This is a genomic window from Candidatus Marinimicrobia bacterium CG08_land_8_20_14_0_20_45_22 (assembly GCA_002774355.1).
GTDB lineage: Bacteria > Fidelibacterota > UBA2242 > UBA2242 > UBA2242 > 0-14-0-20-45-22.
On sequence record PEYN01000191.1, the window covers coordinates 1 to 57,671 of the forward strand.

The following is a 57,671-nucleotide window of genomic DNA, read 5'->3' on the forward strand; positions in this document are numbered from 1 at the left end:
TGATAGATATAGGCGATATTTTTATGCAGGAACATATCGTTCGGTAAGTATTGTTCGCCTTCGATAAACACGAAAAGCGCACTGTCGTAGTAAGCCGGATTGTCTTTGGCTAATTGCTGATAAGCGCGGCCAAAATAGGAAAAAATATCCTGGGCATATTCTTCCTTGCATCCGTATTCGATCATTTTCTTATAATTTTCAATAGCGCCATTCCAGTTCTGATTTTGATAATAACTATATGCAAAACTCAGATGGAGGTCGCATTTACTGTGGTCGGCTACCGGCGCTGGTGCGGAGGTTTTTACCTTCTGGCTCTCTCCCGGATCCGTCGTGGGAGGCACGCAACTGATAAGCGCAATGCTACAGACAACTACAACTAATATTAACATCCTATGAAAAGTGCGATTCAATCTCATCCGAAACCCCTTACGTTAGCGTTTTGAAAATCTCCGGAACCATATTTCACCAGTCGTGATGCTCAGGTGAAAATCCAATACTTTTTCAGTTCCGATTTCTTGATTTAAAAAACCATTACGATTACTGTAAACTACTGCAAAATCTAAGCGATTTTGATTTTTGTTGAAAGGAAATCCTACTCCGAAACTCACACCCTTCTCTTTGACAGGATCCGAGTCATAAAAAGGTTCTGTGCGATAAAAAATTCCGCCGCGAAGCGCCATGAGTTTCCAGATGTTTTTCATCTCATATGGCTCACTTCGTTTTTCAACGCCTAGTCCAACATAAATTGGATCTTTTGCATCGGTCGGCTTGAATAAATAAAATTTCTGAAAAATCGAACTCGCAACTTTTCCCATCTGAGCATCAAAATTGACGCTTATATTTTCCAGAACCTTTTTACTTACCGCCAATCGTAATGACGATGGATATTCAAGCGTTTGGGTTGGAAGCGTATCATCTTCACCATAGTAATAATTGAGTATTTGTGTGTATTCAAATCCAAGCGGATGCTCATAAACGCCAGCAATATTTAAACCAATCTTTGGAAAATTCCAGAGAAACCCTAGACCAAGTTGCGAACCGCCTAGCGTAGTCTCTTTCTTGAAGAAAGAATCCCATCCACCATCAACTCCGAAATCGGTGTCCGTTTTAACAAGATAACTGCCGAATAGTAAATCCAACTTCAAGCCAAGAGATAAATTCTGGTTGACCCGGTAGCCACCTCCAAAATAAAAAGAAGAGATGCCGCCCACTAATTTAACAACCGACTGATAATCGACCATCGTTCCGGCATATTCCGTCGAATCGGTAAATGACATATTACCGATACTGCGCGTCTGGGGAGACATTCCCAGCGCTAAGCCCAGTCGTTTTCCAATCGGCGCTTTAAAAGCAAAACCTTCAAAATGTGTTAAATTGCTGGCGGAAGAAGTCTGCGTAACGGACAAGTTGGAAGAGTAAATCTGTCCCTGAAGCGACGTCGTGAAAAAATTCGTCCACAAAGCCGGATTAATCGTATTCAACGCAATGGAATCGGTCATTGCGGCGCCGGTTCCCGCCATGCCTAGATTTCTCGCAGGCGAAGAAGGCGATTCGATCCCGAATCCAAAAGCCGTATAATAGGAATTTTGCGCAAACAACGACGCAGAAAAAATGAGCAGAATAACGATAGCTTTTTTCATCTATGTTAATATTCTTTCATGGTTAAGATTTCCAAATACGGACGAAAATCTGGATTGGAAGCTTTAGCACTATACAAAGACAATGTCGATACTCCCGAATTGGAAGTGGAAGACCAAAGGACAACGCCAAAATTATCGTGGTATTGACTCGTATATTTCTGAACCGTACTGCCGATTAAAAACACGATGGAAGTGTCGCTGGGTCCGATTGAGACGTACGTTGCATACGAACTGGTGCTGGGTGTAAAATCCGGGTCATTCCAATCCTGTGTCGAATCAAGTAAACTCAAGTACAAGTAAAAATTTTCACCGTAGTTTTGTGTCAAAGTCGCGTCAATTTTGATGTGCAATTTAGCGCTGGCAATGACCTCATTCGGATCGGAAATAGTATCTTCGACTGAGAATTTCAGAAATGCGCGTGACGCTATTCCTGCGCTGACCGTCAGCCTTCCCAGATCCAAATTCGTCTGAGCAAATTTAACTACCGAGATGTCATCAGCCGGATAAACGTAGCCTGTCAGTGTATCACCATCCTCAACATATCTCACGATAATGAGCGGATACGAACTGGCTTCACTGGAATAAATCGTCTGAACACTTCGCACGGCGTCATCCGCTTGCCGAATAACCAATCCGTAATTCTCATACGGATTCCCCTCCCAGTACGTCAACAAAGCCGTGTCAAGAGGAACGTAAAACGTATCATAATTCGAATAAGCAAACCGACCGCATTCCTTCCGGGTATAATCGTTCAGATTAAAATTCGTAAAATCCGTACTGTCTTCAGTCCATTCCGTAATACCTGACGAGTCTTTTAGCGTTTCCACGACCAATTCGGTACCGGCGACGCTGTTCGAATCGTATGGAAGTTCCGTCGCACTGATAAGTCTCAATCGGACGTCGATTAAATTTTCAAAAGTATCCGGAATCGTGCTGAATGTCTCAAAGCGAAGAAGCGCGAAAGCAGTCGCATCTTCATTTTTTCCAATCAACAATCTGCCGCTTGAGCCTATCTGCGGAGTCACGACCTGAGTTGTATCCGACATAAATTCGGACTCAATCTTGTATTGTTTAAACGACACCGGAGCCTCTTCAAGGGGTAAAGTGGGCATTTTTTCATCACAAGTACTCAGCAATAAAGGCAAGAACAGAAAGGAAAAAACGAAAATCGACTTAGCCGTATGATAGAAAGATTTAGATTTATCCATGTTGATTGGTTGTTTCCCGTTATAAACGTTTGATAACTTTTATGATTTCATCCGCTATATTCTGCCACTCTTCTGACGATTCTCCTTTTAGGTTGAAGGTCGAAATTTTTTTCTTATTTTGGGCAAACAAATCTTTAAATACTGGATCTTCCTGATATTTCTTAATGAGGTTTCCTTCGCCATTTGAGATCATGACATGGTCGCAGTACGGAAAAGCCGCCGCGACGCAATCCAGTTTCCCGTCCTGAATGGACGGCGAGTTAGTTACATTTAATCCGATTTCTGCATATTCGGATAAAGAAAATACAGATGCAGGATTTTTCGAATGGAGAATTTGTAGAATTTTAACTCCGTCGAAATATTCTTTATTCAGCAGATCGGAATGGATCAGAAGTGGGATCATGCTCATTTGCCAATCATTCAGGATGATGACTTCTGGCTTCCATCTGAGATAATTCAAGGTGATGAGTGCAGACGCCGCAAAATAACCATTCCGGATTGAATTGAAAGTTTCGATTTTGTCGTCTTCCTGCTTGTACAGAGCGGCGGGTTGAACGCAGGAATAAAATGACTCATGTTCTAGAAAATAAACCTGAACCTTGGTGTTTGGAATGAAAGCCGATTTGACCGACGCTTTTATCTCGATATTTCGGTACTTTAAATCCATTTCGCGTAGACGGATTACCTCACGAAGGATGTAACGACGTTCGCTGATAAAATGATACTTGGGCATCATCAGTCTGAAATCAAATTTTCGTTCGTTGAAAACAATCGGGATCTCTTTTGAAAAATTTGCAAGTGAATAGTTCTCGGCAAACGGGATAATCTCTGAAGTCAAAAAATAAATTCTTTTAATCATAGTCTCATTTCATGTATTGTTTAGCACTGGGTACGAATTCACTCTGCGGAAAGCGTTCTATGAGCAGTTTAAACTGCTCGTTTGCTTTCGCCTGATTTCCAAGCGCTATGTAGCATAGTCCAATTTTGAATTGTGCGTCATCATCCTTATTGCTATTTGGAAAAGAAAGAACTTTCTCAAATTCAACGATAGCCCTCTGAGATTGTTTCAGAGAATAATAGCATTCGCCGATCCAATATTGCGCATTGTCGGCTAGTTCGTTGGTTCTGTCTTCATTCACGAGCTGGCGGAAAATGTCGATGGCTTCGGTATGCTGACTCTTTTGATGCAAGGTCAGCGCTTTCAGATAGCGTTCCTTGTACGAATCGCCTGACGCCAGATTCGCGGCTTCGTCAGCCCCAAAATCGCTGACCGTCCGGAATTCACCAACGCTCGCACTCAAACTGACGATTCGATTCTCAAGTGAAATCAGTTGAGCCAGAAGTTGCATGTTCACGCTATCGGCATAAATCGCACGATCTTCTAAAATTCCGTTGATCCTGCGGATATTCTCCAAACTCGCGTTGAACGATTTTACGATCTCCTGCAACTGGGCAACGGAATTTTTAAGCATCTGAACTTCGTCACGCGATGCGGTTTGAAGACTGCCTATTTTCGTTATATTTTTAGACAGTTTGTTAACAGCCTTCACAGTTAAATTCATCCGTTCCTTGAGTTTCGCGATTTCCTGTTCAGTCGTTTGTGAATTTTTAGCCTCAGATTGAGGAGTTTTTTTAGATTGCGGAAAAGCGTTCAGAACATGATTCGGGACGGAGCAAATAGCCGCAATGAAAAAGCATGTAATAATCCGATTGCCACAAACCATCTTTTTCATAATCTCATCCAAACATACAGCATAAGGTATCGTAAGCTAAGATTTTCCATATAAAAATCAAACCAAAATTTATAGTCTGTGGCGTCCAATCGGTTTTTCAGTGCTAACGTTTAAAACCATCCCGATTGCCGCAAAACAGGTTATGGCGAACGAACCGCCATAACTTAGAAACGGTAAAGGAATTCCTGTCACCGGCATAAAACCGATCGTCATTGCAATGTTGACGGCAATATGAAAGAAAAGCATGCTTCCGACGCCGATGATAATTAGCGATCCAAAACGGTCTTTCAACCGGAAGGCGGAATTGATAAAAACAAAGATCATCAGTAAAAACAAGATCAGTACGATGACCGTTCCGATAAAACCGTATTCTTCTCCGACGACGGAAAATATGAAATCGTTGTGCTGTTCTGGAAGAAATTTTAAATGAGTTTGGGTTCCCTTTCCCAGCCCCTTACCAAAGATTCCACCGCTTCCAATGGTAATTTGCGATTGCAGAACCTGATAGCCCGCTCCTTGCGGATCCGCTTCTATATTAAACAACGTTAAAATACGATTCTGCTGATAGGGTTTCAGATGATTCCAGAGTATCGGCGTCATAAAACCCAGTGATAAATTTAAGACAAAAAGAATAATGGAAATCCAGAGCTTCTCACGGGTAATGTAAAACACAGCAATCAACAAAATAACCCAAATAAAAAATGTATAAAAATTAAAGGCGGTCACGACACTCAGAATCGGCGATAGCAAGATGAAAATATGAAATGTCCGCGCGCCCGCCCAGATCAACATAGGAAAAATGACTGCAAAATAAACCAGCGACGTTCCGAGATCCGGTTGAGACATAACGATTACCATCGGTAATAATCCGAGCATAAGCGGTGGCACCAGCGATTTGAACTGGGTTATCGGCAAATCGGTGCGACACAAATATTTGGCAATTGAAAGGATGACGATGAGTTTCATAAATTCCGATGGTTGAAAACGTAATCCACCGAAACCGATCCAGCGATAAGCGCCAGAACTCGCTCTTCCAAGGAAAAAAGGCAGAATCACTAAAACGATGCCAATACTATAAATAAAATAGGCAGTGTCAAAGAACAGTTTACCCTGCAGAAAGAAAATCAATGTCATCAACAGAATGCCGCTTAGCATCCAGATCAGCTGTCGTCCAATCACTTTTTGAAAAAAAGGCAGATCGATGCGCATGGAAGCACTAAATAGAGAGAGGAGTCCTATCAGACTCAACAAGCCGACGATAATAATCAATATCCGGTTATTATCCGATAGCGTTTTTGTAAAATCTTTAGCGAGATTAAACTTACGGGTTTCCATGACGATCCGCCAGCATCTGTTGCGTTGAAGGATTATAATAAAAGTGATAAATCTTGCCGGCAATTTGAGCGGCTATTCCGCCGCCCGATCCACCGTTCTCGATCATCACGACAATGGCGAGCGGCGCGCCTTGTTCCGGCTTACTCCACCCGATGAACCATGCGTGATCGTCTCCATGCGGATTTTGCGCAGTGCCTGTTTTCCCGCAAATCTTCATATCTTTAACTTTAGCCGCTCGTCCGGTTCCGGATTCGACCACATCGAACATGGCGTTTTCGATAAATTCCCATGTTTCAGATGAATAACTCGTTATCGTATCACTTGGAACGGCAAAAATGGAAAATTGGGAATTACTACGACTGAGGAATTTCATTCCAAGATGCGGTTGTACGATTTTCCCGCGCGTCGCCAGCGCACCGGCAAATCGGACCATCTGGATAGGCGTAACCAGCAAATCGCCCTGACCGATAACGAGGTTCAACTTCGTCCCATCCGTCCAGCCAATTCCGTAATATTTCTTATCGAGAAACTTCGCGTCGGGCAAAGTGCCGGCAGACTCGCCATATAAATCAATATCTGTTTTGGAACCGAACCCAAAATTGGAGGCGGTTCTCGACCAAACATCTATATCAATTTTCCGAATCAGATTATAAAAATAAACATTGCAGGAATGCACGATCGCGTCGTGCATATTCATCAAACCGTGACCTTCTTTTTTCCAGCATTTATAAACGCGACGCCCCATCCGGTATTTGCCGTTACAATAGACCGACCATCCGGGATCGACTGTTTTATTCTCAAGCGCTGAAAGAATTGCAATAATTTTGAAAGTCGAGCCGGGCGGATAAGTTCCTTGAATAACACGGTCATATAAAGGGCGATCCGGATTCGTAATCAAATCCCGCCACACGTCCGCTTTGACTGTTCCCGAAAAAAGTCCCGGCGCATAGTCCGGTTTGCTGACGTATGTTAAGATTTCGCCCGTCAGCGCATTCATTACGACAACGGAACCGCGTCTTTCTCCAATCAGCGATTCGGCATAAATTTGCAAATCCAGATCGATCGTCAAATACAAATCGTTACCAGGGATAGGCAAAACTTTCTCCCTGTTCATCAGCGTTCCAACTTCTCTGCCCAAAACATCAACTTGAATATAGTTGTAACCACGGGTTCCCCGCAAAATTGGTTCATATTCCCGCTCGATACCTTTCCATCCAATCAAATCACCTTGTTTATATCCGAATTGTTTGATGTTTTTCAAGTCTTGTTTGTTGATTTCCCGTAAATATCCAATAACCTGAGACAAATTGGCTTTCGATGTAAATGAACGGACTGGTTTCGTGGAATACAACACTCCCGGCAAATCAACGCGATGTTCTTCCAAATAGGTTAAAGTTTTAAAATCAACATCATCTGCAACTTTAGCCGGGACAAAAAGACCGCGTGAATGCCGCTTGATGCGCCTGTCCAATTCATCCTGAGAAATGTTCAGAAGACTCGTCAGCGTCTCATAAGTCTCCTTGGATTGATTCGCTTCGTACGGAATGACATTGACATTGTACTGGGATTTGTTTTCAACGATGATCTGTCCTTTTCGGTCTAAAATCGCACCGCGCGGCGCTTCGAGTGGAATGATACGGATTCGATTGGATTCCGCGATTCCCTTGAACCGGCTATATTCGGCAATCTGAATGTAATAGAGCCGCCAGAAAATGATAAAAAAAACAGCCGTCACTATTCCAAGCATAAAATTCTTCCTGGGGACAGATATATTATTCTGAGAATAAAACATACTCAGTCATTTCCGGAAGAGATAAAATAATCGATCAAAACATAAAAAATGAGCGTATAAAGCGTCGAAGGCAAAACAAATCGAAGAATGATAAAATAAAAGGAGAATTCCGTTCCCTTATAGTTGATAAGATAGAAAATGACATAGGAAAACAGAATAATAGCCACGTGAACCGCATGATAATAAAACGGATATAGTCTATTACGCTGGTTTTTCATACAACCAGAAAAAAATCCAACACATGTTTTAATCAACGCCGAAAGCCCCAAAAATGAGCCCATTCCCAGCGCATCGACGAGCAAGCCGATGATAAAACCGTATGTCTGGCCAACCATCCGCCCCTCGGTTCTGCCGATAAACATTACGACGAGTAGTATGAAATCCGGGCGAATCTCACGGATTGTCATCCAGGGTACAAAAAGAACTTGAATGAGAATAGCAATTAGGCTAAATAGGATTATATTTGTCAGTTTTCGTAACATGAATTGGATAGAATAACGAAGACTTCCTCGATCTCGTTGATGTTGACGCTTGGTTTGACTGTCACCGTTTGAAACAGTGCGTTGTCCGATGATTTCGTTTCCACCACTTCGCCAATGCAAATATTAGGCGGGTAAATCTGACTATAGCCCGATGTCACGACTTTTTCCCCCTGTACGATGCTCACGGTCTTTGGAACTTCATTAACTTCGGCGTAACCATTCGGGTTCCATTGCATGATTCCAAAAACGCGCGAATCCTGAAACTTGACACTAATTCTGAAATTGACGTCTAAAAAAATCTGCACAAGGGTTGTCTTTTCCCCAACTGAAACCGTTTTCCCGACGATTCCCTTTAGAGAAATTACTGCCATATCAGGCTTGACGCCCTGCATTTTTCCGATATTTATCAAAATGGAATTACAAATAGGTGAAATGCCAAGATTCAGCACTTTGGCGGGAACAACGACCAACTGTGTCGTATCCATAAATCCGAGATTGTTACGCAAGCGTTGATTTTCCAGCCATGCTTCTTTCATTTGAACATTCAAAAGCGTCAGTTGGAGATTTTCCTCTTTTAACTTTGCATTTTCCTCAACGACATTTGATAGATCGTTGATCCAAATGTTTGGAAGATTGATAAACGAGAGAACGTTTGACACATCGCCCTGAAGCGACCTGACTTGCGGATTTTCATTTAATAGCAGAACAACAAATGAAATCCCAATTAAAAAAAGAAACAGGATATATTCATAAAAAGAAACGATGAGATTGAGAAATTTTTCCCACATTCAGGTTAAAACAAAACTTCTCTGAATTTCTCAATATTCTCAATAACGATTCCAGCTCCCTTGACAACAGATAACAACGGTTCCTCGGCGACATTTACGGGCAGGTCAGTTTCGACGCGGATTCGTTGGTCTAAGCCCTTGAGCAATGCTCCGCCGCCCGTTAGAATAATTCCTCTGTCGAGAATATCGGAGGAGAGTTCCGGCGGCGTTTGTTCCAGCGCTTGCTTAATGGCTTGGACGATCAGATCGATCGTATCTTTCAAACATTCCCGAATTTCGACAGATGAAACTTCGATCGTTTTCGGAATTCCTGCGATAAGACTTCGACCTTTGACACTAATCGTTGTATCATTTATCGGCATTGCTGAACCGATCGTACATTTGATCGTTTCCGCGGTGCGCTCACCAATCAGCAGATTGTGTTCGCTCTTGAAATATTGAATAATTGCCTCGTCCATCTCGTCACCGGCAACTCGAATCGCTTGTTTGGTGACAATACCATTCAGTGCGATTACTGCGATTTCCGTTGTGCCTCCTCCAATATCGACAACAATGTTTCCGACCGGTTTGGAAATGTCGATTCCGATTCCAATGGCGGCGGCGACCGGCTCTTCAATTAAATAGATTTCACGAGCATTAGCGCGGTCGGCGGAGTCACGAACGGCGCGCTTTTCGACTTCGGTAATTCCGGACGGTATGGCAATGATCATACGCGGACGGGCAATGCGGCTTAGATTGATTTTCCGGATAAAACCACGAATCATGCTGTCAGTCATTTCAAAGTCCGCAATCACGCCGTCTCGAAGAGGACGAACCGTGACAATGTCACGATGGGTTTTCCCAAGCATTTCTTTGGCATCATTTCCAACGGCAACGACTTCGCCGTCATGCGACGACCGTGCAACGATAGATGGCTCGTTAAGTACGACGCCGCGCCCTTTCATGTAAATCAGCGTATTAGCGGTGCCAAGATCAATGGCGACATCGCCTGTTAAAAAATTAAAAAACTTAAATGGCATGATATCTCCAAGCGTTAATGTTTAAAAACTCGTTTCCCCGTAAAAATCATAAACATCCCGTGTTCGTTGCAAGCATCAATGACTTCCTGATCGTGAATACTTCCTCCGGGCTGAATGATTCCAGCAATTCCATATCGTGACGCCAGGTCGGCTGAATCCCGAAACGGAAAAAAAGCATCCGAAGCCAGCGTAGAACCGGTAGCGGAAAGCCCCGCTTCTTCAGCTTTGCCGATAGAAATTTTTAATGATTCAATCCGCGACATTTGTCCAGCACCGATGCCGACCGTTCCCGACTCGTCGCAAAGAACGATTGCATTCGATTTCACATGCCGGACGAGTTTCCAGCCAAGGCGGATCGACGCCATGGTCTGTGTCGGCGGTTTGGTCTCGGTGACGACTCGCCATGCGGCTTCATTTTCATCGGCGATCTGAATCGCCTGCGTGACAAGTCCACGACCAAAATTCCGAAACTCCCATTCACATTGCAAATCGGCTTGAATCGGGACCAATAATCGTAAATTCTTCTTTTTACTTAAAACTCCAAGCGCCTTTTTAGAATATGACGGTGCGACAATACATTCTAAAAATGTTTTTACCAATTCTTCAGCGAGATTCTCATCGATCGACTGGTTGACGCCGACGATTCCCCCAAAATAGCTGACCGGATCAGTCTGAACGGCGCGTTTGTAAGCGTCCGAAAGCGTATGACCTAATCCAAAACCGCATGGATTCGTATGTTTGACGATGGCACAAGCGGGCGTTGAAACATCAAAATCCGAAATGATACGATAGACCGCCATACAATCGATGTAGTTGTTATACGAGATTTCCTTTCCCTGAAGTTGATGAAAGGCTTCCCAGTTCGGATTGCCGGTTGGCGCATAGATCGCCGCCGCCTGATCCGGATTCTCGCCATAGCGTAGCGAACGCAACTTTGCAAAATCCAGCATCAAACGCGAAGGCGCAGACGAAGGCTTTTCCCCCTGAAAAAAATCAGCGATTTCCGCATCATACCGAGCGGTTCCAGCAAATACTTCTGCGGCGAGTGATCGGCGATACTCCGTCGTAATTTCATTCTTTTCCAACCGCTCGCGAAATTCATCATATTGATTCGGACGGGAAAGGACGACGACATTATGATAATTCTTCGAAGCGGCGCGAATCATACTCGGACCTCCGACATCGATCATCTCGACGATTTGATCAGGAGTTTTCTCCACGGAGTGATAAGTTTCCGAAAAAGGATAGAGATTGACAACGACCATTTGAAATGGTTGAACGGATGCCGATTCAAGATCGGCGACATGCGACGGGTCGCGTACATCAGCCAGAATACCAGCAAATACCGCTGGATGAAGGGTTTTTACTCTACCGCCAAGTATTTCCGGAAAATGCGTCAATTCTTCAATTTTCGTGACACGAATTCCAGCTTCTTTTAGCTTGGTAAAGGTGCCGCCAGTCGAAAATATTTCTATCCCACGGGATTCTAGTAACTGGGAAAGTGGGAGGATTCCAGTCTTGTCCCAAACACTAATAATCGCCCGATGGATTTTAAATTCGTTCATTCTCGATTTCGATCCTTCCGTTTAAATGTTTGATTCGCCCTTCACAAAAAGCCTTAATTACCATTGGATAAACCCGATGTTCGACCGCCAGCACGCGTTGAGCCAAAGATTCCAATGTATCGTCAGAACGAACATCAACTTTCTCTTGCCAAATAATCGAGCCTGTGTCATAGTGTTCGTCTACAAAATGAATCGTCACACCGGTGGTCTTAACACCAGAAGCCAGAACGGATTCATGGACTTTCATTCCAAAATAACCTGGTCCGCCAAAATTCGGCAAAAGAGCCGGATGAATATTGATCATCGCGTTTTTATAACGATTGACGACCGGCGCCGGCACGAGTTTTAGAAAACCAGATAAAACGACCAAATCCGTTTCATACCTTGTTAACACAGAAAGTAAAAAATCGGCGTATTCGCTTCCGTCGGAAAATTGTTTCCGATTGATCCAATGTGCTGGAATGCCAGCGGAAGAAGCAATGGAAAAAACCTGCGGCTGAGGATTGTCACTGATCACGCAGACCACTTTCGCAGGAATGTACCCGCTTCGTATGTGTTCCAAGATTGATGAAAAATTCGATCCACGCCCCGAAGCAAAAATTGCTAACCGTTTCAAAATGACTGTTTTCTTCCTCAGTTAAAATAACACGTAAATTTATATATTTAAATAAGGATAAGCAATTAGTCGGAAAGAAATATCGAAGAATTATTTTTTTAGCACAGATGGACAGATTTCACGGACTTTCCGCAATAACTCTTCCAGTTTCTCTTCATCTTCGAAAATGTTAAAATTATCTGTCTCGACAATCAAAATCCGGTTGCGCTTCGATTCTTCACGAATCCACCGTTCATAAGAGAGATTTAACATGTAAATATATTCCGGAGAAATTTCACGTTCAAAATCACGACTGCGTCTTTTAATTCGCGTGATAAGCGTATCGACAGTCGCGCGAAGATACAGAATCAAGTCGGGCTTCTTCAAATAGGAAGTCATGATGTCGAAAAGCGAGCGGTAATTATCCCAATCGCGTTGACTCATATTTCCCATTTCGTAAAGATTGCGGGCGAAAATTTCGACATCTTCATAAATCGTCCGATCTTGAATGGCAGAACCCGGCGCATCGGTCATCTCTTTATGCGTCCGAAAACGATGAGAAAGAAAATAAACTTGAAGATTGAAACTCCACCGCTTCATGTTCTCGTAAAAATCTTCGAGATATGGATTATCAATGACGGATTCATAATAGGCGCGCCAGCCGAATCGCTTGGCAATGATATCCGTCATCGTCGTTTTCCCAACGCCGATGTTACCGGCAATGCCAATGAAATATTTCTTATCTTCCAATATTCGCTTCTCCAAGTAACTTCCGTAAAAAAGTGTCTGTATTTTAACAGGCGCCGTGTGAATTAAAAAAGAAAAATAATCTACGATCAGAAGTCCTGAACGTCATCACCGAATCTCTATCTGACTCTGGTCGCCGACGATAAACCGATTGGTGAACGGTTTAGAATCCGCGTCAACGATCTGAACGTCTTTCCCGAGCAGGCTCGCTTCAATCCGAATTTTCTGATTCCGGATCAAACAGCCACATGAAACGATACTGAACTCGATCTCGGAATTCTCGATCTGACAATTTTTATCGATCGAAGTGTACGGGCCGACATACGAGTTGATGATCTTCGATCCGGCTCCGATGATTGCCGGTCCCCGGACATTACTGTTGTGAATCTCGGCGCCCGGTTCGATCACAACGCGTCCAGCAAGATTGCTATGTGCATCGACCATTCCTTCAATACGTGTCTCAAAACTATCCAACACCAGACGATTCGCTTCCAACAAATCTGCCGGTTTGCCGGTGTCTTTCCACCAACCCGTGATCTCCGAATAGGTCACTTTGAATCCTTTTTCTAATAAATATTGATGCGCATCCGAGATTTCCAATTCACCGCGTGCGCTGGGAGAAATCGCATTGACGGCTTCGAAAATGTTTGAATCATAAATGTATATTCCGGTAACGGCAAAATCGCTCTTCGGTTTACTAGGTTTTTCTTCGATGCTGACAATTTGCCCGTCTTTCAGTTCGGGTACGCCGAAACGTTCCGGGTCTTTCACGCGCGCCAATACTAAATGACAATTGGCGCCCGATTCCCTGAACTCATCAATAAACCGGGCAATTCCACCGACAATAATGTTATCGCCAAGATAAAACACGAAAGGTTCATTTTCGAGAAATGGTTGAGCAATGCGGACGCAATCCGCAAGTCCCGAAGGACGTTCTTGCGGAATGTACGTGATATGAAGCCCCATCTGACTTCCATCTTTATAAACGTCTTCGACCTCCGAACCTTCTTTGTTCGTGATGATACCAACATCCGTGATGCCCGCCTTACGGATATACTCAAGAGCATAATTCAAAATGGGTTTATTGGCAATCGGAATTAGGTGCTTGTTTTGCGTATGAGTAATCGGACGCAGTCTCGTGCCATGTCCGCCTGCCGTGATGAGCGCTTTCATTCTTTTCCCTTCTATAAAAATCTGCTATTCCATACAATTAATCGGATTCAGTGTAAAAATCAACTCCCGCCGGAAACTTAGAGAAGCATCCCTGCAAAATCAAGTCCGATCTTGATTTTTTTCGACAACGTGCCCGATTAAATCCAATTCACAGGCTTTATCCATCGTAACGGGTATAATCTTGCCGATTTTCAGGATAGATTTGGAATTTATAAAAACTGAACAGTCAATTTCCGGCGCATCCCAGACACTTCGTCCAACGTAACCTTCTGGATTTTTCTCTTCGATCAAAACGTTCAGAGTCTTGCTAATTTGATTCAAGGCAAATTCGTGCGAAATATCCCACTGGAGTTGCATAACGATCTCTTTCCGACGCTCTTTTTCTTCAGGTGGCACATCGTTAGGTAAATCCGCCGATGACGTTCCCTCTTCTTGCGAATAAGTAAAAACGCCCAACCGCTCAAATCTAATCTCTTCTATGAAATCCAGCAGTTCATTAAAATCCGCTTCTGTCTCGGAAGGAAAACCAACCATGACCGACGTTCTCAGCACAACGCGCGGAACCTCGTTTCGAATCGTCTTTAAAATATGGCGAATCTCTTCCCGATTTTTTCCACGATTCATCAATTTCAGGATTCGGTTGGAAGCGTGCTGAATCGGAATGTCAATATATGGAACCAGCGCCGGATATTTTCCGAATAGACTGTTCATTTCCAGCGACCAAAAATCGGGATGGTTATACATCAATCGCACCCACGGAAACATATCCGCTTGTAAAAGTACTTTCAGTAGATCGATCAACCGAACTTTTCCCGGCAAATCCGTACCGTATCGTGTCAAATCCTGCGCGATTAATATGAGTTCTTTCACACCCTTTTGCCGAAGATATTCGGCTTCCCGCATAAGACTTTGGACGCTACGGCTTTGCTGTTTTCCCCGAATCAGCGGAATTGAACAAAACGAGCATGAATTGTCGCAACCTTCGGCGATCTTCAGATACGCCAGATGAGACGGCGTCAGCAATTCTCGACTCTCTTCGTCGGCACAAAACGACTTCTTTAGAGCAATTGCCTCGACGATCTTGTCAATCGAATGAACGCCATCAATGCGATCCACTTCCGGAATTTCTCTCCGAAGTAAATCGCCATATCGCTGAGACAAGCAACCCATGACGAAAACTTTCCGAACCAATCCGGTCTCCTTCAATTTCAGCGTCTCAAAAATCGTTTCGATCGATTCTGTTTTCGCCTGCTCGATAAATCCGCAGGTATTCACGATGACGATTTCTGCCTCTTCCGGATTTTTCCGAAAGATACAGCCCAGACTCTGCAATTTACCGTTGAGTACTTCCGAATCGACAGTGTTTTTAGGACAACCAAGCGATATGATCGAAAAAGTCGTTCCTTTCATAAAAGGGGTTTTTTCTCGTTGACTGATGAACCGGCTTCAAGAAGCGCGGATACAAATTCTTCTGCATTGAATTCGACGAGGTCGTCGATCTTTTCACCGATGCCGACATACCGAATCGGTAGATTAGTCTGGCGATGGATTGCCAGTGCAACGCCACCTTTTGCTGTGCCGTCGAGTTTGGTTAAAATTATTCCCGTCACGCCGACAGATTTAACGAATTCCTGCGCTTGAACGATACCGTTTTGACCTGTACCGGCGTCGAGGATTAGCCAGATGTCGTGCGGTGCAGTTGGAATGACTTTACCGATAGTTCTTTTGACTTTGGCTAATTCATCCATCAAATTGGATTTCGTGTGTAGGCGTCCGGCGGTATCGATCAGCAAAATGTTAACATCGTGTGCGAGAGCCGATTTTGCGGCATCGAAAACGATTGCCGATGGATCCTTCCCGCGCGGATTCCCCATAAATTCTGATCCGCTTCGCTTCGCCCAGATTTCCAATTGTTCATAAGCCGCCGCCCGAAATGTGTCCGCCGCGGCGATGAGCGTTTTCTTATTTTCCCTTTGGTAAAGCGCCGCCAGTTTCCCGATGGTTGTCGTCTTTCCGGTTCCATTCACACCGACAATGAGAACGACATAAGGTTTTGGCAAGGGAATAGGAACCGATTGGTTTTTACGAATCAGCAACAAAATCTGTTCTTTTAAAATATCCCTCAGATTTGCGGATTCTTTTTTGTCGATCGTTTTGAGATGCTTGATGAGTTCTTCCGTCAAGGCAACGCCAACGTCCGCAGAAAGAAGCGTCTCCTCTATCCGGATCAGCGTATCTTCATCGATCCTGAAATATTTCCCCAACAATGGCAGACGTTGGGCGATACTTCGTCCCGTTTTTGCAAGGCTATTAACCAAACGGTTTTGCGGTGTCGATTCTTTGGATGGATTATCACCGCCGACAATTTTATTGAGAATTTGTTGAATCATCTGGAAAAATCCGTCTCAGGCCGATTTCTTGTGTCGATGTTCCTGAATTACTCGGATAAAAGAGGCGCAATACTGAATCCACGAAATCGACATGGAAGTCAGCGCAACTATCAGTAACGGAAATTTCCAACTTTCCAAAAATTTTGGATAAATAAACGCCATTACTGATAGTGAAGTGAAAATGATTGCGACTTTTCCCATTTTGTTGGATTTTGGTGAAATGTTGCAATTGTTCAACATATAAATTCCCAAAACGGAAATTGTGAAGTCTCGAAAAATCAAAAACAGAAGAAAATACGTAGGCATCATGTCTTTTAAAATCAGGTATAAAATGACGCTGAAAATAACAATTTTGTCCGCTACCGGATCGAGCATCTTACCGAGGTCTGTAATCTCGTTGCTGATTCGCGCCAGCCAACCGTCGAGCATATCGGAGAAGATCGCCGTTAAAATAAAAATTAACGCGATTGTTCCGTTTCCTCTTTGCAGGAAATAGATAATCGGCAATGTTAGCAACGCGCGCGTGATAGAAATCATATTCGACGCCGTCACTAACCGATTCGGACTGATCTCCCCATATTTTTGAACGACTTTTGATTTGACTGATACTTTCTTCGACATCTTTAACTCAATGTTGACACTGCTGTAAATTCCTTAAAGAACCTTAATCCAACCGTTTCTCGCTGTAAAAAATTACTCGCAAGTTCTGAAAAATTTCCATGAAATACAATTTTCCCTTGTTCCATGATCCAAAATTCTTTGGAAAGCGCAACAAGCAAACTAAAATCGTGTGAAATAACGATCAGCGCATGATTTTTTGAAAATTCACCGGCGATTTCGGTTAACTGCGTTCTGCCAATCTTTCCCAAACCGATGGTCGGCTCGTCTAGAATGAGCAAATCAGGCTGTCGCGCGATTCCCAACGATAAAGCAAATCGACGCAATTCACCGCCGCTGAGTTCATATCCGTTTCGTTCCGAGATTGCCGCATAATCTACGGAAAATAGGCTTAATAAATTCCGAACATCCGTAGAAAAATTCGGAATAGAAGGATTCATTTGCGCAATGAGATCCACGGTTTCTACGACGCGCGAACCCAGGAATATTTTTCCCGGAAATTGCGGCAGGTAAACAATTTTCGGACTTTCCAGACTTTTCGTTTCCGGTCCCCACGACGCCCGGATTTCTCCAGAGTTTGGTTGAAGAAGACCGGCAATCATCTGACCAAGACTACTTTTCCCCGAACCAATCAAACCATAAATCCCTATGGGAGAATCGACCATCTGTGTCAAATCAGGAATTTCCAGATGAAATGAATCGTTATTCTCATACCGGCAAACAAGGTTTTTAGCTATAATCTGGATACTTGGGCACATCAGCAAGAACCTTTCATCGGAAAACATTTTGCGTTTCCGTCCACGATTTCGATGCAAAATTTAGTAAGCGCCTTCTCCTGCTCATTTTGCGTGATCCAAAAAATACCCACGCCACTTGCATGGAGCGCTGTAATTCGCTTGATTAAATCGTTTTGTGCTAGAATGTCCAGATATGACGACGGTTCATCCAGTATAAGATAATTTGGTTCGGAGATCATCGTTCCCATCAATGCTAATCGTTGCTTTTCGCCACCCGAAAGCCGATTGGGCGAATCCTTCCGTCGATCTGATAGTCCGATTTCCCCCAAACTATTTCGGACTTTCAGCGTCATCATTTCGATCGGATAATTCTGATTTTCGAGATTAAAAGCAATTTCCCGCTCGATGAAAAAATGAACAAACTGATCTTCAGGATTCTGGAAGAGATAACCAAAATCCGGAATTTCATCATTCGACGACTTCGGAAATTCAATGCGCCCGGAATCTGGCTCCAATATTCCTGCAATCAGTTTGGCGAGTGTGCTTTTCCCTGTTCCACAATTACCAGTTATAGCGACCCAATTGCTTTCGGGAATTTCCAGATTCAGATGGGAAAAAACGGGTTTTTCCTTGTAAGCAAACGAAACGTCAATAAATCGGATGCTCAATCGGACTCCAATATCTCCCGAACCGTTCTTGCGCCAGCGCCTAGATTCTTCAAAATCACCTGTCTCGCGGAATTAGCGGCAAGGCGATAAGCCTCCGCATCGGTCAGCATTCGCCGGATTTGCTGATAGAGACTCTCACTGTTTTCGCAACAGAATCCGCCACCATCACGGATAAGCAATTTCGCTTCGCTTGAATTGTGATACGTCGGTCCAAATAGCACCGGAATTCCTGCAACTGCCGGTTCCATGACGTTATGAATCGAACCGCGAAAACTTCCACCGACAAATGCCAAATCCGACTGATGATATAGTTCAGCAAGAATTCCGACTTTATCAATCAGAACCGCTTTAAATTCGGAAGATTTATCCGGCAACGACGAGAGTCTGCGCGTGAGAATTCCGTTTTCCGAGAGGTCCTCTTCCAGCGTCTCCAACGCATATTCGTTCGGTTCGTGCGGCGCGACAATTACCCGCAACCTACCGAATTCTTTCATACATCGGTAAACAGCCGGCATCAGTTGTTTAGCATCCTGCGGCCAGATGCTCCCAATGATAAAAACAAAACCGTCTTGAAAGAGCCGCCTCTCAAAAGCGGCGACTTTTTCATGGGCGCGGTAAATCACCTGATCGTACCGCGTATCACCGAGTGACAACACCTTGATAGGAACCGTTCCAATCAGTTTAAGAACTGATTCTTTGTGATTATCCGAAATTGCGTAGATATAATCCAGCGAACGATATAGATCGCTGAAAAACGAACGCACAATCGGCTTCCACTTAAGGCTCTTTTCCCGGATTCTGGCAGAAATGAGATACGTTTTTACGTGATGGCGTTGAGCGTTCAAAATCAGATTCGGCCAAAGCTCGTAGGTGACAAAAATGATTTTTTGGGGCTTGAGATTCTGAATAAATCGCCGCGTCCGAAAATATGTATCAAGGGGAAGGTATATAAACAGATCGACTTCCGGAATCCGAACTGCATTCGTGTATCCGCTGGGAGAGGTAAAACTTGCAACGATTAAGATGTCGGGACGAAGCGCTTTTAGCCCGCGAATTACTGGCTTAGCCTGCTCAAATTCACCGAGCGAAGCCGAGTGGATCAGGTACAATTCCTTTCGAGAATATTTATCTCGAAACCGCATCATTTCATTTAAAGTTTGTTTCCTGCCACAAATACCCGTGCGCATTTTCGTATTAAAAAGCGCCGAGAAATAAATGAAAGCGAATGCAATAGGAATAAAAAATGCGTTGTAGATAATGATCCAAAAAATGGTCACTAATTTTCTCCTGTAAGTATTTGTCTGGCGGCAGATAGAATTTCGTCGATCGTGATATTTTCCATACAATATTGATGCTTTCTATAGCAAATTCGGTCGCCTTTTTGGGAACAAGGTCTGCAAAACAATTTCTTCTGAACCGTAATGCTCCTTTTACCGTAGTGTCCGGCTCCCGTTTCGTGCGAAGTGGGGCCCAGAATCAAAACGACCGTCACACCGACCGCTTCCGCGGCATAAGTCAAGCCGGTATCATTTCCAATAACCAATACGCTTTCCTGAAGAATCGCGATGGATTCCTCGAGATTGGATTGCCCCGTGATTCGCGCGATTTTTCCAGATGGTAAATATTGGAGTTCATTTAGATAAGTATCGTTTTCCGAACCAAGATAGACGACAGACACTTGAAATTCCTCATGGATCCGCTTGGCGACTTCTTCCATTTTCGCTAACGGATAGCGTTTATTTTTCCATGCCGCGATGGCCAGAATAACAACAAACGGTTTGCTGATTGCATTTCGGCTCAAAATATCCAATGCTTTTTGTCGAACCGTTTGATGCAGAAAAATTTCTGGCTTCGCATCTTTGGGTTTGATTTCCAGCGGCGCTAATGTTTTAAAATATTCGTTCATCAGCCGGAATGATCGCGGAAACAGATTGATCCAGCAATAAAAAAGAAGAAATCGACGGAGTCGCGGTTTATGATACCGAAGTCTTGGTGTTTTTCGTAGATAGAAGCCGAGAATTTTCGAGCGCAGATTATTGTGCATATCAACGAACAGGTCATATTTCTGCTCCCGAAAATACCGGCACAGCATCAGCCAACCTTTTAGACTGGGTTGAGCCTGATAGGTTATCACGTTGCTGAGAAACGAGTTGCCAACAACAAGGCTCTTAAACTCTTTTTTAACGACAAAATCAATCTGAGCAGATGGAAATCGCTCCCGGAATCGTCTGAAAATCGATGTCAATACGACAATGTCACCTAAAGATGAAAGTCTAATGATTAGGATTTTCTTCGGATCGTTTCGGAACTTCAACTTTTCCTCTGCTCGTTAAACTCGATCAGTCCGATAAGCGATTCTTTCGTGTCAGAATCGGGGAAAATATCCAACGCACTTCGCGCAGAAGTTGAATATTCATGCATTTTCTCCTGTGCGAACTTAAGTCCGCCGTTCCGTTGAACGGTTGCTCGGATATTCCGGATTTCACGCCCTGAAGGATTCTCTCGCAGATTCTTCCGGAGAAGCGTTCTTTCCGATTCCGACAAATTCTTTAATGTATAAATTAGAGGAAGCGTAATTAGATTCGACTTAATATCTCTGTCAACAGGTTTTCCAACTCGCCGCTTTTCACCAGAAAAATCGAAAAGGTCGTCTTTGATCTGAAATGCCATGCCCAGATTTCTACCATACTCGTAAAGATGCGCCGTCTGTTCGTCCGTCCCGTTCACGGAAATAGCGCCGATCTTACAAGATGTGGCAAAGAGACAGGCGGTTTTCGCCCAGATCATGCGATAATAAGAATCTTCATTTATGCCATTCGTCATACTTTTTTCAATTTGGTAAATTTCTCCTGAACTGAGCAATTCAGAAGTTTCGCTCAGTAGTTCAAGCGCCTCAAAATTTCGAAGACTTAACATACTTCTCAGCGATTTACTAAACAGATAATCGCCTAAAAGCACTGATACTTTGTTTTTCCAAATTGCATTCACAGTCGGTTCGCCGCGTCGAGTGATAGAATCGTCAACAATATCATCATGCACCAAAGTCGCCGTGTGCAGCATTTCAACAATACTCGCTGAAATGCTGGAAATCCGGTTCGGTCCACCGCAAAGTTTTGCCGATAGTAGCAAAAGCGCCGGCCTTAGGCGTTTACTGTTTTGTTTGATGAGGTAGTGCGTCATTTGTTCGATCAAATGAACGTCCGATCGCAATGCCGATTCGAACTCTGTCGCAAACCGACTCATCTCATTCTCTATCGGTCGAAGCAATAGTTTTAATGTCTGGTTCATTACATACCCAGTCCCATAGCGGCTTTTAAACCGCCACCGCCTTCTCAGACGAGCGAAGCGCAAACCGGGAAACGATTATACTCAGTTCATATAAAAACACCAATGGAATAGTCATGACTATCATGCTAAATGGATCGGGCGGTGTGATTGCCGCCGCCAAAACAAGAATGGCCATAAAAGCATAACGCCACGACCTTCGCAAAAAACTTGGCGACACGAGTCCCATTTTTGTGAGAATATAAGACACTACAGGCAATTGAAAAATCAATCCGGTCCCGACGATCAACTGCGTGACAAACTTGGCATAAAACTCGATGGAAATATTTTTTTGAACATCCGGCACACCGACTCCGATGAGAAATTTCATCGCGAAAGGAACCAGCACGGTATAAGCAAACAGAGCGCCCAATAGAAAAAATGCCGTGATGCTGACGACTAACCACGGACCCCAATTCTTTTCTTTTTGGTAAAGACCTGGCGCGACAAACGCCCAAAGCTGGTAGCCAAGAACTGGAATCGAAAAGACGATTCCAACAACAAATGCTATCCAGAATTTCAGCATCAGCAGACCCTGAACTTTCAGAACCTGAATTTTCATATCCAATTCTTTAGAGGGTTCAATCAACAAATTGAGGAAGAAATCTGAGAAAAAAAATCCGGCGATTGTGAATACAAAAACGGCGATAAGAATCTTGATCAGACGCCAGCGAAGTTCTTCCAGATGGTCTAAAAATCCCATCTCAGTAGAATCTTCGGAGGAATCTTTGCGGCTATATTTCATTGATTTATCAGTCATCTTCATAATCCGGTAGTCCCATTCTTAACCCAACCCGGATCTCTTCCATCTCGCGCTCTATTATCAAAATCACACACAAATAAAAAATAACGGCTTATCCAAAAACCCACTCATCCAAGCATATCAACAAAATCGTGGCAATCCAGCTTCCATACAACTAATCCGGAAGCCACTATTAACCGAATTGTTTCTGAAAATTTTCGTAGTTGGTGATAATGAGCTTTCGACCTTTTCTCTGAACGAAGCCTTTTTTCTGGAGAAGATTGAGCATCCGCGAAACCGTTTCTCTGGAAGTGCCAGCCATATTGGCGATGTCTTGCTGATACGGCAGATTTTCGATGACGACTTGCCCCATCTTAATGACGCCTATATCTTCCGCAAGGCGGATAATACTCATCGCGATTCGGTTTTCCGCATCGCTAAGCGAAAGACCTTCGATTTGTTGGTCGGATTTTCTGAGACGACGAGCAAGTTCCTGAAGCAAATTGATAGCGATTTTCGGATGTTTTTCCAGCAAATCAAGAAAATCACCGCGTTTGAGAATAAACACTTCCGTATCTTCGAGGGCAATGACATTTGCCGACCGGCTTTCACCGTCAAATATTGACATCTCACCGAAGAAATCACCCTCGCCGAGAATCGAAAGAATAACCTCTCTCCCATCGTCGCTAAGCCTGGTTATTTTCACGCTTCCCTTATTCAGGAAAAATAGTGTATCCCCGACATCTTCTTCCATCAGGATAACATTGTTTTTCCGGTAAATACGTTTTTGCATCAATTCAGTGATTTTCTCAAGTATATCATCCTTGAGTTCAGAAAACATCGGAATATCTTTTAAAAATAGATGGTTCATTTATTATTCTCCCTACACATTAAGTAATAGTCGCCCATAAAATTGACAAGGAATATTTTCTCCAATGCCCAACGTCTATTCGGTTTTTCTCTTCTTCCCATCTTTTGGTTTTGTGAATTTGGCAATGAGTTCCGGAAGCGCTTCAAAAACCTTCCCCAGCCCGACTTCATTGCTTTTCAAGCGATGAATTTTTACCTCATCCCTCGACACCGTAATGATCGCGATGGGTTCGATAACCGCTCCGCCACCCGTTCCACTCGCATTTCCCTTATCCTTGCTGTCCGCCGAACCGGCTCCCGCTCCAAATCCCAGCGAAATCTTGGTAATGGGAATCACAGTAGTCTCACCAACCTGAATTGGTTTGCCGACGACTGTCTCCGAAGTGACGATGTCTTTCAGCCGGTTCAGTAGCGCGTCAATGATTCCTTCCAACATGTCTTTTTCTCCTCTTTTTAAAAATTTGAACGATCAATTTTCCAGCAATAAAAATAACGATTCTTACAACATGAATCAAACGAATTGAACCAATCAGATCAATTGTCCCTAAAAACTTTTTTTCAACAAACGATGGCTCGATCCGAATCTTCTGCCCAAACTGAAGCCATTCATGTAGTGAATAGTAGGCACCCATCAAATAGCCAGTCGCGGCTGGATTATCCAGACCAATCTCCAAATCAGCGGCTATGTTTACTTCCTTCGGTATCTTCAAAAAGCGTAGGACAACCGCTTTCCCGATCGAAATCCATTCATGAACAGTAAACAGCGGCGATTTTTCCTTAGACTTTTCGGGCTTTTTCGGCTTTGATTTAGCAACTTTTTTCTTTTTTGATGGAAATTTCCGCAGGATACAAATTTTACTATTCGCGACAACTAAAAAGATTTTTAATACATCCGCTTCAAACTGAACCATGACGCCGACAATTCCGCCGAAAAACATGACCCGAGTAAAAACTTTCTTTTTATCAGGAATCATTGTTAGACGAATCACAAACACCGTTTGAGTGATAAAAATCAAAAACAGGAGAAAAATCATGGCTAAAAGCATCGTCATAATCAGTTTTAGGAAAAATATCACCGTATTCTCCGTTTTTTCATTTGAAAATCTTCATCATTATAAATAAATTTCCACACTTTTTGATAACTTTTGAAAGGAGTTCAATGAGCAAAAAAAGAAGTGTACAAAAACGTATCCGTCAGGCTGAGAAATCCAGACTGCGCAACAGACAATATAAATCGATCATGAAATCCATGATCAAAAAGGTAAAAGCCGCCGCTACGAAAGCCGAAGCCGAACCTCTGTATCGCGAGGCTGTATCCATCATCGATTCGATCTCGGGAAAAGGCGTTCTTCACCGCAACAACGCCGCGAACAAAAAGTCCAAACTCGCCGATATTATCAATAAGTTGCCCTAACGATCTCTTTATCATTTCGGCTATTCGTCTAACTTTTATATTTAATCACTCGTTCGATAATTTGGAGCCTCTTTACTGATTTTCACGTCGTGAGGATGACTTTCCTCAATGGAGGCACGCGTCACTTTGATGAATTTTGCGGATTTTTGTAAATCCGCAATTGTCCGTGCACCACAATATCCCATCGACGACCTGAGCCCGCCTGTCAACTGATGAACGGTTTCATATAACGCTCCTTTGTACGGCACAATCCCTTCAATTCCTTCCGGAACCAGTTTCTTCGTTTCCTCGGATTCTTGAAAATATCGGTCTTTGCTTCCTTTTTCCATCGCGGCAATTGAACCCATACCTCGATACGACTTATAAACACGTCCTTCATATAAAATTGTCTCGCCCGGACTTTCCTCCATCCCGGCTAATAGCGAACCGAGCATTACCGCATTCGCACCAGCGGCAAGTGCTTTCGCAATATCTCCGGAATATCGGATTCCACCATCGGCGATGATTGGAACTCCGGACTTTACTGCTTCTTCGGCGCAATCCAAGATCGCCGAAAGTTGCGGCACTCCAACACCCGCAACAATTCGGGTCGTGCAAATCGCTCCCGGCCCAATCCCAACTTTAACGGCGTCGGCCCCAGCGTCGATCAGTTCACGTGTTGCTTCGCTGGTAGCAACATTTCCGGCAATAACATCCATGTTTGGAAAACGCTTCTTCATCTGACGAACCGTTTCGATCACGTTGCGCGAATGTCCGTGTGATGTATCGACGACCAGAACATCAACTTGAGCATCAATCAAACGCTCAGATCTCTCGAGAAAATCGCCAGTAACACCGACAGCCGCGCCAACACGAAGACGCCCGATCGAATCCTTGGCGGCGTTCGGGGATTTTTTCTTCTTCAGAATATCCTTAACGGTAATTAATCCTTTTAAACTGCCCTGCTTGTCGACAATAAGCAATTTTTCAATCCGATGTCGCTGAAGTATTTCCTCCGCTTTTTCCAAAGTTGTCCCAACGGGAGCGGTGATCAGGTTTTCGCTGGTCATCCTTTCTGAGATTTTTTGTTCAAGATTCGTCTCGAAACGGATATCGCGGTTTGTTAAAATGCCTATCAATTGACCGCCATCGACGATTGGAATTCCTGAGATCGAATACTTCGACATGACTTCCAGCGCTTCCTTGATAGTCTTGTCCGAAGAAAGTGTGATTGGTTTAACTATCATTCCACTTTCGGAACGTTTGACTTTATCAACTTCCATGGCCTGCTCCTCAATCGACATATTTTTATGCAATATTCCGATCCCGCCTTCTCGAGCGATAGCGATTGCCATTGCGCCTTCCGTGACTGTATCCATAGCCGCACTGACGATGGGTACAAACAGTTCAATGCGCGCAGTCAAATGCGTCGTCAGGCTGACCTGCTTGGGGAGAACATCCGATTTTGCCGGAATTAACAAAACATCGTCAAATGTAAATCCCTCTCGAACAATTTTTTTCAGATTCATAAAAAACCTTTTTTGGAAAGAGTTCAAAAAGTTAATCGTTAATCGAAGTCCGACGAACCGTTTCAATGAAGGCGGTATCGGAGAAAAATTCTTCGCTTTTTTCCAGATCCGGATAAAAAATTCTATCTTCATCAAGGTGCTTAACCATCGATCTTATCTTCGCGTGTCCTAATCGCGTGCCGATACCTCCCGCGAGTGGTTTACGAAAATCCATCCCTTGTGCTGAAGCCAACAGTTCAATCCAGACTATTTTTCGCGTATTTTCGACGATTTGAAAAAGTTTTAGACAAGCGTTCGGCGCCATACTGACGTGATCTTCCTGATTGGCAGATGTCGGGATCGTTTCTACCGACGCCGGAGTCGATAACGTACGATTTTCGGCGCACAGAGCCGCAGACGTTACATGAGCGATCATGAAACCGGAATTGACGCCGCCCGATTGCGTTAGAAACGCCGGCAGTCCGCTCATCGCCGGATCGACTAAATTTGAAATCCGCCGTTCGGCGATATTCGCCAATTCCGCTAATGCGATGGAAAGAAAATCAGCCGCCATTGCCAGCGGTTCTGCATGAAAATTTCCTCCGCTGAGCACTTCTCCCGCTTCGGCAAAAACGAGCGGATTGTCCGTCACCGCGGAAAGCTCGTTCTCGACAATTTTCTCCACGAATTGAAGTACGTCACGAACAACGCCAATAACCTGAGGCGCACATCGAAAACTGTATGGATCTTGCACCTTGGGACAATTTTTATGTGACTGAACTATTTCGCTGTTCCTTAAAAAATTCCGAATATGACGAGCAGATTCCTGTTCTCCACTCTGTCGACGGACTTCATGGATTTGCGAGCGGAATGGGACGTCGGTAGCCAATATCGCCTCAACACTCATCGCCGCCGCGAGTTCGGATAACAAAATGATATCTTGTGCCCGCAAAAACGCAAGCGTCAACAATGCGGTTGAATACTGTGTCCCATTGATCAGCGAGAGACCATCTTTCGGTCCTAACCGAACCGGTTTATATATTCCTTGATCGATCAACTCATTCGCGTTTTTTCTCTGCCCATTATAAAAAACTTCACCCTCGCCGATTAACGGCAAACAAAGATGCGCCAACGGAGCCAAATCACCGCTTGCGCCGACAGAACCGCGCGCCGGAACAATTGGAAAAATATCTTTATTTAAAAATTCAACCATTTTTTGGACAATCTCCAACGAACAACCGGAAAATCCCATCGCAAGGCTCTTGACTTTCAAAAACATCATCAATGCCACGATCTCGGAATCAATCGGTTTTCCGACTCCACAAGCATGACTACGAAGCAGGTTGATTTGCAACTGTTCCAGATCGTCCGCGGGAATATTAACCTGAGCAAGTTTTCCAAATCCCGTATTGATCCCGTAAATGGTTTTCCCAGATTGGATTTTTTCCAGAACGACCTGACGAGCCGTTTGAATCCGGCTCATTTCGCTTTCGGATAATGTGACTTTTGTTCGCCGATTCAAGAACCGGGTAACTTTCTCCAGCATTTTGTCTTTTTTCATTAGTTTTCGTTTCTTTTTCACGCCGAGAAGTTATTAAACAACTGGTAATCAATCAAGAACTACATCGTCGGAGAATGTACGCTTAATTAGCCGGATTTTCCGCCAGATGCCAACCGACCCCTTGATTATCTCAAAAGAATCATCTAAATTAATTTCAGGCTGATGAGGTCACAATGAAAAAAATGAAATTCTTATTCGCTCTCGGGATTCTCTTGACGACTGTATTCGCCCAGCAGGCGATTCAGATCAGCGACGTCGTTGTCGCGCAGCTCGATAACGATCTTCTTCGGATTACCGTTGAGGTCGAAAACATCTCCCAAAAATCAATCGGCGAGATCAGTGGCGTGATCGATATTTTGGACAATTACGGAAAAACCATCGACAAAAAAAGTCTGTCAGTTGTCAGCATTCATGATGTACCGTTGGAATCGGGAAAAAGCCGTGAGAGAAGCATCGTTATCACACAGCGTCCGAATATGTCAGGTGCGGTGCGCTACCGCGTGACCAAGTTACGGTTTTTCGGAGATCAGACAGTTTATATGGTTTGCCCGTACTGCAACGAGATCATTCCGACGGAATAATCAAGCGCTTCGTTAACTCATTAATCCATTTTTTACTATCACGGATAAACTGTTCCACTTCTTTTCCGGAGTAATTCAATTGAAGCATTCTTGTAGCGATAAACGCTGAAGGAATCGGCACGTATTTTCTTGTTTCATCGCGGTAAAACTCATCCAGTCCTTCGATTAATTCGCGCGACGGCGCAGGCTGAATCAAATCTTTGAATGTCGAATCCGCAACCCGGGAGTCGATCGACACCGCTTTCAATTCATAAAAAAGTTTTCCATCGAGCAAACCGCTCAGATACGCGCTCTTGATCCAAACTGCATATTCCGGATATTCTCGTGTTACTTTCGTTACGGAAATCCAGTCATATCCGTCCCAAAAAACTTTGTTTTCCTGAGCATTTCCATTTATAAACAGAACGAAAAAAATCAACCCGTAACTCAGCTGTTTCATTTTACCTCATTGATTTATTTTAAATCATTGCGTTTTTCGGATATTTTGCGTCTTTCCGTTGAAAGTAAATGTTGAGTGATCTTCAAAAATGTCTCGTAAAGCTCTTTTAGGTCTTCATGGCTCTTCAGAAATTCGAGGTGTTTTTCGATCGTTTTCAGGTCGCCGCGAGCCGCCGGTCCAGTCAACGCATCCAATAACGGCCTCTGCCAGCCAACTTCGACCGATTGTTCGGAAAAACCTTTTAGCAATAGATTTGATAGTTCCTCCGATAAGCCTTTTTCCCTGCAGAGGTTTTTCACTACGGCGATCAGCGAAACCGAATAGTTCTGTAAAAAAACTGCCGAAACGTGAACCAACTGCTTTTGTTCAGACGTAAGCGGTAAGCCTAACTTCCCGATTTTAGAAGTTAACTGAATGAGTTCAGAATCGATCTCTCCTTCGCATGCAAATATTCCCGTTGAAAACCGCTGAATGCCCGTCTCAATGTCCGGCGCGCTGAGCACCGGATGACACGAACCGACCCGACAGCCGCGCTTTTTGAGCGGTTTTAAAATTTCCGAATTTAAAAATCCGGATGTATGAAACGCCAAACATCCGTTAAAATTGACTGGTAATTTGGCAAGATTCTGCGCAACGGTTTCAATCGCATCGTCAGAAACCGAGATAATCAACCAATCTGTCGGTTTATCGAAATCGCCAATCTGTGTCGTGGTCACTTCAAACCGAATCCATTTTTCGGCTTGTTCAAGCCTTATTGAAGAGCGATTCCATAAAAATTGTGGAATCAAACCGTTCTTTTGAAGATGATATGCAAAAGAAATCCCGATGCGGCTGGCTCCGAAAATACTAAACGTGTGATGGGCGCATATCATTTTCGGTACTTTCTGATAAATCGATTAAAGTTCAAACACAGCCGCCGATAAATATCCGACCACCTGATCGCCGAGGCCGACCGTATCGCCCAAATTCCGGTAGTCCAGCGTCTTACATCTGGCTTTCCCCAAAATCTTGGCATATTTAAGCAACGTCAGGATCGGCGCTAATCCGCAGGCTTCCAGCGAGTTGTTCTCATAACCGGATTCCAACGCGCTTAAATCATATTTTTCCAAAAGTGAAATAAGATGTTTGTCCATTTTAACCGCTTCTGGATACGGATGATAATGAGAAAGATCCGAACTCGCCACAACGACGAATTCAATCTTTTCAAAGACTTCCGCAAGGATAAGCGCAAATTCATCGAGTTCGTTCATGGTCGCCGAGCCAATGACGATTGGAATAAGCGAAAACTCAGGGAAAATACATTGAAGAAACGGAAGTTGAACCTCGATCGCGTGTTCAGTCTGATGCCCTTTCACCGAACGATAAACGACTCCGCCGCGTTCGGTCAGCAGGTCGCAGATTTTCTGATCGACCGGAATTTCGCCCATCGGCGTTTGGTAGGCTTTCCCTGAAAAAACCGAAATCCCCCGGAAATATTCATGATGACTCGGAGCGATCACAACGATTTTTGAAAACGGGTGCTTCCGTAAAAAACGATAACCGACAGCGGCAACCGGTCCCGACGCGACATATCCGGCATGCGGTGAGATGATCCCAAACAAACGCTTCAACGTAATGATCGATTCCGACGCCGACTCCAGATATTGAACGACTGCCTTCTCGAGCGAGGTGGCGTTCCCTGGATAAAACGTGCCCGCAACGGCAGGCTTTCTTATCGATTTCGGATCAACCTTCATACTTCACCTTTTGTATTAAAGGTAGCCTACAAATAATTCAAAGTCAAGCGTCGATTTACTCCTCTCGAAGAACGGGTTGAATAGCCGCTTTTCCAAACTTCCGATGAATCTGTTCCCATATTTTCCGGTTGATTATTATCTCCAACAAAATATGTTCATCGGAATATTTTTCGGACAGGATAAACGCATGGTCCCGAACATAGGCAATATCGCGAACCTCCGATAGCGGAATCTGAATCATCATTTGAATTTCCATCTTTTTTAACTCCGCAATGACAGCACGCCGCAGATCATCAGTCTTTAAGCGGTTCAACGCCGATAAAAAGACCGCATCTGGATAGATTCGTTTCGCATCCGAAAAAATCTCTTTATCCATCCGATCGATCTTGTTAAACACGACGATTGACGGTTTGTGACTGACCTTCAAATCTGCCATTACTTCTTCAACAGTTTGTAGATGAACTAAACATTGCGGATGGCTGATGTCAGCAACTTTCACAATGAGATCGGCTTCTTCGATTTCCTTCAGCGTGCCTCGAAACGAAGCGACCAGATGATGCGGCAATTTACGGATGAAGCCGACCGTATCACTGAGCAAAATCCGGTGAAATTTATCGAGTTGGCATTGTCGGACGGTCGTGTCTAATGTAGCGAATAATTTATCCTCGACGAGAACTTCCGAGCCTGTGAAAAGATTCATAAGTGTAGATTTTCCCGCATTCGTATAACCGACGAGCGAAACATTGTAATTTCCGCGTCGACTTTTTCGCTGTACCACGCGATCGTTTTCGATCCTTTGCAGTTCTTTTTTCAATCGGGAAATGCGAACTTTGATCAGCCGTTTGTCCGTTTCTATTTGCGTTTCGCCCGCTCCGCCGCGCACATTGATTCCGCCGATCTGCCGCTCCAGATGCGTCCAGCGACGTGTTAACCGTGGAAGCAGATATTCAAGCGTTGCCAGTTCGACCTGCGTTTTCGCTTCGCGCGTCCGCGCATGGCTGGCAAAGATTTCTAAGATGATTCCGCTTCGGTCGCGGATTTCCATTTCCAAAGCACGTTCAAGATTTCGCATCTGCGTTGGCGACAGGTCATCATTAAAAACGATCTCGTCGATTTTGAGTTCTTCAAGCAGATTTTTAATCTCGGCAACTTTTCCGCTTCCAATGAAAGTCGCCGGATCGATTCGTTTGAGCGGAACGGTCAGAATTTCACCATCGTAATTCAGCGTTGCGACTAACAATCGTAGTTCTTCCAGTTGCTCCGCAATGGTTCCGGATGACTGATCGGCTGTCACTGCGCCAATCAAAAGCACCCGTTCCATTTCCTGACTCTGCTTCTCAGGAATATTATTCATCATGGATTTGTCTCTTCTGAAATGTTCACGCGGTTGATTCTTCCAATATAGGTTTCCAACGCGGCAATAATTATCGCTATAACTAAGAGGAGAATCGTGTATTCGCGATTCAAATTCATCGGTAGGGATTCATTGCCTTGCTCGGCTTCATAAACGGCAATTCTCGATGGCAGGAAATCGCCAATCTCACGGAAATCCCCCTCATCGAAAAATTCTCCGATACATTCCGACTCTGGAATATTAGCCGCGAATGAAAATACACGCCGATTGCCGGACGCTACTCGATAGATACCCGCTGTGGCACAATCGGAAAAACTGAATCCCGAACCTTTGTCTCTCCGTGGATGAATTTCCTTCCCAGTCGGCGTTGCCACGACCAAATTGGTGACGTTCTGAGTTCCCGCAAATTCAAACCGAACCGTATCGCCGCAGAAATAACTTGTCCGCTGACCGTTTTTCCCAGCCGCGTACAGCGCCGCACGACGGACCAGCGTTGGAAATAGGCCTGTCAACTGGAAATCGGTCCAATTCGGATTTGGCGCCGTCGCAAAAGTCAGGATGAGTCCGGTTCCTCCGATCGTCTCGATCAGGAACGGGGTTCCATCATCGAATCCGGCGAGAATCGTCTGATTCTCGTCCGTCAGAAATCCCGGAACGACAAAGAAGCGCGGCGAGTTTTCCAACCGTTCTTTCTTCTGCCATAAATCCCGAAAAACAGGATGCCCGGATTTTAGCGAACCGAGTTTCAAATAAGAATCGCCGGATGATTTTCGCGTATCTCTCCACTTTGGAAGATCGAACGGCTCCGACCATGTACGATTAAAATTTTCTGGCTGGCAATGTTCGCCAGGAAAGACTATTAATCCGCCACCGCTATCTAAAAAGTTGCCGATATTTTCCCGAAACGTTTCGGGAATTCTGTCAACATCGCCGAACAAAAGTGCGTCGTATTTCCGAAGATTTTCCGCCGGCAGTTGCGATTCCGTCGTAAACTGGATGTCGAACCGTGAGCCGTTTTTCGCTTCCAGCGCTTTGATGAAATATCGCGCATCCGATAAATTTTGTCCGATGATCAAAATCCGAATCGAATCCGGAACATTCATCACAAAATAGCGTCGGTTATCTAAGGGCAAATCGTCATCCGGCGTTTCAGCAAAACCTGACAAATATCCGGCGCTTTGTGAAGTCCATTCAAACGAGATGTCCGCCGAACCACGTCGCGGGACCGAAACAACGCTTTGTCCGACGCGTTCGCCTTCGATAAAAAGCGAAACCGGCGATTCTACGGACCCCGGCGTCCAATTCGTCAGAACCGGCCGAATCGTCGCCGATTTGCCCGCTTCGACGATCTGGTCGGGAATTTCGATCCGTGAAATCCCGATGTTATATCCTTCCCGGTTCACAGGAAGCAAGAGAAATCGGGCTCCCAGTTTTTCCCGAAAAGGCTGAAGCGGATTAATCGTTGGTACGCTCGTTTGCCATGAACTTTTCTGAAAATCGCTGGCGATCCAGACGGCGACGGACGCTTCGGGATATTTTTCCATATTCTCCATCACCGTTTGAAGTGCGACATCGAGCTTTGCCGCAAGTGGTTTGATGGATAAACCGTCAATTGCGCGCTTCAAATGAGCAGAGTTTTTAACAAACCCAACATCACGTATAACCTTTGGCTCGGTGGCATCGATTAGATGAACCGTGACGGGAAATTCAATCTCGGAGAACGCTGTTTGAAGGCTGTTTTGAGCAATTTCCAAAAGATTCTGACCTTCGACGGCTTTGCCCATGGAAACAGAACAATCAAGAATCAGATAAACTATTGTGCCTCGTCGAATTGTAAAATCACCGGCAAAATTCGTTCGATACGGGCGCGCAAATGCCAAAATAATGGATAAGACCAGCAAAGTCCGAAGAATCAGTAGAATAATCTGGCGCAGTTTGAGTCGCCGAATGACATCGTTTTCCAATTGTTTCAAAAACCGGATAGAACTGAACTCTACGGTCTGAAACCGCCGACGCCCAAACAGATGGATGATAACGGGAATTGCCGCCAGCGGAAGGAAAAAAAGGAAAAACGGATTAACGAAAGACATGAACAGCCAACCGATTCACCACTGTTTATCTCATTAAAGCGTCCATGAGTATGCTTCCGATCAACGGAATAGTAATATTATCGTCGAATTTCCACGACATCAATTCTACCAAGCTCGTTGCAACCGCTCCAACGGCTTTTACCCAAAACGGAACGCCGGGAATCCAAAAAGTTACTAAGAGCCCGGACAGAACAAACGCGAGCGAACCTTCCAGCGTCTTGTTATGAATAAGACGGATTTTACCGAAAGCCATCCCGATAAGAGCCGCTGATGGATCGCCTATCGTTAGAAAGAAAAGAGAAATCGTCGCAATTTCTTTCGGAAAAAAGTAAATCACGATCAAACTGCCAAGAAACACGTAACTCGCTCCGGTTAAGTAATTCTCCTTCTCATGCGGCCGAACCATCCAACCGAATATCTTAACATAGAGCCGTTTGCATGATGGAATTGTCATGCGTAAAACTTCGGCGACGAGGATGATCAGCGTCATCAATCCGATGACGATCAGACCGGTTTTCCTTGGAAAAAAAAGACAATAGAGTAAAGGAATGAGCGAGGAAATGTAGTGTATCGCTTTTCTGGCTAATTCGCCTTCGTAAACTTTATTCATGCTTTGGCTTTTTTGCTAAGGGTTGTAAAAGCACGCGCGGGATCAGATTCGCCGAAAACGGCTTTACCGGCAACTAACAGATCCGCACCAGCGGAAACCGCAACAGCGAGCGTTTCCAAGTTGATGCCACCATCTACTTCTATCAGAAAACCATGTTTTTGCGAAGCGGATTTTGCCAGCCTGACCTTTTCCAGCGCGCTTTGAATCATTTTTTGTCCTCCGAAACCGGGATTTACCGTCATCACCAACAAATGATCGATCATTGACAAGAACGGTTCAACGTCTAAAAACGGCGTCGGAGGATTGATCACCAATCCCGCCCGCGCTCCCAACGACCGGATTCTTTCCAATTCGTTCGGAATGTCCTTTGTCGATTCGACGTGAATGATGACGGTATCACTTCCGGCGTTAACAAACTGTTGAATATATTTTTCTGGATTCTCAATCATCAGATGAGATTCGAGATGAAGCGTAGTAATTTTTCGGATTGCGGAAACGATGAACGGGCCGATGGTGATATTCGGAACAAAATGGCCGTCCATAACATCGAGATGGAGACGTTTGGCTCCGGCGGATTCCACAAGACGAATCTGCTGTTCAAGATTCGCAAAATCGGCGGAAAGCAACGAGGGAACGATTTGAATCATCCGCATTTTATTCTTCTCGACCTATCGTTGTCACATCCAAATTAATCAAAATCGGATTGTCCATCAATTTACCGGCTTCCGGTTTTTGTCCGATCACGGTATATGGCGTTAAATCCGGATTCTGGATGTATCGGATTTTACCTATTTGATGTCCTGCTTTTCTGATAATTTTTTTAGCTTCGTCGAGATTCAATCCGAACAGGTCGGGAACTTCTAATTGTTTGTCCGGCGCACCTTTACTGACCGTCAACCAAATATGTGTATTCGTCGAGATCATCAGTCCGGGCGAAATCGATTGCGCACTGACCACACCGACGGGTTTGTCGGATGAAAATTGAGACACGACGGAATCAACGGTTATGCCCCAACGGTCTAACTCCAGATCGGCGGCTTTCAAAACTTTCCCAATCAATTTCGGCATTGGGAAATAGCGTTCGCCGCCTGAAATAATCAGTTTGACAATTCGTCCTTTCTTCACCTTATAACCAGCAGGCGGTTGCTGATCGATAACCGTTTGCGGCGGGAAGTCAGAATTTTCCAGCGTATCGCTCACAACCGATTCGAAGCCGTTGCTTTCCAGAATCGCTCTGGCTTCCGGCAGAGGCTTGTACCGAACGTCGAGTAGTTCATATTCCCTTCCATGCCGGACGTAAAGCGGCAGGATGAGTTTGTCCATCAGTACACTAAAAATGACTGTGAAGATTGCAAATGCCGCGAGAAACCGTAATAAATTTTTTGTGTGAATCCTCATATTTTTATCCTAAAAACCAATTCATTTTTCCTGCGATGTTCCGGACGAAGCTTTGTTCAGACGAACGGCAAAACTACCAGTAAATCCATGACGATGTGGAAAAATCTGAACGGCGCCAGAATCGTCGCAATACGTCCTCTCAACCCATTTTTGCGCTGGCTGAACGGAAAATTCAGGATGGCTAGTCAAAAACTCACGAACGATATTCCAATTTTCTTCAGGCTCCAGACTGCATGTACTGTAAACAAGCGCTCCGCCAATGCGGACAAATTTTGACATATTTTCAAGAATCTTTATCTGTAAATAGCACACCTGCTTCATGTGATGAGCCGTTCGGTTCCAGCGCAAATCTGCTCGCCTTGACAAAACGCCTGTGCCGGTGCAAGGGGCGTCGATCAACACTTTATCTGCTTCTGGAAACGCATCACGGCTCGCATCCGCCACACGATAATTTATCGAATCAATTCCTAAGCGGAAGCACTCATTTTTCACAAGCTCCAATTTCTGTTCATTGATGTCAGATGCGTAAACGGTGGAACGATTGCCAGTCAACTGGGCGATCAGAGTCGATTTTCCACCCGGAGCGGCACAGACATCAATAATCGTTTCGCCTTCTTTCGGAGAAAGTAATAGAACGGCGAGCGCCTGATTGTAATCCTGAACCGAACAACCGCCTTCCCTGAAAAAGTCGCTTTTCAGCAAAATACCGGGACGATTGACCGAAAAGAAGTGGATTGGTTTTTCTGAAATAATCTTCACCGTTTGTTTCTGACGCGCCAGTCGTTCCTCCGTCATACTCCAAGAAAAACGGATAGGATTGTGACGGAAGCAAATCGGCTGATAAGAATTATCAAATTCAAGGATTTGGCGGGTCGATTCCTCGTCAAAATTGGCGATCCAACGTTTCACCAACCAATTTGGATGCGAAAACTCAATGCCGAGCCGCTCGGTTTCATCGGTAATTCTACTCAGCGATTTTCGCCAATCAGTCTCTTCGGGCAAATTTCTCAACACAGCATTTATCAATGGAACGAGGTCGGGGCGTTTCAACTCCTTGGCGGCTTCGACAGTTTCATAGACAAGCGCGTGCGGCGGTGTTTTCAACACGACAAACTGAAAGGCGCCAACGCGCAATAAGTGAATTGCCGTCATTTCGATCTGGCTAAATTGGCGATTCAGCGAAAAGGTTAAAATATAGTCCAAAAGTCTGCGATATTGTATAACACCCTTGACGAGTGCGTAAATAAAATCGCGGTCTTCTTGAGAAAATTCGATAGTCGATATAAATTCTGAAACGCGTGTCTCAAAATCGGACGGGCGCCTATGAAGCGAGTTAAGGATTTCTACGGCGGCGGTTCGGGCTTTCATCTGGAAAATATATCTCCAACTTTTCCCTGATACCCTCGCAGGAATTCATCGATCGAAAGCGGTTTTTTCCCTTCCGATTGAACTTCCTTGGGAAACAAAATTCCGTCGCCGGTTTGAATTCCCAACCAATTTTTCTTGCGGATTACGATGGCGCCGTGAGTTTTAGAATTGCCCCCGGATTTAGCGACCGCCGACAAAAACTTGATGCGTTTCTTCCCAAAAAAGGAATACGCGCCGGGCGTGGGCGAAAGTCCGTGAATTAGATTCTTGATAGACAGGGCACCTTTTCTCCAGTCGATTTCGCCCATTTCGGGGAAAATTTTCGGCGCCTGTGTAGCCAATTCATGTCTCTGCGGTATCGGCTCGAGACGTTTTTCTTCGATCTCGTTTACAACGCGCACGAGTGACTCACCCCCCAAACAGGACAGTTTTTCATAGAGCATGCCGAATGTGTCCTCCGGTAAAATGGCTGTTTTCTTCTGAAAAAGAATATCACCGGTATCGACACGCGCCTGAAGACGGAAAATCGTCAACCCGGTTTCTTTCTCGCCGTTAATAATCGCCCAGTTGATCGGAGCCGCACCGCGATATTTCGGGAGAAGCGAGGCGTGTAAATTAATCGCGCCATAACGCGGAATTTCCAGCAAATCGACCGGCAAAATGCGAAATGCGACAACGATGAACAGGTCGGCATTCAGATCTTTCATCTGCCTAATAAAATCCGGAGATTTTAAATCCGGCGGCTGAAAAACCGGCAAATTGAGTTCCTTCGCTAAAGTTTTGACAGGCGTTTCCTGAACGATGAGTCCGCGTCCTTTTTCAGCATCCATAGCGGTCACAACGGCAAGAATCTGATGGCGCGATTCGGCGAGCGTTTTCAGCGATGGAAGAGCAAATTCGGGCGTTCCCATGAAGACGATTTTCATACCGATATTATCCAACCTGAATCGTGATTCCTTTTTTAGCATCTGCTGCCATGCGTTTTAATTTGGAAGCGATAAAACTCCGCTTTAACTGGCTGATGCGATCGACGATGTATATTCCATTCAGATGGTCTGTCTCGTGTTGAACAACCCGCGCAAAATAACCGGAAAATTCTTCGACATGAACATTCCGTTCGACGTCTTCATAGCGAACCTTGACTTTCTCGGCACGGGTAACATCTGCGTAGATTTCTGGAATGCTGAGACAGCCTTCCTCAGCGACGACTTCGCCTTGACGTTCGAGAATTTCCGGATTGATAAAAACCATTTTCTTACCGTTCTCATCTTTTAAAGAAAAATCGGCGATAAAAAAGTCCAACGGGATTCCGACCTGATTGGCTGAAAGCCCAATGCCGTTATCGGCATACATCGTCTCGAACATATCATCGATAATTTTCGAAAAATCCGGCGGAATCAGCGCTTTGACATTAGCAGTCTTGTGACTGAGAACGGGACTCCCGTACAGTTGAATTCTGAAGAGAGACATAGGCGTTACGATGCCATTTTTTCAGGCGTTTTGTCGGCGACTGCGGAACGAGCAACCGTAATTTTTACGTCTTTGGCGATTTTAACGATCAGGATCCCTTCCTTTTCGCGAACGCCTTCGATTTTGCCATAAATACCGCCGATCGTTAGAATATCGTCTCCCGGCTTCAATTCCTGGAGCATTTTCTGCTTTTCTTTTTGCTTTTTCGCCTGCGGACGAATCATCAGAAGATACATCACAACGATAATTAACAGAAACGGCAAAAGAGACAAAAGCGGATTGCCTCCTTGACCGCCTTGCGCCTGACCGGCTCCACCCATTGCATAAAGTATTGAATTCACATTACCTCCATTTTTATTGACTGTTAATATAACTCAATCGACCCGAAAATGGCAACCGCGACTTCCTTTGTGCAAAGTGGCGGCATGTAAAACCAACATCGCCGTAGTGGCGGCGTTTCGGAGTCCCAATAAATCATCATTTAACTGACTGTGTGCATAAAATTGATCGATGTCCTGTTTCAATCGATACAGAATTCCATAGGCGCGTTCTAATTTTTTCGCATTCCGAACAATACCGACATAATTCCACATCGTATGCTTCAGCGTCAAGCGGTCCTGTTGTAAAAGGTCGGGATCGAGCGGTTCGTATTCGACTTTCCATTTGGCGACCTGCGGCATGATAATTTTGTCTTGCCGAATCCGGTCAACACAATCACGTCCGGCAAGCGTCCCAAAAACCAGACATTCAAGAAGTGAACTGCTGGCAAGCCGGTTCGCGCCATGTAAACCGGTGCAAGCGACTTCTCCAACAGCTTTCAGACGATGAATCGTCGTATTTGCCTGCATGTCGGTTGCAACGCCACCGCATTCGTAATGAGCCGCAGGAACGACCGGAATTCCTTCTTTGGTAATATCAACTTTCACTTCGAGACATTTTTGATAAATAATCGGGAACCGGCGTTTGATCCAGTCGGCATCCCGATGTGTAATGTCGAGAAGAACATACGGCGTTCCGGTATTACTCATTTCTTGAATGATGCTTCGCGCAACGATATCTCGCGGTGCGAGCGAACCCGCTGGATCGTATCGCTTCATAAAATCCTCTCCGGAATTGTTCCGAAGAACTCCACCTTCGCCGCGCATGGCTTCTGTGATTAAAAACCGCTCACTGTTATTGGAAAAAAGTGTCGTTGGATGAAATTGTACATATTCCATGTTCATAATGCGCGCGCCAGCCCTGTAAGCCATCGCGTAGCCGTCGCCTCTCGCATGATGCGGATTAGACGAATGCAGGTAAAGCCGACCCAATCCACCAGTTGCCAAAATCGTCTGCTTCGCGAAAATCGAACGCACTTCATTTTCTTTATGAAAATAGATATAAGCACCCGCGCAGGTGCTCGGTTCATAAATATGAGATTGATTCAGCGAATGATGCGCTAACGTGATCAGATCGACCGCGCTCGCGGAAGTTAGGACTTCGACATTTTCCAATGAACGGATTTTTTGATAAAACAACTCCTGAATCGCCTTACCGGTGTGATCTTCCACGTAAGCAATTCGTGGGATTGAATGCGAAGCCTCCTTTGTCAGCGCTATTTTTCCGTCATCCGTTCGATTAAACGGAATCTGGAGATCGTCGATGAGAATTTGTTCGATGAATTCCGGACCGTATCGATAAATCTGCCTGACTGCCTGCTCGTTAACGATTCCGGCGCCAGCCCGTTGAAAATCTTCCAGCAAGTTCTCGAACGACTCATTTTCACCGCGATAAATAATTCCACCCTGGGCATAATAAGATGATGACTCGGTAAATTCGTCTTGGCAAGTTATCAAAACGACCTTCAGCCCTGCCTTCTGCGCCGCGAAAGTCGCCGCACAACCGGCTAATCCGGCGCCAATCACCAACACGTCTGTTTCACGAAAAGGTGTATCTGGATTCATGCCAACTCCAACATGCGATTCACAGCCGCCAACGCGTCTTCCCTGTATTCGTCATCAACAAAAACTTGATTGATCAGATTGCCCTTCGCCAAATTCTCCAACATGTAGAGTAAATGAACGGCGGTTGTCTGAGACATCGTGACGCAGAATGGCTCGTAATATTGTAAAAAGACGATCCTTTTGGGGGGAAAACGATTCTTCAACCGGTTCACTAAATTCTTTTCCGTACCGACGCCCCAATGCGTTCTGTCTGGGCTCTCGGAAATCTTTCGAATGATATAATCCGTGCTTCCGACGAAATCGGAACTTTGCACAACCTCGAAATTGCATTCCGGATGCGAAATGATTTGAATGGCGGGGTCCTCTTTGCGAAGCAAATCGATCTGCTCTTTACTGAATTCCTGATGCACACAACAGAAACCGTTCCAGAGAATCAATCGCGATGCTTCAATGTCAGTTTTTGAGTGTCCCCCGAACGGCTTTTCCTGATTCCATACTAAAATCTGCTCCAGCGGAACGCCCATCCGATAAGCGGTATTCAGTCCGAGAAACTGATCCGGGAAGAAGAAAATCCGCTCGCCGCGCGACCATGCCCATTCCAGCGCTTTTTGGGCGTTCGACGAGGTGCAGACAATGCCGTCGTTCCTTCCACAGAAGGCTTTCAGTTCGACGCTAGAGTTGATGTATGTGATTGGAATCGTTTTTTTCTGACTGAAAAAGTGGATTTTGCGCCAGGCTTTTTCGACTTGATCGATATTCGCCATATCGGCGAGCGAACATCCGGCTGTCACGTCCGGCATGAAGACTTTTTGTTCCGGCGTCGTGATGATGTCGGCGGTTTCAGCCATAAAATGCACGCCACAAAAAACGATAAACTTCGCCGAAGTCTGCGCAGCTTTTTTCGACAATCCGAAAGAATCGCCGACCGCGTCCGCATAGCGAAGCACTTCATCGCGTTGGTAGTGATGACCCAGAATGAACAGCGAGTCACCGAGCGCCGATTTTACGGTTTGAATCCGCTCATCGACCTCTTTGTCTGTCAACGTGAAATATTCTTCAGGCGAGAAAGAAACATTTATATCCATTAAACCGATTGCCTTTTTAATTCCGGTTAGTTTCTAACGAGTTCCAAATACTGTCAAATTTCATCGCCATAACTTACTCACTTCTATTGGCATTTTCTTCAAGATGTTTCTTCCGGCGTTCTTCCCTGTGAACGACATTTGCTTCCCAATGGTCGGACTCTTCGGGATAATTGCGGAAAAACTCCGCCTGAAATTCACCGAAAACGCCGTTTCTGATCGATTCGCGAGCCTTCGACGCCAGTTCCAAAAAGAAATGAATATTGTGAAGCGTATTAAGCCGCAAGCCGGTCATCTCGTCGCTCATGTACAGATGGCGAAGATAGGCTCTGGAAAAATTGCGGCAAGTGTAGCAGTCGCATCGTTCGTCCGGCGGATTGAAATCCATCCGATACTGCGATTGTTTGAGAACGATTCGCCCATTCCATGTATAAAGCGTTCCGTTCCGCGCATTTCTGGATGGTAGAACGCAATCGAACATATCAATTCCCATTGCGATTCCACGGACGATGTCTTCCGGTTTGCCAACCCCCATCAAATAATGCGGTGCGTTTTCCGGCAGGTTTGGTGAAACCTGTGCCAGCATTTCATACATTTTTTCCTTCGGTTCACCGACGGCGAGTCCACCGACTGCGTACCCATCGAAGCCGATTTGGCTCAGCGTTTCGATGCTTTCTTTCCGAAGATCAGAATAAACGCTCCCCTGAACAATACCGAAAAGATATTGGCGATGACCGTAAAGCGGTTTCAATTTATCAAAATGGATTTTTGAGCGAAGTTCCCATTGATGCGTTCGCCCTAGCGATTTTTTAGCATGATCATAATCGCACGGATATGGCGTGCATTCGTCAAACGCCATGACAATGTCAGAGCCAAGTGCGTTCTGAATTTCCATCGAAATTTCCGGCGATAAGGTGTATTCCGTTCCATCGATATGCGAACGAAACTTTACTTCTTCGTCCGTTATTTTTCCAAGATGTGACAGGCTAAAAACCTGAAATCCGCCGCTGTCGGTCAAAACTGGCTTATTCCAACCATTGAACCGATGCAATCCGCCGGCGCCCTGAATAACTTCAAGTCCCGGTCGCAAAAACAGATGATATGTATTTCCAAGAATAATCTGCACATGGCAGTCATTTAACTCCGCTGGAGTCAGGGTCTTGACGACGCCGTGAGTTCCGACTGGCATAAAAATCGGTGTTTCTACCGGACCATGATCAGTTTCGAATCTGCCGGCGCGAGCCAGAGAATTAGCGTCTTTTGCTAAAATTTTAAAGTTCATATAGAACCTAATCGAGAAATCTTAACCGCGGAGCACGCAGAGAGCGCAGGGAACAGGAATAATTCTTTAATAGCCACTTTAACCACGAACTTATTCCTATTTTCCAACGACTTTTCCACAAATCCAACAATCCTAATCAACCGAATCAAACCTAATCCTACTGAATCTTCCTATCAAACCTATTCAACCCTTACAGCGCTATTCCCAACAGATGATTGATCGAATCAACTCCGATAATTTTGGAATCGCTATCGTTTTTTAGCAGGCGGAGATTATGTTTGGGAACGTAAATCTTCTGATAACCGAACTTGACTGCTTCTTTTACGCGTTGCTCAATAAACGGCACGCTCCGGACTTCTCCAACCAATCCGACTTCTCCGATGAACACCGACATAGGATCCAGCGGAATGTCGCGAAAACTTGAAGCCATCGCCGCAACCAAACCGAGGTTGATTGCCGTTTCGTCAATTTTCAAGCCGCCGACCAGATTGACAAACACGTCTTGCGTGCGGAGCGGGAAACCGGCACGCTTTTCCAAGACGGCGATCAGCATCGCCAGCCGACGATAATCGATTCCATTCGCCGTTCTCTGCGGCGTTCCATAGGTGGTTTGCGTCACCAGCGCCTGCACTTCGATCAAAAAAGGACGCGTACCTTCCATGCTGACGGCGATTGCGGAACCGGCGACATGCTCTCGTCTTTCGGATAAAAAGAAATCTGACGGATTCCCGACAGGAATCAGTCCGGTTTCTTTCATTTCGAAAATCCCAACTTCGTTTGTCGGTCCGAAACGATTTTTCATCGACCGCAAAAGTCGATAAAAGTTTTGTTTGTCGCCTTCAAGATACAGAACCGTATCGACCAAATGCTCCAGCACTTTCGGTCCTGCGATCATACCGTCTTTGGTAATGTGTCCGATGAAAACCGCAATGATACCGAGTTCTTTGGCTTTTCGCAACAGTCGCCCGGCACATTCGCGCACTTGTGTCACGCTTCCCGGAACGTTCTCATAAGCATCGGAGTAAACCGTTTGAACCGAATCGATAACAATAGCAGATGGACGGTGATTTTCCATCTGGTACAAAATATTTTCAAGATTGTTTTCCGAAGCGACCCAAATACGCGGATCCCGGATCGCCAGACGCTCTGCGCGGAGACGGATTTGCTCTTCAGATTCTTCACCGGTAAAATACAGAAATTTTTCGCCTTTCAGTTTTTCAAGTACCTGAAGAATAATGGTCGATTTCCCAATGCCGGGTTCACCGCTGATTAAAATAACCGAGCCGTTGACAAATCCGCCTCCCAGCACGCGATCGAATTCCTCGATTCCCGTTCTAGAACGCTCGATCTTCGTTGTTGTTGCGGCTGTCAGCGGCTGAGGCTCGCGCCTTGCTTCCGTAGTTACTTTTTCAGACCGTTTGACGACCTTTTCTTCGACCATTGTATTCCACGCGCCACACTCAGGACATTTTCCAGACCACTTGGGTTGAACGGATCCGCATGCTGTACAGACAAAAGCAATTTTTGTCTTAGCGTTCATAGTTTCTGCTCCCTCGTTAAACGGATTTGAAGGGAATCTAAGTATTTCCGAAAATCAAAGAAAAAGAGTCCAGAGAAAATGACGATCGTTCCGGCAATCTCGCGAAACGTGATGACCTCGCCGAGTAATAGCCAACCCAGTACCGCCGCAAAAACCGGCGTCACAAAATTGATGAATGAAAGTTTGAGGACTGATGTCTTTCTCAGCAAGGAGTAATAGATGAAAAACGCCATCGCCGAACCAAATATGCCGAGATAAGCGGCGGCGCCGAGATTTTTCAAATTCCAATTCATTTCTTGCCATTGCCCTGTCGCCAGCGTACCGACCGAATGACAAATTGCCGCAATTCCAAGTGACATCGCGGTTAGTATCAGCGGATCGACGGACTTTTGATTTTTTTTTAGGTAAACCGCTGGATAAGACCCAAATAAAACAGCAATCAGAATGATAAAACCGCCCGCTAACACCTGCCAGTTGAAAACCAATTTTTGATCAGAAAGGATAAGAATTACGCCGAAAATCGAAGCGCAAACAGAGGTGATGCGCAACCAATTCAACCGCTCTTCCAGAATCATAAAATGCGCAAAAATGCCAACCGTCAGCGGCATCGTAGCCCAGAGAATGGCCGACAATCCGCTGGTCACGAATTGCGTGCCCCAATAAGTGCAGTAATAACTTAGCGTCTGGCTAAAAATTCCGGCGATTAGATAGATGATGACCGATGACTTGTCGAGGGGAATTTTCCGTTTTGTTACGAAAATGATTGAAAAAAGGATCACCGATGCGATGATAAACCGGATAGAAAGACCAACCATCGGCGGCGTTTCCTCCGACCCCACTTTGATCATTCCCCACGTTGTGCTCCAGATTAGGCACAAGATCAGAAACTGAAGATATTTTGTTTTTTTATCGCTCATCGTTTTCATCTTTTACTATCATTAAAACCACGGTTTCTCGGACAGAAACTAATACCGATGTCGCATGGAAACCAAGTATTTTATTGCCGCTGAACGGTTTGGAAGTCGATGGAATATATTTTAGCCTGGTCGGTTAGAAATCCAATCCCAGCGATAAATAGTATTTAGGTTTTGAGAATTGGTCGAAATCGTATCGCCATGCAACATCGATCTTCAGGAGAAAATAACCGAAAAACAGGCGCATTCCGCAACCAACGCCGGAAACCAAATCGTCCATGTAGAGACCATTTGCCAAGTCTCGGCCAAACGGATGAAAATCTGTGCCGTCCCACGCCGATCCGAAATCGAGGAAAGTAATTCCCTGAATGCCACCCATCCTCATCGGAAGTGGCCAACCAAGCGCCATGTATTTGATGAACGGATATCGGAATTCGAGGTTCGCCAGAAAATACCGCGTGCCTTCCCGTTCGTAATAGCGCGCCCCTCTTAGCGGCGTAACGAACTGCGAAAAATAAAGGTCTTCAACATTTTCATAATCGTGATAACGTCTGTATTTCTGATTAATCCAGTTCGATTCTCCGCCCAGGAAGAAACGTTGTGCATTCTTCCCTTCACTTAAACCGCCGGACAATCTCAGCCCGAACGAGTATTCGTTGTCTAATTTGTAATATCGACGCAGATCAAAAGTCAACGACTGAAATTCCATACTATTCTTGTTGTACTTTGGACTCATCATGAAATCTAACCGGCCGCGCCAACCGTCCATCGGATAGAAGTATCCCCAGAGTGTGTTATCGAAAACGAAACCAACACGCGGTAAAAGAGTGTTGATCGTGATGCTGGTATCGGTCGTCCCGGTCAAAACGTTTATTAGGCTTTGTTCGACATTATACGAAGTCAACCCAAATTCGCTCCTGCTAAGACGGGAGAAAGGCCTCGAAACCGAAAAGTCGGCACCATAGTTTCTGAGCCGCAACATATAGTAATAACTTAGCGACCAAAAGTTTGCAGAATGAAAACCGACGACGGAATAATTCGTGCGTTTGCCAAGATACTGGTAAGCCAGGTAATAATCACTGTTTTCAAGATCGATGTACATTTCGGTTCCGAATAACAGTTGGTGATTTCCAAGAATATCGCTGAACGCAAAAATTGTCGTTCCCTGCAAGCCCCAAAACGTATTGTATCCCGCTTGGCTGTCGATCATATCCAGCGTGAATTTTGTTTTATATGGATTGACGACAAATTTGCCGTCGGGTGTTTTATTCTGAAGCGTATCGGTTTTCACCGGCGTCGTATCCGGTTCATCCGGAATCATACCGACCGCGTCGATGCTGGGTGCAAAAATGTAATTGGAATAATTCTGCGCCACGCTAACGGTACGAGTTAAGGTAGGTTTGACAACTTCGGATGAATCGTTTTTCAGAACAGCTTTCGCCGGTTCGTTCCAGCTTTTCATAATTTCTTTGGCGTAAACCGTCGGCTTGATTTCTTTTTTCTCATTCATCATCGATAATGGATTTGAAACCATATAAATATCCCAGCCGCCGTCTGCAAATCCTGCGAAGGCAAGACGAGAATCATCTTTACTCAAACTTGGTTGAAAAATGCCCGTTAAAACGCTAGTGATTGCTACCGATTCCTTCGTATCGAGCGAATAAACGTAAATGTTGGAAATTCCTTCCATGTCTGATGTGTAAATAATGGCGTTTTTTGTATTTGCCCAAACCGGATAATTTTCATCCCATGGCGAATCGGTCAGACGCGTAATGGAACTGTCCGTCATATCATAAACATACAGATCAGTCTGGCGGAATTCGATCCCTGAAGCAAGATTTTCTTTTGAAACCTTGCCGTCATTGCCGTATCCATTTCTTTGTGAGGCAAAAACTATCTTCTTGCTATCAGGCGACCACGACGGTTCAAAATCCGATTCGCGATCGTTGGTCAGGCGCCGTGTTGTTTTGGTCTTCAGATTATAAAGATAAAGATCACTCCTGTCCGATTTTAAGCCTACAAGAGCAATGCTTTCTCCATCGGGCGACCATGCGGCATCGAAGATTTCATCCAAATTCGTAAAAGTTATTCGCTCTCGTTTTTTGGTTTTCACGTCAACAATGATCAGTGCATCGTCCTTTCCGCTTTTAACAGCAAGGACGATCTTCTTGCTGTCCGGAGACCAACTTAATCTCGGATTCAGCCATTTCAATTCTTCCAGATCGGGAGATTTTTGACCGCTGACTAATTTTGTGATGGGTTTTCCATCCAAACTAGAAATGAGAAAAATATCGGCGTACCCTTTTCTATCGGACATAATGGCAACTTTGTCGCCGCTTGGCGAGATTGCCGGACCGGTATTAAAGTAATTCTTAATTTTTCTGTGATCAGTCAATTGTTTCGACATCGTTTTGATTTCATCGCGATCGGCGACATCCGGCCAGTATTCAGCTCTTACCCAGCGATGCCATTTCTCGCCCAACTCTTTCATATCCATTCCGATGGCGGCTTTCATCCCTTTTTCGGCGTTTCCATGTCCTTTCATCTGTGCCCAAATTTCGCCGATTTTCTCATTACCGTAACGCGATGCGATATAGCGATAAACCGATTGCCCACCCTTGTAAGTCATATAGTAATCTAGTTCATCGAGATTCGGAATCTCATTTCCGAGAGCGGCATCGCGGAGCGTCAAATCCGCATGGGTATCCCAGCCGAGCGAGGTGTATTCCGCCAACCCTTCATGCATCCAAAGCGGAATCTGCAAACGAACTCTTCCCGAAATCATACTCTGGACGTTTCCGCCGTAAATCATATCGTTGACGACAACGTGTAATAATTCATGACGTAACGTGTGCCAGAAGTCGGCGTAAGACCCATCGAAAGGAACGACAGCGCGGTTTTTAAAAAGTTCGGTCACGCCGCCGATTCCCTCGTACATGTAATCCAGAATGACATTTGTCTGTTGAAAATCGGAATGGGAATTGTACAGAATCAGTGAAATTCGCTTTCTGACGCGCCAGTTCAGAATGCTGGAAATATCCTTAAGCGCTTGCTCAACGACTGGTTCTGCAAAAAGAGCCAAATCTTCTCCGCCTTCGTAAAAGTAGATGTCGAAGTTATCAGACTGAATGTACGACCAGTGATAGTTGTCATATTGCACCTTGTTTTTCCCAAATTGGGAATAAGCGATCCCGGTTAGAAAAAAAGAAACGAATAGACTGATGATAATGATTTTCTTCATGTTTTTTGAAACCAAGAGATGCTTGATTTGTTCCTTACGCAAGTTACCTTCAAAGTTACACGTCCAAGTTTACACATTTTTCTTAGACAGAACGAACATTAAAAAGCTACGACTCATTTGAGATACACGACCTTCTGTTGTTTGAAAATACCCGAGCCTTCCAGCCGGATGAAATACAAACCTGATGAAATTCTGTTTGGTGTCCAGGTCTCGCGTAAATTTCCTGCTTTTAATCGACCAGTTTGAATTTCGTCAATCTTTTTCCCTGCCAAATCCACGACCGTCAATGCGCCCTGAAAATCAATCGGCAAATAGACCTGAAAAGTTACAGTCTGATTAAACGGATTGGGAAATGGTTCGGAAATGGAAATTTCGTTGGGAAACTCACCGACATCCGGATCAATCGTGACATCACTGACACTTTTTAAAATCCATGAATCGGGATCGATCTCGACGGAAAGCGGTTTGGCGGCGCAGATCATCGTAAAATCCTGTGACGGAAGGCTGTCCCAAATCGTTAAAGATTCGTCGCCATTTTCCGTTTTCACGACGATGTCAATCGGCATCAAAAAAACAGTCGATGTCGTCTGAATCTGATCGATATGCAAATCAAGCAACCAACTGCGGTTATCGTTTCGGTTTCTCTGCCATTTGAATTTATAATGTGGCTGGCCTTCTCCGTAAACCCATTTGTCGAAAAACCAATCTAAATCCATCCCAGAAACCGACTCACAAACATGATGAAAATCCCGCGTCTGCGCTACGCTCATGCCGTACGTTTCCCGGTACGCCCGCAGAATTTGGTTAAAACCGCTTTCCCCGACGATTTTCCGAAGCATGTGGAGAACCCACGCGCCTTTATCGTAAACTACGCGGTCGAAAATGAATGCCACATCCGTCGTATCCGTTACGAGAAGACGATTAGAACGCCACTCGCTCGGTCGATTAAGGTAATCCATATAGACTTTTAGGCTTCCGGGACCGTTTTGGTGCTCGAACCAGTAAGCTTCACAGTATCGAGCAAATCCCTCGTTTAGCCAGATATGACGCCAGTTGGCGCAAGTGACCATATCGCCCCACCACTGATGAGCGAGCTCATGCGCGATCAGCAGTTCTCCGTAACTACCCAGACTCGTACATGTCTGATGTTCCATCCCACCACTCCAGAGAAATTGAACCGTTCCATATTTTTCTTTGATAAACGGATATTCGCCAAATACTGTCGAGAAAAAATGAATCATATCTTTTGTCATACTCAACGTGGTCATAGCCGATTCGACCTGATCGGGAAAAATCCAGAACTGAATCGGCATATTTTCGCCTTTGAGTCCGGTGTAACTATCCTCGCGGTAGGCGTATTTTGAAACGGCTAAAAAGATTAAATAATTGGCGATTGGGTATCGTTCCTGCCAGTGAAAAGTCGCAGTTCCGTTCCCATTTTGGATCGTCTCGGCCAACAATCCGTTCGAAACCGCAACAAGAGTATCGGGAATGGTAATGTAGAAATCGACCGAATCGATTTTATCTTCGGGTAAATCTTTACAGGGAAACCACGTGCTGGAATAATATGGTTGATCGAGCGAGGCAACGACCGGCACTCCATCATGTTCACCGAACATCAATCCTTTTCTTCCCAGGTTTTTCGGAAAACCGTGATACCAGATTTTGACTTCCGCGATTTCACCAATTCCGAAATCTCTATTCAACGACAAAGAAAGCCGATTGGAAACGTGAGTAAATCCACTTGCGACGCCGCCAATGCTATCGACGATCATCGCTTCGTCCAGATCCAGATCGATAGCCGCCAGATTGGCTTCGAGCGACCGGACGCGGATTACGGTCAGCCCGGAAATTGATTGAGCGGGAATATTCAGATTCAAATCCAAGCCGAGATAACCGACATCGAACGAACTTTGCGATGCTGATGAACTTTTTAAAGAAGAAAATCGGATTGCACCGATTCCTTCCGATTTGCGAAAAATTTCCGCATCGATAGGATCCGTCGAAAGTGGTGCTTGTGCCCGCAATTCTACCAATAAAACACACAGAAGCAATAAGTTGAATTTGATTTTCATCCTGATGTAATTTTGAAAAAAGGCGTCGGATTGTCAAACGAAAAATCGATGAACGGTCAATCTTTTCAAAATCACCAAACAACCTACTTCCCTGAGTTTGGAAAAAAGCGTACATTTCGCCGTAAAAATGGAGACGAAAAATGGCACATATCACTACACCCGAAGCCGAGAATATTTTAGATAAAGAATTCCCCGTTCTGGATCACGGGTTTGTTCGATTGGTCGATTATCTGGGCGGCGACCAACGAATTGCGCAGAGCGCTCGAGTTTCGTATGGTTCAGGAACCAAAACGGTTCGCGAAGATAAAGCCTTGATCGATTATTTACTGAGTCATCAACATACTTCACCCTTTGAACAAGTCATCATGACCTTTCACTGCAAAATGCCGATTTTCGTGGCTCGGCAATGGATTCGCCACCGTTCTGCCCGTGTCAATGAAATCTCCGGCAGATACAGTGTAATGAAAAATGAGTTTTATATGCCAAAAGAAGACTCGATTCGCTTTCAGAGCAAAGACAATCGACAGGGGCGAAGTGCGGAAGCGGTTCCCGCAGAGTTGCGCAAGAAAACGCTCGGCATTCTGCTGAAAAATCAGGAAGAACTCTATGCTGATTATCAGGAATTACTGGACATGAATATTGCCAGAGAATTGGCGCGCATCAACCTTCCTCTCTCGCTTTACACGGAATGGTATTGGCAAATTGACCTGCACAACCTCTTTCATTTTCTCCAACTCCGGATGGATGATCACGCACAATATGAAATTCGGGAATATGCCAATATGATCGCCCAAATTACGAAAATTGTCGTTCCGATCGCCTATGAAGCATTTGAAAAACATGTCCTTAATGTCGTCCAATTCTCCGGAAAGGAATTAGAAGCTTTGTCCGACCAAATTCAGGGAAAGCCACATTCGCTAACTGGAATTAATAAAATCGACTATGAGAGAAAAATCAAACGAATCTCGGAAATCGTCCGGCGAACCCAATAAACAAAAAGCGCCATCTCAGAGAAACGGCGCCAACTTTTATACAATTTTTAAAGGCAAGTATTGAACGCAGATTAAAACTGCGGTGGATTTGGCTCGTTCGGTAATACAGGCGGGGGCGGAGGTGGTTTGTGATGATGATGGCCATGACCCGTCCAGGAATTCCATGGATCGCTGGTTGTCTGAAGTAGTTTAAATGTCTGAATCGTTGGCGTTGTAAAAATCACCGCTGCCGCCATTTTTTTGAGGAAGTCTCGCCTGCTGACATTTTCAACGCTATTTCGATTTTTCTCTTCCATTTTTTGCTCCCAATTTTCCTGCATAAAATATAAACCATTTCATTTGCCGAATCAACATTTTGTTTCCGCCGATCAAAGTATTACGCAAAAAGAGAAAATTCCGTACGGATCGGAATTTCCCCTATACAAAATGAGAATAAGGCCGTCTTAGATAACTTTATAGACCAGAAGTCCGACCATGAGAATGATGGTGATGAGAATGAGCGCAACGCCGATGTTTCCCTTCTTGATCTCTTCCCACTCATCTATGTCGGAAGACAGCCAGTCAAATATCTTAACGGCTAATCCGACTCCGAAAGAAAAACCAAGCGATGCGACAATTGCCCAACCAATGCCTCTCAAATACATCATCAATGTGTAAGACCAAGAAAAAGGATCCATGAATTCCTCCTATAGGTTTTGTTCTTTGTGTTTAGCTAAATTTTATCTTCCTGACAAAATCCGCTGAAGACATCTTGCCATCGACATAAGCAAGAATGTCTTCCTTTACTGCAGTTGCCATGATATTTTCAACGCTCTTGTATTCGACGTTCACGATAATATTTACTGTCTGAATATCTTCTCTCAAATACAACATCGCTTTCCCAGCGGCGTAAAAGCCAATCAGCATGATGCGGTCGAAATTGTTCCGGGCGCTGTTGATTGTTAAACTAAAATCCTTAGTGCCATTAGCCGTTTCGATCAAACTCATTCGGTTGTAATCGACCTCTATCTGGTACGCTTTACAGATTTGCTGGACTGAGGAATAATATCTTGAATTTCCGAGCGCAACGCTTGAGACGAGGGTAAAAAGTACCGTGATTGCCAGTAAAGCCGAAATTCTCTTTTTTTCTCTCAAAATCATTCCTCCGACTAAGTCTTCAAATCCTTGAGCAAATTTTAGAGAATTCTACTTTCTTTGTCAAATGAAATCTATAAATAATTGAAATATTTCTTTCTCCTCATATTACTTAATTGCCAAGTTTGTATTTCTTATCCAACAAATTCCCTAAATTTTCTAATGATGGAATCTGATCTGGCTTTCGATGATTACTTTAATCACCTTGGACTGAAAGAAGGTTATCATCTACTCATCCATAGCAGTTTTCGTCAGATACGTTCTGCTTTTCATTCTTTAAATATCGAAACACTGATCGCAAACTTAAAATCCAAAATTACTCCAAACGGATCGATCATCATGCCCGCCTTTACTTATTGTTTCAAAAGGCGAAGTGGCGGTTACGATATTTTCGACCGTGAGCATACACCCGCCAAAACCGGCGCCGTTTCGGAATTTTTCCTCGACTCCGCTGAAGTCATTCGGACTAGCTCACCCACGCACTCATTCTCACTGTAGAGAAAAATAACTGGCGAAATCGGCGAAGATAATTCACCCTACCGCCCACTTGGAAACGGAAGCATTCTCGAATGGTTGTCAAACCGATCCAATGCTTTTGTCCTTTTGCTGGGCGTTGATTTTTCTGCGATGTCCTTTTTCCACTACTTGGAAAACCGCGCTCCCGTTCCGTAGAGCGATTTTTCTCCATGGAAACATTTAGGCGTCGAACCGATCGGCGTTTCAATTCACGGTGAGCAGGTATTGCATGAAATACCCAGTTGCGCCAAATCCTTCGTCAATTATGAATCTTATCTTCGAGAAACCAGTCAAATTACTTACGTGAAGTCGGGAGATTCGACGTCTTCACTGATTCCTGTTTCTTTACTGATGGAGACCGGATTACCGTTTTTCCGGGACAATTACCGCTATCTACTTTGTGACGAAAACACTTGCCCTACGTGTGACTCACGTCGTGTTGCCTTTTTATCCAACCGCTAAATAATCTCAGCAATCTAACCAGCCTGACGCATACACGCATCTTGCCTCAATCACTCCAGTGAAGTAATTTGCAATCATGAAAAAATTATCACATAAAATTGCCTTGTTTATCGGGTTACTAATTGCGTTGATTGTGATTCTTCTCTCGGTTCCGACTTACTGGCAGACTCACCAAACGATGGAAGAAGAACTTTCCCGAAACCTGAAAATAAATATCGTTCTTTTGCGGGAGCGATTGGACGTCGCACTTATCGGTTTTCTTAACCGTTATCCGGAATCGAACGTCGCCCGAGATTCCATCCGACAAATGTTAGAAACAAACCTATCAAAGGTTTCAGCCAGTTCCATTTATCTGATTCGGACAGACACTTCTTTGCTTATCTCAACGGGAAAAGAAGAAGTCGGCGTCAAATCCCTGATGTTGCATTCCAATGAAATCTCCCGCACTTTCCGGGGTGAAATCGTATGCTCGCCGCTTTTCTCCGATGACAATGGAAACTATTATAAATCGACCTTCAGCCAGCTTCACCTACCGGATGGTTCCATTGTCATTGTAGCAATTGACGCCAACGCGACATTTCTTCAGGACGTCGCCAAATTGAAAAGCCAGATGATTTGGAGTGGATTGACAATTCTCCTACTGGGAATTTTCATCTCGATTCTAGCTTCTCGTAATTTGACAAAACCGCTCGGACTTTTAACAAAATATGCCGAGGAAATCGGAAAAGGACGCAACCATCCGTTAAATTTAAAAAGCCGAAGTGATGAGATCGGTTTTCTAGGCAAAACGATGCAAAAAATGCAGACGGAAATCGATCTTCGAGAAAAAGAGAATAAACAACTTTTAGCGTCAGTCGCCCACGAGATTCGCAATCCGCTCGGCGGTATGAAAATCAATGCCGAATTGTTAATAGAAGAATCTCAAAACGCGCCTGAGTTGGCAGAATTTGCAAACGCAATTTTCCGGGAAGTGAATCGTCTTTCAGAAATCGTTGACGCTTTTCTTGCTTATGCGCGACCCGTTGAAAGCAATCTGGTCAAAAGCGATATTCGGAATTTGCTAACAGAAAGCATCAGTGAAATACGCCAGTTTTTTCCAAACCATACATTCGTCGTGGATGGCGAAGGTAGTCTTTGCGTTCATCCGGGAAAAATTCAACGCGCCTTCACCAATTGTCTGCGAAATGCCGCTGACGCATCCAGCGAATCCAATCCAATCCAAATCAAAATCCATCAAATTGGCGATGAATTGACTATCTCATTTTTCAATCAGGGCAATCCAATCCCAGAAAAAATCCAGCCTCAGATTTTTGACGCTTTCTTCAGCACCAAATCAAGCGGCATCGGCCTAGGGCTATCGATTGCCAAATCCATCGTCGAAGAACATGGCGGTTTCATCCGACTCGCGCTTTCGGATGAAAGCGGCACGGAATTTGTCATCACCTTACCGGAGCAATAAATGAACGAACCGAAGAAAAATTTCAGAATCCTAATTGTCGAAGACAACCAATCTCTACGCGACGGCATGACCGCATTTCTGAAAAAAGACGGATTCGACACAGTTTCTGCGGAAGACGGTAAGAAAGGACTCAATCTATTTTCATCATCACAATTTCATCTGGTTATCACTGACATTAGGATGCCGGAACTTGATGGCATCGAACTGTTCAAGGCGATCAAGAGCCTGCGACCTGCGACCGAAGTTATCTTAATCACGGCTTATGCTTCCGTCGATATCGCCGTCGAGACGATGAAATACGGCGCAGAAGATTTTATCACCAAGCCATTCTCCATCGCCGAGCTCCGGAAAAAAGTCGAAATGATTTACAACCGGTTTTCGACTCGACAACAGATCGAATCTTCATCGGTCGAAACGCCTTTGCTCATCGGCCAATCGCCGGCTATTGAAAAAATCCGTGCGGTGATCGAAAAAGTCGCCAAAGTCAACAGTCCGATTCTCATCACTGGCGAGAGCGGCACGGGAAAGGAACTCGTCGCGTGGACGATTCACCAACAGAGTTTCTGTCATCATGGACCATTCGTCGCTGTGAACTGCGGAGCGTTGAATGAAAACCTTCTTGAAAGCGAACTATTCGGTCATGAAAAAGGTTCTTTTACCGGCGCCGTCAAAACACATGTGGGCAAATTCGAGATCAGCAACGGCGGAACGCTTTTCCTCGATGAAATTGGCGAAATGTCTCCAGCTCTTCAGGTCAAAGTTCTTCGCGTGCTTCAAACAAAACAGTTCCATCGCGTCGGCGGCGAAAACCCGATTTCCAGCGATTTCCGGCTCATTGCCGCAACGAACAAAGACTTACAAGCGGCGATTCGGGACGAATCCTTCCGGAGCGATCTCTTCTATCGTATCAACGTTATTCCTATCTTTATTCCGCCACTAAGAGAACGAAAGGAAGACATCCCACTATTGATAGACTTTATCATTCGGAATAAGTCTGAAAAACTCGGTAGAAAAACACCGGCTATCGATACCAGCGTCATTCGGAAACTCACACATTATTCCTGGCATGGAAACATTCGTGAATTGGAAAATTTTCTCGAACGTGCGCTCATTTTTATCGAAGAAAATCGGTTCAGCGATGATCTGTTCGCCTTCACCGATCTCGGCGAATCGGAGAATGGACACGCGTCCCAACCTGACGGAAATCTGGTTCAATCCGTCGAAAAGATCGAGCGGGAAATGATCGTCAACGCATTGCGCGCTTCCAAAGGCGTCAAACAACACGCCGCCGATGCGCTGAACATTAAAACCGGCGCTCTTTATTACAAGATCGACAAATACGGAATCGAAGAGAGCGAGTATTTATAAAATGAGAAAATGGTTCGGCATCCTTCAGCGAAAAATGAAATTTCATGGTTGGATTACCTGCATGATGCTTTGGTTATTCAGTTCCGCATCCGCAGGCCAATCTCTTTCGGATTATCACAACGCAATTTCCGCCGACATCTCTGAAATCGCCTTGTTTGTTCAGAAAGAAAAAAAACTTTTGACAGAACAGACCGAAATCGAAAAATCTATTTCATCCCTGAGACAAGAAAGAAATCCCGACTGGATGAACCGACGGAAAATCACAAAACTCACGGAGAAAAAAGCAAAAATCAGCGACCAGTTGATGATCGCTTACAAGCAATCAGCGGGGAAAAAGGCAAGCGCGAACCGGATTTTCAACGCATATTATCCGCTGATTTCGTCGAAAATCGACTCCGTTATTGATCTTTTGGAAAATATAACCGAACCGCCACGCCGTACAAATGCGATTTTGACTCTTTTAGAACTCAGAGACCGCCGAGACTGGCTCCTACAAAATCAACGTTATTTTGCACCTGCGGGGATTATAATCCTGCCCCGCAAGGATGATATTCTCGAATTCATTAAAAATCCATCTCAGCAGGCGATGCTGAGAACCGAACTTATCAGGATTCTGCGCGAAAAAGTTGATCAGATCGACCTGATCATTGCCGCCGCCAAAGAAGAAGAACTCCTTAGAAAACGGATGGCGCAATTCGCATCGGAAATGACCGCTTTTTCCGGCGAGAT

58 protein-coding genes (1 of these 58 running past the window's edge) are annotated in these 57,671 nt (G+C 44.7%); 8 read left to right on the forward strand and 50 right to left on the reverse strand.

Annotation, left to right across the window (positions count from 1 at the left end; all coding sequences use genetic code 11):
- From COT43_10765 to COT43_10890, 26 genes are all read right to left on the reverse strand, one after another.
- A partial coding sequence (locus COT43_10765; protein PIS27328.1) for a hypothetical protein occupies positions 1 to 416 on the reverse strand: 416 nt, incomplete at its 3' end.
- A gap of 15 nt (positions 417 to 431) precedes the next feature.
- Positions 432 to 1,640, reverse strand: coding sequence for a hypothetical protein (locus COT43_10770; protein PIS27329.1), 1,209 nt, complete (start codon positions 1,638 to 1,640; stop codon positions 432 to 434).
- Between the two features lie 5 nt (positions 1,641 to 1,645).
- Entirely contained in the window at positions 1,646 to 2,848 is a 1,203-nt protein-coding gene (locus tag COT43_10775) for a hypothetical protein (protein PIS27330.1), read from the reverse strand.
- Positions 2,849 to 2,867: 19 nt separating this feature from the next.
- Entirely contained in the window at positions 2,868 to 3,707 is an 840-nt protein-coding gene (locus tag COT43_10780) for a hypothetical protein (GenBank protein PIS27331.1), read from the reverse strand.
- Between the two features lie 4 nt (positions 3,708 to 3,711).
- The gene (locus COT43_10785) at positions 3,712 to 4,581 is read right to left on the reverse strand and encodes a hypothetical protein (protein PIS27332.1); all 870 of its coding nucleotides are present in this window, start codon (positions 4,579 to 4,581) and stop codon (positions 3,712 to 3,714) included.
- 69 nt (positions 4,582 to 4,650) lie between these two features.
- The gene (locus COT43_10790; GenBank protein ID PIS27333.1) at positions 4,651 to 5,916 is read right to left on the reverse strand and encodes a rod shape-determining protein RodA; all 1,266 of its coding nucleotides are present in this window, start codon (positions 5,914 to 5,916) and stop codon (positions 4,651 to 4,653) included.
- Positions 5,903 to 7,708 carry a penicillin-binding protein 2 gene (gene mrdA, locus COT43_10795; GenBank protein ID PIS27334.1) on the reverse strand — a complete coding sequence of 602 codons (1,806 nt, stop codon included), beginning with the start codon at positions 7,706 to 7,708 and terminating at the stop codon, positions 5,903 to 5,905. The genes COT43_10790 and mrdA overlap by 14 nt, the downstream gene beginning before the upstream one ends.
- 2 nt (positions 7,709 to 7,710) lie before the next feature.
- On the reverse strand, positions 7,711 to 8,190 hold the full coding sequence (gene mreD / locus COT43_10800; protein PIS27335.1) for a rod shape-determining protein MreD: 480 nt from the start codon (positions 8,188 to 8,190) through the stop codon (positions 7,711 to 7,713).
- Positions 8,175 to 8,978, reverse strand: a complete 804-nt coding sequence (mreC, locus tag COT43_10805; GenBank protein PIS27336.1) for a rod shape-determining protein MreC — start codon at positions 8,976 to 8,978, stop codon at positions 8,175 to 8,177. Before mreC ends, mreD begins: the two co-directional genes overlap by 16 nt.
- A 5-nt stretch (positions 8,979 to 8,983) precedes the next feature.
- A complete protein-coding gene (locus tag COT43_10810; protein PIS27337.1) occupies positions 8,984 to 9,997 on the reverse strand; it encodes a rod shape-determining protein in 1,014 nt (337 codons plus the stop codon).
- Between the two features lie 14 nt (positions 9,998 to 10,011).
- Positions 10,012 to 11,562: a bifunctional phosphoribosylaminoimidazolecarboxamide formyltransferase/inosine monophosphate cyclohydrolase gene (gene purH, locus COT43_10815; GenBank protein PIS27338.1), complete on the reverse strand. Its 1,551-nt coding sequence runs from the start codon at positions 11,560 to 11,562 to the stop codon at positions 10,012 to 10,014.
- Positions 11,549 to 12,199 (reverse strand): phosphoribosylglycinamide formyltransferase, encoded by a 651-nt coding sequence (locus COT43_10820; GenBank protein ID PIS27339.1) that lies wholly within the window; start codon positions 12,197 to 12,199, stop codon positions 11,549 to 11,551. Before COT43_10820 ends, purH begins: the two co-directional genes overlap by 14 nt.
- A gap of 69 nt (positions 12,200 to 12,268) precedes the next feature.
- On the reverse strand, positions 12,269 to 12,907 hold the full coding sequence (locus COT43_10825) for a deoxynucleoside kinase (protein ID PIS27386.1): 639 nt from the start codon (positions 12,905 to 12,907) through the stop codon (positions 12,269 to 12,271).
- Positions 12,908 to 13,012: 105 nt separating this feature from the next.
- Entirely contained in the window at positions 13,013 to 14,077 is a 1,065-nt protein-coding gene (locus COT43_10830; GenBank protein ID PIS27340.1) for a glucose-1-phosphate thymidylyltransferase, read from the reverse strand.
- Between the two features lie 99 nt (positions 14,078 to 14,176).
- On the reverse strand, positions 14,177 to 15,487 hold the full coding sequence (rimO, locus tag COT43_10835) for a 30S ribosomal protein S12 methylthiotransferase RimO (GenBank protein ID PIS27341.1): 1,311 nt from the start codon (positions 15,485 to 15,487) through the stop codon (positions 14,177 to 14,179).
- A complete protein-coding gene (locus COT43_10840; protein PIS27342.1) occupies positions 15,484 to 16,467 on the reverse strand; it encodes a signal recognition particle-docking protein FtsY in 984 nt (327 codons plus the stop codon). The genes rimO and COT43_10840 overlap by 4 nt, the downstream gene beginning before the upstream one ends.
- Positions 16,468 to 16,482: 15 nt before the next feature.
- Positions 16,483 to 17,088 carry a hypothetical protein gene (locus COT43_10845; protein ID PIS27343.1) on the reverse strand — a complete coding sequence of 202 codons (606 nt, stop codon included), beginning with the start codon at positions 17,086 to 17,088 and terminating at the stop codon, positions 16,483 to 16,485.
- A gap of 2 nt (positions 17,089 to 17,090) precedes the next feature.
- Positions 17,091 to 17,870: a hypothetical protein gene (locus COT43_10850; GenBank protein ID PIS27344.1), complete on the reverse strand. Its 780-nt coding sequence runs from the start codon at positions 17,868 to 17,870 to the stop codon at positions 17,091 to 17,093.
- On the reverse strand, positions 17,843 to 18,502 hold the full coding sequence (locus COT43_10855) for a hypothetical protein (protein ID PIS27345.1): 660 nt from the start codon (positions 18,500 to 18,502) through the stop codon (positions 17,843 to 17,845). Before COT43_10855 ends, COT43_10850 begins: the two co-directional genes overlap by 28 nt.
- Positions 18,487 to 19,767 (reverse strand): hypothetical protein, encoded by a 1,281-nt coding sequence (locus tag COT43_10860; GenBank protein ID PIS27346.1) that lies wholly within the window; start codon positions 19,765 to 19,767, stop codon positions 18,487 to 18,489. The genes COT43_10855 and COT43_10860 overlap by 16 nt, the downstream gene beginning before the upstream one ends.
- Positions 19,767 to 20,804 carry a hypothetical protein gene (locus COT43_10865; GenBank protein PIS27347.1) on the reverse strand — a complete coding sequence of 346 codons (1,038 nt, stop codon included), beginning with the start codon at positions 20,802 to 20,804 and terminating at the stop codon, positions 19,767 to 19,769. Before COT43_10865 ends, COT43_10860 begins: the two co-directional genes overlap by 1 nt.
- Positions 20,801 to 21,778 carry a polyprenyl synthetase gene (locus COT43_10870; protein PIS27348.1) on the reverse strand — a complete coding sequence of 326 codons (978 nt, stop codon included), beginning with the start codon at positions 21,776 to 21,778 and terminating at the stop codon, positions 20,801 to 20,803. The genes COT43_10865 and COT43_10870 overlap by 4 nt, the downstream gene beginning before the upstream one ends.
- A 25-nt stretch (positions 21,779 to 21,803) precedes the next feature.
- Entirely contained in the window at positions 21,804 to 22,580 is a 777-nt protein-coding gene (tatC, locus tag COT43_10875; GenBank protein PIS27349.1) for a twin-arginine translocase subunit TatC, read from the reverse strand.
- A 169-nt stretch (positions 22,581 to 22,749) separates the two neighbouring features.
- Positions 22,750 to 23,427, reverse strand: a complete 678-nt coding sequence (locus COT43_10880) for a Crp/Fnr family transcriptional regulator (GenBank protein PIS27350.1) — start codon at positions 23,425 to 23,427, stop codon at positions 22,750 to 22,752.
- 75 nt (positions 23,428 to 23,502) lie between these two features.
- Positions 23,503 to 23,862, reverse strand: a complete 360-nt coding sequence (locus COT43_10885) for a sporulation protein (protein ID PIS27351.1) — start codon at positions 23,860 to 23,862, stop codon at positions 23,503 to 23,505.
- Complete coding sequence (locus COT43_10890) at positions 23,843 to 24,502, reverse strand: hypothetical protein (protein ID PIS27352.1); 660 nt, start codon at positions 24,500 to 24,502, stop codon at positions 23,843 to 23,845. Before COT43_10890 ends, COT43_10885 begins: the two co-directional genes overlap by 20 nt.
- An 83-nt stretch (positions 24,503 to 24,585) precedes the next feature.
- Here COT43_10890 and rpsT point away from each other — a divergent pair, with 83 nt between their 5' ends.
- Positions 24,586 to 24,840, forward strand: coding sequence for a 30S ribosomal protein S20 (gene rpsT, locus COT43_10895; GenBank protein PIS27353.1), 255 nt, complete (start codon positions 24,586 to 24,588; stop codon positions 24,838 to 24,840).
- A 41-nt stretch (positions 24,841 to 24,881) separates the two neighbouring features.
- Here the strand turns inward: rpsT and COT43_10900 are convergent, their stop codons facing one another.
- Together COT43_10900 and hutH are read right to left on the reverse strand one after the other, a co-directional pair.
- Entirely contained in the window at positions 24,882 to 26,348 is a 1,467-nt protein-coding gene (locus tag COT43_10900) for an IMP dehydrogenase (GenBank protein ID PIS27387.1), read from the reverse strand.
- A gap of 31 nt (positions 26,349 to 26,379) precedes the next feature.
- Positions 26,380 to 27,873, reverse strand: coding sequence for a histidine ammonia-lyase (gene hutH / locus COT43_10905; GenBank protein ID PIS27388.1), 1,494 nt, complete (start codon positions 27,871 to 27,873; stop codon positions 26,380 to 26,382).
- 188 nt (positions 27,874 to 28,061) lie between these two features.
- Here hutH and COT43_10910 point away from each other — a divergent pair, with 188 nt between their 5' ends.
- Positions 28,062 to 28,469: a hypothetical protein gene (locus COT43_10910; protein PIS27354.1), complete on the forward strand. Its 408-nt coding sequence runs from the start codon at positions 28,062 to 28,064 to the stop codon at positions 28,467 to 28,469.
- On the opposite strand, the gene COT43_10915 is transcribed toward COT43_10910, so the two are convergent.
- The 19 genes from COT43_10915 to COT43_11005 form a co-directional block, all read right to left on the reverse strand.
- Positions 28,453 to 28,908 (reverse strand): hypothetical protein, encoded by a 456-nt coding sequence (locus tag COT43_10915; GenBank protein PIS27355.1) that lies wholly within the window; start codon positions 28,906 to 28,908, stop codon positions 28,453 to 28,455. The genes COT43_10910 and COT43_10915 overlap by 17 nt on opposite strands.
- 14 nt (positions 28,909 to 28,922) lie before the next feature.
- On the reverse strand, positions 28,923 to 29,780 hold the full coding sequence (locus COT43_10920) for a hypothetical protein (GenBank protein ID PIS27356.1): 858 nt from the start codon (positions 29,778 to 29,780) through the stop codon (positions 28,923 to 28,925).
- A gap of 24 nt (positions 29,781 to 29,804) precedes the next feature.
- The gene (amrB, locus tag COT43_10925) at positions 29,805 to 30,644 is read right to left on the reverse strand and encodes an AmmeMemoRadiSam system protein B (protein ID PIS27357.1); all 840 of its coding nucleotides are present in this window, start codon (positions 30,642 to 30,644) and stop codon (positions 29,805 to 29,807) included.
- 55 nt (positions 30,645 to 30,699) lie between these two features.
- Positions 30,700 to 32,001, reverse strand: coding sequence for a GTPase HflX (hflX, locus tag COT43_10930; GenBank protein ID PIS27358.1), 1,302 nt, complete (start codon positions 31,999 to 32,001; stop codon positions 30,700 to 30,702).
- A complete protein-coding gene (locus COT43_10935) occupies positions 31,998 to 34,088 on the reverse strand; it encodes a hypothetical protein (GenBank protein PIS27359.1) in 2,091 nt (696 codons plus the stop codon). Before COT43_10935 ends, hflX begins: the two co-directional genes overlap by 4 nt.
- A gap of 25 nt (positions 34,089 to 34,113) precedes the next feature.
- A complete protein-coding gene (locus tag COT43_10940; protein ID PIS27360.1) occupies positions 34,114 to 34,698 on the reverse strand; it encodes a hypothetical protein in 585 nt (194 codons plus the stop codon).
- Entirely contained in the window at positions 34,695 to 35,345 is a 651-nt protein-coding gene (gene rpe, locus COT43_10945) for a ribulose-phosphate 3-epimerase (GenBank protein ID PIS27389.1), read from the reverse strand. Before rpe ends, COT43_10940 begins: the two co-directional genes overlap by 4 nt.
- Positions 35,346 to 35,352: 7 nt before the next feature.
- A complete protein-coding gene (locus tag COT43_10950) occupies positions 35,353 to 36,096 on the reverse strand; it encodes a hypothetical protein (GenBank protein PIS27361.1) in 744 nt (247 codons plus the stop codon).
- Between the two features lie 21 nt (positions 36,097 to 36,117).
- Positions 36,118 to 37,464 carry a hypothetical protein gene (locus COT43_10955; GenBank protein ID PIS27362.1) on the reverse strand — a complete coding sequence of 449 codons (1,347 nt, stop codon included), beginning with the start codon at positions 37,462 to 37,464 and terminating at the stop codon, positions 36,118 to 36,120.
- The gene (locus tag COT43_10960; protein ID PIS27390.1) at positions 37,461 to 38,390 is read right to left on the reverse strand and encodes a methionyl-tRNA formyltransferase; all 930 of its coding nucleotides are present in this window, start codon (positions 38,388 to 38,390) and stop codon (positions 37,461 to 37,463) included. The genes COT43_10955 and COT43_10960 overlap by 4 nt, the downstream gene beginning before the upstream one ends.
- A gap of 7 nt (positions 38,391 to 38,397) precedes the next feature.
- Positions 38,398 to 38,934 carry a peptide deformylase gene (gene def / locus COT43_10965; protein PIS27363.1) on the reverse strand — a complete coding sequence of 179 codons (537 nt, stop codon included), beginning with the start codon at positions 38,932 to 38,934 and terminating at the stop codon, positions 38,398 to 38,400.
- Positions 38,935 to 38,939: 5 nt separating this feature from the next.
- On the reverse strand, positions 38,940 to 39,275 hold the full coding sequence (yajC, locus tag COT43_10970) for a preprotein translocase subunit YajC (GenBank protein PIS27364.1): 336 nt from the start codon (positions 39,273 to 39,275) through the stop codon (positions 38,940 to 38,942).
- 33 nt (positions 39,276 to 39,308) lie between these two features.
- Positions 39,309 to 40,877 (reverse strand): L-aspartate oxidase, encoded by a 1,569-nt coding sequence (nadB, locus tag COT43_10975; GenBank protein PIS27365.1) that lies wholly within the window; start codon positions 40,875 to 40,877, stop codon positions 39,309 to 39,311.
- Positions 40,874 to 41,962, reverse strand: coding sequence for a quinolinate synthase (locus COT43_10980; protein ID PIS27366.1), 1,089 nt, complete (start codon positions 41,960 to 41,962; stop codon positions 40,874 to 40,876). The genes nadB and COT43_10980 overlap by 4 nt, the downstream gene beginning before the upstream one ends.
- 73 nt (positions 41,963 to 42,035) lie before the next feature.
- Positions 42,036 to 43,241 carry a tRNA guanosine(34) transglycosylase Tgt gene (locus COT43_10985; GenBank protein ID PIS27367.1) on the reverse strand — a complete coding sequence of 402 codons (1,206 nt, stop codon included), beginning with the start codon at positions 43,239 to 43,241 and terminating at the stop codon, positions 42,036 to 42,038.
- A 190-nt stretch (positions 43,242 to 43,431) separates the two neighbouring features.
- Complete coding sequence (locus COT43_10990; protein PIS27368.1) at positions 43,432 to 44,781, reverse strand: DNA repair protein RadA; 1,350 nt, start codon at positions 44,779 to 44,781, stop codon at positions 43,432 to 43,434.
- Positions 44,778 to 45,707, reverse strand: a complete 930-nt coding sequence (locus COT43_10995) for a hypothetical protein (protein PIS27369.1) — start codon at positions 45,705 to 45,707, stop codon at positions 44,778 to 44,780. The genes COT43_10990 and COT43_10995 overlap by 4 nt, the downstream gene beginning before the upstream one ends.
- Before the next feature lie 124 nt (positions 45,708 to 45,831).
- Positions 45,832 to 48,936, reverse strand: coding sequence for a biopolymer transporter Tol (locus COT43_11000; GenBank protein ID PIS27370.1), 3,105 nt, complete (start codon positions 48,934 to 48,936; stop codon positions 45,832 to 45,834).
- A gap of 113 nt (positions 48,937 to 49,049) precedes the next feature.
- Positions 49,050 to 51,011, reverse strand: a complete 1,962-nt coding sequence (locus COT43_11005; GenBank protein PIS27371.1) for a hypothetical protein — start codon at positions 51,009 to 51,011, stop codon at positions 49,050 to 49,052.
- 140 nt (positions 51,012 to 51,151) lie between these two features.
- On the opposite strand from COT43_11005, the gene COT43_11010 reads away from it, so the two are divergent.
- Positions 51,152 to 52,003, forward strand: coding sequence for a thymidylate synthase (FAD) (locus COT43_11010; protein ID PIS27372.1), 852 nt, complete (start codon positions 51,152 to 51,154; stop codon positions 52,001 to 52,003).
- A 71-nt stretch (positions 52,004 to 52,074) separates the two neighbouring features.
- Here COT43_11010 and COT43_11015 read toward each other — a convergent pair whose 3' ends face one another.
- From COT43_11015 to COT43_11025, 3 genes are all read right to left on the reverse strand, one after another.
- Positions 52,075 to 52,299, reverse strand: a complete 225-nt coding sequence (locus COT43_11015) for a hypothetical protein (GenBank protein PIS27373.1) — start codon at positions 52,297 to 52,299, stop codon at positions 52,075 to 52,077.
- A gap of 147 nt (positions 52,300 to 52,446) precedes the next feature.
- Positions 52,447 to 52,680: a hypothetical protein gene (locus COT43_11020; protein ID PIS27374.1), complete on the reverse strand. Its 234-nt coding sequence runs from the start codon at positions 52,678 to 52,680 to the stop codon at positions 52,447 to 52,449.
- Between the two features lie 31 nt (positions 52,681 to 52,711).
- A complete protein-coding gene (locus COT43_11025) occupies positions 52,712 to 53,143 on the reverse strand; it encodes a hypothetical protein (GenBank protein PIS27375.1) in 432 nt (143 codons plus the stop codon).
- A 156-nt stretch (positions 53,144 to 53,299) separates the two neighbouring features.
- Here COT43_11025 and COT43_11030 point away from each other — a divergent pair, with 156 nt between their 5' ends.
- The 5 genes from COT43_11030 to COT43_11050 all read left to right on the forward strand — a co-directional run.
- A complete protein-coding gene (locus tag COT43_11030; GenBank protein PIS27376.1) occupies positions 53,300 to 53,635 on the forward strand; it encodes a hypothetical protein in 336 nt (111 codons plus the stop codon).
- A 6-nt stretch (positions 53,636 to 53,641) separates the two neighbouring features.
- The gene (locus tag COT43_11035; protein ID PIS27377.1) at positions 53,642 to 53,809 is read left to right on the forward strand and encodes a hypothetical protein; all 168 of its coding nucleotides are present in this window, start codon (positions 53,642 to 53,644) and stop codon (positions 53,807 to 53,809) included.
- Between the two features lie 382 nt (positions 53,810 to 54,191).
- Entirely contained in the window at positions 54,192 to 55,574 is a 1,383-nt protein-coding gene (locus tag COT43_11040) for a hypothetical protein (GenBank protein ID PIS27378.1), read from the forward strand.
- The gene (locus COT43_11045) at positions 55,575 to 56,942 is read left to right on the forward strand and encodes a Fis family transcriptional regulator (GenBank protein ID PIS27379.1); all 1,368 of its coding nucleotides are present in this window, start codon (positions 55,575 to 55,577) and stop codon (positions 56,940 to 56,942) included.
- A 1-nt stretch (position 56,943) separates the two neighbouring features.
- Positions 56,944 to 57,671, forward strand: partial view of a hypothetical protein gene (locus tag COT43_11050; GenBank protein PIS27380.1) — the 5' portion only. The gene runs 292 nt beyond the window's last position; only the first 728 of its 1,020 coding nucleotides appear in the window; it begins with the start codon at positions 56,944 to 56,946; its stop codon lies beyond the right edge, outside the window.

What these genes read in the sequence shown, in the direction of transcription:
- COT43_10770 (PIS27329.1), bottom strand. Translation starts at nt 1,640, where the DNA reads ATGAAAAAAGCTATCGTTATTCTGCTCATTTTTTCTGCGTCGTTGTTT.
- COT43_10775 (PIS27330.1), bottom strand. Translation starts at nt 2,848, where the DNA reads ATGGATAAATCTAAATCTTTCTATCATACGGCTAAGTCGATTTTCGTT.
- COT43_10780 (PIS27331.1), bottom strand. Translation starts at nt 3,707, where the DNA reads ATGATTAAAAGAATTTATTTTTTGACTTCAGAGATTATCCCGTTTGCC.
- COT43_10785 (PIS27332.1), bottom strand. Translation starts at nt 4,581, where the DNA reads ATGAAAAAGATGGTTTGTGGCAATCGGATTATTACATGCTTTTTCATT.
- COT43_10790 (PIS27333.1), bottom strand. Translation starts at nt 5,916, where the DNA reads ATGGAAACCCGTAAGTTTAATCTCGCTAAAGATTTTACAAAAACGCTA.
- mrdA (PIS27334.1), bottom strand. Translation starts at nt 7,708, where the DNA reads ATGTTTTATTCTCAGAATAATATATCTGTCCCCAGGAAGAATTTTATG.
- mreD (PIS27335.1), bottom strand. Translation starts at nt 8,190, where the DNA reads ATGTTACGAAAACTGACAAATATAATCCTATTTAGCCTAATTGCTATT.
- mreC (PIS27336.1), bottom strand. Translation starts at nt 8,978, where the DNA reads ATGTGGGAAAAATTTCTCAATCTCATCGTTTCTTTTTATGAATATATC.
- COT43_10810 (PIS27337.1), bottom strand. Translation starts at nt 9,997, where the DNA reads ATGCCATTTAAGTTTTTTAATTTTTTAACAGGCGATGTCGCCATTGAT.
- purH (PIS27338.1), bottom strand. Translation starts at nt 11,562, where the DNA reads ATGAACGAATTTAAAATCCATCGGGCGATTATTAGTGTTTGGGACAAG.
- COT43_10830 (PIS27340.1), bottom strand. Translation starts at nt 14,077, where the DNA reads ATGAAAGCGCTCATCACGGCAGGCGGACATGGCACGAGACTGCGTCCG.
- rimO (PIS27341.1), bottom strand. Translation starts at nt 15,487, where the DNA reads ATGAAAGGAACGACTTTTTCGATCATATCGCTTGGTTGTCCTAAAAAC.
- COT43_10840 (PIS27342.1), bottom strand. Translation starts at nt 16,467, where the DNA reads ATGATTCAACAAATTCTCAATAAAATTGTCGGCGGTGATAATCCATCC.
- COT43_10845 (PIS27343.1), bottom strand. Translation starts at nt 17,088, where the DNA reads ATGTCGAAGAAAGTATCAGTCAAATCAAAAGTCGTTCAAAAATATGGG.
- COT43_10850 (PIS27344.1), bottom strand. Translation starts at nt 17,870, where the DNA reads ATGTTTTCCGATGAAAGGTTCTTGCTGATGTGCCCAAGTATCCAGATT.
- COT43_10870 (PIS27348.1), bottom strand. Translation starts at nt 21,778, where the DNA reads ATGAACCAGACATTAAAACTATTGCTTCGACCGATAGAGAATGAGATG.
- tatC (PIS27349.1), bottom strand. Translation starts at nt 22,580, where the DNA reads ATGAAGATGACTGATAAATCAATGAAATATAGCCGCAAAGATTCCTCC.
- COT43_10880 (PIS27350.1), bottom strand. Translation starts at nt 23,427, where the DNA reads ATGAACCATCTATTTTTAAAAGATATTCCGATGTTTTCTGAACTCAAG.
- COT43_10885 (PIS27351.1), bottom strand. Translation starts at nt 23,862, where the DNA reads ATGTTGGAAGGAATCATTGACGCGCTACTGAACCGGCTGAAAGACATC.
- rpsT (PIS27353.1), top strand. Translation starts at nt 24,586, where the DNA reads ATGAGCAAAAAAAGAAGTGTACAAAAACGTATCCGTCAGGCTGAGAAA.
- COT43_10900 (PIS27387.1), bottom strand. Translation starts at nt 26,348, where the DNA reads ATGAATCTGAAAAAAATTGTTCGAGAGGGATTTACATTTGACGATGTT.
- hutH (PIS27388.1), bottom strand. Translation starts at nt 27,873, where the DNA reads ATGCTGGAGAAAGTTACCCGGTTCTTGAATCGGCGAACAAAAGTCACA.
- COT43_10910 (PIS27354.1), top strand. Translation starts at nt 28,062, where the DNA reads ATGAAAAAAATGAAATTCTTATTCGCTCTCGGGATTCTCTTGACGACT.
- COT43_10915 (PIS27355.1), bottom strand. Translation starts at nt 28,908, where the DNA reads ATGAAACAGCTGAGTTACGGGTTGATTTTTTTCGTTCTGTTTATAAAT.
- COT43_10920 (PIS27356.1), bottom strand. Translation starts at nt 29,780, where the DNA reads ATGATATGCGCCCATCACACGTTTAGTATTTTCGGAGCCAGCCGCATC.
- amrB (PIS27357.1), bottom strand. Translation starts at nt 30,644, where the DNA reads ATGAAGGTTGATCCGAAATCGATAAGAAAGCCTGCCGTTGCGGGCACG.
- hflX (PIS27358.1), bottom strand. Translation starts at nt 32,001, where the DNA reads ATGATGAATAATATTCCTGAGAAGCAGAGTCAGGAAATGGAACGGGTG.
- COT43_10935 (PIS27359.1), bottom strand. Translation starts at nt 34,088, where the DNA reads ATGTCTTTCGTTAATCCGTTTTTCCTTTTTTTCCTTCCGCTGGCGGCA.
- COT43_10940 (PIS27360.1), bottom strand. Translation starts at nt 34,698, where the DNA reads ATGAATAAAGTTTACGAAGGCGAATTAGCCAGAAAAGCGATACACTAC.
- rpe (PIS27389.1), bottom strand. Translation starts at nt 35,345, where the DNA reads ATGATTCAAATCGTTCCCTCGTTGCTTTCCGCCGATTTTGCGAATCTT.
- COT43_10950 (PIS27361.1), bottom strand. Translation starts at nt 36,096, where the DNA reads ATGAGGATTCACACAAAAAATTTATTACGGTTTCTCGCGGCATTTGCA.
- COT43_10955 (PIS27362.1), bottom strand. Translation starts at nt 37,464, where the DNA reads ATGAAAGCCCGAACCGCCGCCGTAGAAATCCTTAACTCGCTTCATAGG.
- COT43_10960 (PIS27390.1), bottom strand. Translation starts at nt 38,390, where the DNA reads ATGAAAATCGTCTTCATGGGAACGCCCGAATTTGCTCTTCCATCGCTG.
- def (PIS27363.1), bottom strand. Translation starts at nt 38,934, where the DNA reads ATGTCTCTCTTCAGAATTCAACTGTACGGGAGTCCCGTTCTCAGTCAC.
- nadB (PIS27365.1), bottom strand. Translation starts at nt 40,877, where the DNA reads ATGAATCCAGATACACCTTTTCGTGAAACAGACGTGTTGGTGATTGGC.
- COT43_10980 (PIS27366.1), bottom strand. Translation starts at nt 41,962, where the DNA reads ATGGATATAAATGTTTCTTTCTCGCCTGAAGAATATTTCACGTTGACA.
- COT43_10985 (PIS27367.1), bottom strand. Translation starts at nt 43,241, where the DNA reads ATGAACTTTAAAATTTTAGCAAAAGACGCTAATTCTCTGGCTCGCGCC.
- COT43_10990 (PIS27368.1), bottom strand. Translation starts at nt 44,781, where the DNA reads ATGAACGCTAAGACAAAAATTGCTTTTGTCTGTACAGCATGCGGATCC.
- COT43_10995 (PIS27369.1), bottom strand. Translation starts at nt 45,707, where the DNA reads ATGAAAACGATGAGCGATAAAAAAACAAAATATCTTCAGTTTCTGATC.
- COT43_11000 (PIS27370.1), bottom strand. Translation starts at nt 48,936, where the DNA reads ATGAAGAAAATCATTATCATCAGTCTATTCGTTTCTTTTTTTCTAACC.
- COT43_11005 (PIS27371.1), bottom strand. Translation starts at nt 51,011, where the DNA reads ATGAAAATCAAATTCAACTTATTGCTTCTGTGTGTTTTATTGGTAGAA.
- COT43_11010 (PIS27372.1), top strand. Translation starts at nt 51,152, where the DNA reads ATGGCACATATCACTACACCCGAAGCCGAGAATATTTTAGATAAAGAA.
- COT43_11015 (PIS27373.1), bottom strand. Translation starts at nt 52,299, where the DNA reads ATGGAAGAGAAAAATCGAAATAGCGTTGAAAATGTCAGCAGGCGAGAC.
- COT43_11020 (PIS27374.1), bottom strand. Translation starts at nt 52,680, where the DNA reads ATGGATCCTTTTTCTTGGTCTTACACATTGATGATGTATTTGAGAGGC.
- COT43_11025 (PIS27375.1), bottom strand. Translation starts at nt 53,143, where the DNA reads ATGATTTTGAGAGAAAAAAAGAGAATTTCGGCTTTACTGGCAATCACG.
- COT43_11030 (PIS27376.1), top strand. Translation starts at nt 53,300, where the DNA reads ATGATGGAATCTGATCTGGCTTTCGATGATTACTTTAATCACCTTGGA.
- COT43_11040 (PIS27378.1), top strand. Translation starts at nt 54,192, where the DNA reads ATGAAAAAATTATCACATAAAATTGCCTTGTTTATCGGGTTACTAATT.
- COT43_11045 (PIS27379.1), top strand. Translation starts at nt 55,575, where the DNA reads ATGAACGAACCGAAGAAAAATTTCAGAATCCTAATTGTCGAAGACAAC.